Origin of the sequence: Methylobacterium endophyticum (assembly GCF_050591105.1) — a bacterium.
Taxonomy (GTDB): domain Bacteria; phylum Pseudomonadota; class Alphaproteobacteria; order Rhizobiales; family Beijerinckiaceae; genus Methylobacterium.
The window spans coordinates 1-56,121 of record NZ_JBNHES010000002.1 but is presented as its reverse complement, the minus strand read 5'-3'; the positions used below and the strand labels follow the sequence as shown (position 1 = coordinate 56,121).

Sequence of the window (56,121 nt, the reverse complement as noted above, 5' to 3'; positions counted from 1 at the left end):
CGCCACAAAGACGGGTAGTTTCCGCCTCCCGACCATGGGCGCGGCCCCGTCCGACGCGCATTGGATGCGGAGGCGCCGGGCGCTTTCGGGCGCCCTCCGACGCGGCGATCGCGGTTCGTCGCGAAAGGGTGCGATACGACAGAGGTTTGGGGCCGTCGTCCGATCCGATGGGATAAGGTACGGCCCTCAAAGAGCCCGAGCAGGTTTTCGATGTTCTTCCGCCGACGCCAGACGCCCGCGCCGACACCGACCGCCTCCGACGAGCCGGCGCTGCCGGGCCGTCTCTCGCCGCGCTCCCCCGGCGAGGCGATCAAGCCCACGGCCGCGCCGCCCCCGCCGGAGGAGCCCGAGCGCCGCCGAGGCGGGCTGCTCGCCACGGTGAGCGGGCTGCTCACCTTCGCGGTGGTGCTCGCCATCGGCGCGATGATCGGACTGACGCTGTTCCAGCGCCAGGTGCGCGAGCCGGGGCCGCTCGCCGCCGACAAGGTGGTGGTGATCCCGACCCGCAGCGGCACCGGCGAGATCGCCGAAATCCTCCAGCGCGAGGGCGTCATCACCCATACCGGCCTGTTCGAGCTCGCCGCCCGCTTCGGCGGCAAGCCGCCGCTCAAGGCCGGCGAGTACAGCTTCAAGGCCCATGCCAGCATCTCGGACGCCATCGACACCGTGACGAGCGGGCGGCAGGTGCAGCACGCCATCACCTTCCCCGAGGGGCTGACCAGCGAGCAGATCGTCGGGCGGCTCAACGAGAACGACATCCTCACCGGCGAGATCGGCGAGATTCCCCCCGAGGGATCGCTCCTGCCCGACACCTACAAGTTCGAGCGCGGCGCCACCCGCCAGCAGATCGTGAACCTCATGCGCGCCAAGCAGCGCGAGGTGCTCAACCAGATCTGGCTGCGCCGCAACGGCGAGGTGCCGGTGAAGACCCCGGCCGAGATGGTGACGCTCGCCTCCATCGTGGAGAAGGAGACGGGCCGCGCCGACGAGCGGCCGCGCGTGGCCGGCGTCTTCGTCAACCGCCTCAACAAGCGCATGAAGCTGCAATCGGACCCGACCATCGTCTACGGCATCGTCGGCGGGCGCGGCACCCTCGGGCGCGGCATCCGGCGCGACGAGATCGAGCGGGCGACACCCTACAACACCTACGTGATCGAGGGCCTGCCGCCGGGCCCCATCGCCAATCCCGGCCGCGCCGCGCTGGAGGCGGTCGCCAACCCGTCGCGGACGAAGGACCTGTTCTTCGTGGCCGACGGCACCGGCGGCCACGTCTTCGCCGAGACCCTGGAGGGCCACAGCCGCAACGTCGCCCGCTGGCGGCAGGTCGAGAAGGCCCGGCAGGCCCCGACGCCGGACGCCGCCCCCGTCGACAAGGCCGACCCCGGCGCCGATCCGGCCGCCGTTCCGAACCGCGCCTCGGCCTTCGGGCCGGGCGGCGCGGTGGCGGCGGACGGCACGTCTACCCCGGCCGCCGCCCGCCCGCGCGCCTTCGACGCCTCGGAGGGCACCAAGCTCGACCCGCTGAAGAACAAGACCTACGATCTCGGCTCGCCCAAGACCGTGCCGGTGCTCAAGCAGCCCTGACGGCCGAAGGCCGAGGGGCAAGCGTCGATGATCTCCAGCATGACCGGGTTCGCCCGCGCCGCCGGCACCTCGGGGCCGGTGCAGTGGGCCTGGGAGGTCCGCAGCGTCAACGGACGCGGGCTCGACGTGCGGGTGCGGGTGCCGAACGGCTTCGAGGCGGTGGGCGAGGTCGCCCGCACCGCGCTCCAGAAGACCCTCGGCCGGGGCCAATGCCAGCTCTCGCTCGGCCTGACCCGGCCGGAGACGGCCGCGCGGGTGCGCGTCAACGAGGCGCTGCTGGCATCGCTGGCCGAAGCCGTGGCGCGGGTGCCGGTGCCCGAGGGGATCGCCCCCGCCACCATGGACGGTCTCCTGGGCATCCGCGGCGTGATCGAATCGGACGAGCAGCCGGCGGCGGAGGCCGAATCCCTCGCCCGCGACCTCGCGGAAGGCGTGGTGCGGCTGGTGGCCGACCTCGTCGAGAGCCGCAGGGCCGAAGGCAGGCAGTTGCAGGAGATCGTCGCCGGCCAGCTCCACGCGATCGCCGAGCTGACCATGGCGGCCGAGGGCTGCCCCGCGCGCAGGCCCGAGGCCGTCCGCGAGCGGCTGGCGGCGAGCGTCGCGGCGCTCTCCGAGACCGGGCTCGACCCCGAGCGGCTGCACCAGGAGGCGGTGCTGCTCGCCGCCAAGGCCGACGTGCGCGAGGAGCTCGACCGCCTGCGCGCGCATCTCTCGGCGGCGGGCGACCTGCTCGCGGCCGGCGGCGCGGTAGGCCGGCGGCTCGATTTCCTCTCCCAGGAGTTCGGCCGCGAGGCGAACACCCTCTGCGCCAAGGCCAACGACGTGTCGCTGTCGCGGATCGGACTCGACTTGAAGGCCGTGGTGGAGCAATTCCGCGAGCAGGTTCAGAACATCGAGTAGGATGCTCCTTGCGCGCGATGCAGGCGACGGCCAGGACGACAGACGGCGGCGACCGCGAGCGGGAGGCGCGCCGATGAACGACGGTCCCATCGATGCGGGCTTCATCGGCCGGCGAGGGCTGATCCTGATCCTGTCCTCGCCCTCCGGCGCGGGCAAGACGACGCTGACCCGCAACATCGCGCAGGCTGGCGGCTGGGGGCTCGAACTCTCGATCTCGGTGACGACGCGGACCAAACGCCCGTCCGAGATCGACGGCCGCCACTATCACTTCATCGACCGCGAGACCTTCATCGCCATGAGGGACCGCGACGAGCTGCTCGAATGGGCGGAGGTCCACGGCAACTTCTACGGCACGCCCCGCAAGCCCGTGGAGAAGGTGCTGATGGACGGCCGGGACATGATCTTCGACATCGACTACCAGGGCACCCGGCAGGTGCGCTCGAAGCTTGCCGACGACGTCGTCACCGTCTTCATCCTGCCGCCGAGCATGCCGGAGCTGCGCCACCGCCTGGAGCGCCGGGCGGAGGACACCCCCGCCGTCATCGAGAGGCGGCTGAAGAACGCCAGCGTCGAGATCGAGCGCTGGACGGAATACGATTACGTCATCGTCAACGACGACCTCGAACGCTCCTTCAACACGCTCGCCGGCATCGTCACCGCCGAGCGCACGAAGCGCACCCGCAACACGGGACTCGAAGCCTTCGTCGAGGGGCTGCTGGCCGAGAGCGGTTTCGTATAGAGCATGTCTAGGAGAAGCGGCTTCCGGTTCTCCGTCCGGACATACGGCACAACAGCAACCGAGAGTCTGTCAGGCGCTGCCGGGAGCGACTGACAGGCCCTCTGCGCGGCGGACGCTGCCAGTCAGGCGGCGGCGGTTCCGGCCGGGGCGCAGAGCCAGAGCCGCATCGCCTCGAAGAGCGCGTCGGCCGTCGCGACGATGGCCGGGGCGTCCGCCTCCGGCGCCTCGTCCAGCCGCGCGCAGAAGGACCGCCACAAGGCACCGGCCTGGTCGCCATGGCCGCCGTAATAGGCCGCCCCCGCCTCCGCATCGAAGCCGTGCAGCGCGGCGACGCGGCGGCCGATGACCTTCCCGCCGAGCGTCGAGCCTTCGAGCACGTAGAGCGCCCCGAGCGCCTGGGCCGGGCCCGACAGCGTCATCGGCTCGGGGCGGGGCAGGGCGGCGATCTCCGCCTCCGAAAGACCGAGATGGCGAAGGTCCGCGTCGAGCAGCGCGAGCCGGCGCCGGGGCGCGAAGAACGCATCGTCGGCAAGCGCCCGCCCGATCTCCGGCTCGATCATGGCGTGGAAGCCGCGCAGGCGCCCGAGCAGGCCGCGATAGCCCTCGAGGCTCGCGATCCGCTGCTCCCAGGCGAGGTCGCGTTCCAGCGCCTCGTGGGCGGTCGCGGTCTCCTCGCGCAGGCGCCACCGCAGGTTTCCGGTCCGGTCGCTCATGTCGTCGTCGCTCATGCCGTGATGGTGAAACAGGCGCCCGGCGCGTTGGCGACCTCGAGCCGCGCGTCGATCTGGTCGAGCATGCCGCGCACGAGCTTCATGCCGAGCCCTGTGCCGCGCGGCCTCGCCTGGGCCCAGTCGTCGGGCAGGCCCTCGCCGTCGTCGCAGACGCGCAGGCGCACCGCCCCCGCCTCGCCGCCAGAGACGGTGACGGCGACGCGGCTGCCGCCGGCGGGCTTCGCCGCGTATTTGAACGCGTTGGTGACGAGCTCGGTGGCGATGAGCGAGAGCGCCACCGCCTTGCGGTAGGGCACCATCAGCCCCGGCTCGGCGGTGAGATCGACGGCGTGCACGCCCCCCGCCATGCCGACGAGATCGTTGCAGAGGTTCTCGATGGTCTGGCCGAGATCGACCTCCTCGATGGTCTCCGCCTGATAGAGGCTGTCATGTACCCGCGCGACGCTCATGACCCGCGCGGCGGTCTCGGCGAAGGCCTGGCGCGCGTCCGGGTCCGTCACCTGCCGGCGCTGCATGTGCAGGAAGGCCGAGACGATCTGGAGCGAGTTCTTCACCCGGTGGTCGATCTCGCGGGTGAGCAGGTCCTTCTGCGCGAGCAGGCGCTCCTTCTCCGCCAGCAGCCCGGTCAGCTCGTCGATCTTGCGGCGCTGGCGCAGGACCACGCCCTCCACCGCGCGGGCGAAGGAGGCAGCCATCGACACCTGCCACTCGGCGAAGGGCGTCGCGGAGCCCGAGCGCTCCTCCACCCAGCGCTCGAAGGAGCGGCGCGGCAGCACGGCGACGGAGCCGCTGCCGGCGATCACCGGCTTTCGCGGGTCGCCGCTCCAGGTGACGGTGCTCGTCACCTCGGGCCGGAACCACAGCAGCAGGTGCTCGCGCGCATCGTCCACGAAGGCGGCGAGCAGCCCGCTCGCGATCTCGTGATGGACCTGCGCCTGCGGGAAGACCGTCCCGAGGGCAGGGCTCGCATAGGCCGTCTCGCCGGCGGGAAGCGTCGCCTTCAGCCAGTCCGCGATGGCCCGCACCGCCTCGTCGGGGGGCGAGCGGCCGATCAGGGTCACGTTCCCGCCGGAGAGGATGCCGGCCCCCGTCGCGCCGAACAGGTCGAGCAGCGTCTCCGGCCCCGAGGTCAGCTCGTGGACGAAATCGTCGGAGCGGGTGAGGCGGCGCACGAGCCGGGCCTCGATGTCGAGATGCGCCTGGCGCTCCGCCCAGAGCCGACGGCCCTCGATCTCCTGCACGCGCATGGCGAAGGCGTCGGTGAGCACGCTGGCGGCGGCGCGGGTCTCGGGGGAGACGTAATGCGGGCGCCGGTGGTGGCCGATCATCAGGCCCCAGAGCGCCCCGTCCACCAGGATCGAGACGGACATCGAGCCGTTCACGCCGAGATTGCGCTGGTATTCGAGATGGATCGGCGAGAGTGTCCGGTTCTGCGCGTAGCTGAGGTCGACGGGCGCGTTGCCCGCCTCCGGCGTGGTGGCGACGAGGGGCACCGGCACGCTGTCGCGGTCCGATACGAAGCGGCTGCGCGCCTTCGTGTAGAGGGCGCGGGCCTGGGCGGGGATGTCGGAGGCCGGGAAACGCAGGCCCAGGAGCGAGCGCGACCAGTCGTCGGTCTTGTCCTCGCCGATGGCCTCGCCGTTCCACTCCGCGTCGAAGCGGTAGACCAGCACGCTCTCGAAGCCGGTGAGCATGCGGATCTCGCAAGCCGCGATGCGGGCGGCTTCCGCCAGGGTCGGGGCGGCGCGCAGGCTGACGACGGCAGTCTTGACGTCGAGCTGGCTGGCGCAGCCGAAATCCTCCGGCCGGTCGGGAGCGCGTTCCAGCTCCACGATGATGCGTCCGGCATGGGCGTGGACCACCGCGTAATGGAGGGCGTCCGCGCCGGGCAGCGCCACGGTCGTGCGCAGCGAGCGCCCGTCCGACAGGGTGCCGGCCGCGAGCCGGGTGCGGATCAGGTTGACGAAGGCGGGGGGCATCACCTCGCCGAGCCGGCGCCCGGCGAGGGAGGCCCCGCTTTCCGGCAGCATGTCGGCGATGTTGACGCTGTGGGCGGTGATGGCGAAGCTGTCCGCGTCGGAGGCGAGCAGCACCGCGTTCGGCTGGATCGAGCCCGGCAGGTGGATGGGCTCGCGCTCGCACAGGGACGGGTCCACGGGCTCGGCGCGGGAGCGCTGTCCGACGGCGGCGATCACCGCCTCGCGCGATTGGCCGGCGCCCAGCGTCTCCAGCGGCTCGACCACCACCCAGTAGCGCCCGGCCTCCCGCCCCTGGCTCAGCCGCACGCGCGCCCGCAGCGGCTGCGCCTGGGAGCCGAAGATGAACTCGAAGCGCTCGTCGAGCCGGCCGCGCCGGATGCCCGCGACGAAGCGTCCGTAGAAGGCGGGCACCCATGTCGCCGGGGCGACGTCGTGGAAGAAGTTCCGCCCCGTCACCGCCGATGCGGAGAGCCCGGAGAAGGCGGAGGCCGCATCGTTGTAGGAAAGAACAGTGCCGGTGGCGTCCAGCCCGATCACGCCGATATCGAGACGATCGCGCTCATCGGCGGTGAGCGCGTCGGGGTCGATCAGGCCTGTCTCTGTCGATGAGGGCTGCATGAGCGCCTGGAGCGTTGCATTGCCGGTGGTATGGCCGCTGCATGGGGCGAGCGCAATGCACGATGGCGGCAGCCCTTCGGAAACACAGATGCGCCGGCTCAGCTCGCCATGGTGAGGACCGCGCCTCCGTCCACCCGCAGGTTCTCGCCGGTGATGAAGCTCGCCTGCTCGGAGCAGAGGAAGGCGACGGCCGCCGCGACCTCCTCCGGGCGCCCGCGGCGACGGCGCACCATGCCGGGCCGCTTCTCGGCGAGGAAGCTCTCCACGGCCTCGTCGAAGGAGACGCCGAGCTCGGCGGCGCGCTTCTCCATCATGGCGTCGGTCATCGGCGTCGCGATGAAGGCGGGCGCGACCGCGTTCACCATGATTCCATCGGCGCCGTAGGCCTTGGACAGGCCCTTGGTGAGGTTGAGGAGCCCGGCCTTGGCGGCGCAGTAGGGCAGCTCCTCCACATAGGGCTGCACGGCGTCCTCGGAGGTGAAGAACACGATCCGCCCCCACTTGGCCGCCCGCATGCCGGGGATGAAGGCGCGGGCCGTGCGCACGGCGGCCATCAGGTCGGCCTGGATGGTCTCCATCCAGCCCTCGTCGCCGATGTCGAGGAAGTCGCCTGTGGCGCCGGTCACGCCCGCCGCGTTGACGAGGATCGTCGGCGCCTCGCCGAAGGCCGTGTCGGCGAAGCGCCTCAGGGTGTCGGCCCCCTCCCGCGTGCTCAGATCGGCGGCGACGGCCCGGACCTCGCCCAGCGCCGAAAGCTCTTGCGCGGCGGCCCGGACCTTGGCGTCGTCGAGATCGCTCAGCACGACCCTGACGCCTTCGCGCAGCAGGTATTCGGCGCTGGCCCGCCCCAGGCCGGAATCGCCGCCCGTGACCACCGCCACGCGCCCGCCGATACCCAGATCCATCGTGATCGCTCCAAGGGATGTGCGGCGCGGATCGATCCAGGCCGGCCTACGCCGCCCGGTCTCAAGACCGGCGACGCTTGCAAACCCGCGCGGGAAGCGAACGTTCCTGCGGGGCGGTCGCGCTCGCGGGAGCGGGCGATCCGCCGTCAGCGGGGGGAGGGCGCGGGCATCGTCTCGGAGCCCGCGTGCCGGCCGGGATGCTTCAGCGCGCTGTAGGCCACGTTGCCGAAGCTGCCGATGGTGACGTGCCAGTCGGCGGCCTTGCGGGCCTCTTCCGGCTGCGCCCGGCAGAAGGCCGAGGTGATGCCGTTGACGACGTCGTCGTCCTTCATCTCCTGGCCTCCCGCAGCCTTCACCTTCGGCAGCAGGGCGTCGAGGCGCGGCACGAAATCGGCGACGGCGAGCCCCTTCAGCGCCTCTCCCGCGCCCGTCGCGTCGAGGGCCTTGGCGACGCTCTCCGGCGCCACCGCCGAGCAGGGCGCGTTGCCGGCCAGCATCGTCTGGGACTGCGCCCGCGCCGAGGACACCACCTCTCCGCGACCGTTCATGACGGGCGCCTTGTTGCCCCAGGCGTTGCGGATGTAGTCGGTCACGTCGGCGACCTGCCGGTCGGTCATGCCGGCCCCGATGGCGGGCATGGGCGCGTATCCGCCCTGCGCGGAAAGGCCGCCGAAGATCACGCGCAGCACCGTCTCAGGCCCCTCGGCCTGCACGGAGGTGTTGCCGGCGAGCGCCGGGATCGCGCCCTCGACGCCCTTGCCGTCCGGCTTGTGGCAGGACGAACAGTAGCTCAGATAGACCGAGGCTCCCGGCGCGTCCGGCCGGTTGAACGCCTCGATGTCCTTGGCCTTGTAGGTCTCCTTGGCCTTCTGCGTGCGCAGATAGGCGACGATGGCCCTGAGATCCGCATCGGTCATCTTGCTCAGGGATTCGTCGATGGCCTGCCGCATGGGGCCGGCGGCGACACCGGGCTTTTCGCCAGGCGCCGCGCCCGTCCTGAGATAGCTCACCACCTGTTCGTCGCTCCAGGCGCCGATGCCCTGGTGGCCGTCCGGGGTGATGTTGGGGGCGTACCAGCCGTCGATGACGCCGCCGCCGAGCTTGCCCGCGAGCCCGCTGTTGCCGACGATCTTGCGCTCGTTGTGGCACATGCCGCAATGGCCGAGCCCCTCCACGAGGTAGCCGCCGCGATTGACCTCGGCGCTGGCATTGGGGTCCGGCTCGAAGCGTCCGGCCGTGAAGAACGCCGCCCTCCAGGTCACGAGCGCGGTGCGGATGTTGAACGGGAAGGGGATCTCGCTCGGCTTCCTCGCCTCCTTCACCGGCTCCAGGGAGCGCAGATAGGCCCAGATCGCCTTGACGTCCTCGTCGCTGACCTTGGTGTACCAGGCGAAGGGAAAGGCCGGGTAGAGATAGCTCCCGTCCTCGTCGATGCCCTGGCGGAACGCCTTCTCGAAATCCGCCTCGCTCCAGTTGCCGAGGCCGGTCTCCTTGTCGGGGGTCAGGTTGGGGGTGGTGATCTTACCGATCGGCGTGTTCAGCACGTAGTTGCCCGCGAAGGGCTTGCCCCCCGGCGCCGTGTGGCAGGCCACGCAGTCGCCTGCGGTCACGAGATACTCGCTGCGCTTGACGAGATCGGCGTCCGCCGTCTGCGCCGAGGCCGGCGGACCGAAGGCCGCGCCGAGCAGGACACCGGAGACGGCGAGAGCGGCGGAACGGCGAGTCATGGGATATCTCCGGCCGGCGGCGGCGTCCTGAATTATCGTTCAGGTTGAGGTTCGGCCGGAGAACTCCTCCGCGATCGGCGGAGTTCCGGGCTCACGAAATCGTTTGCGGCGAGGGGCCGGGCCGGCGCAGGCGCCAGACCATCTCGGCGGCATGGGCGGCAAGCGCCGCCAGCAGCCAGCCGGCGACCGCCGTCCAGGGCGCGCCCACCAGCGCCGCCCGCAGCGCCAGCATCAGCGCGGCCCCGGCGGCGAGGTTGCAGGCGAGCGGCAGGGCGGACGGCCCGCGCCCGGTAAGCCGATGCAGGGCCAGCAGCGCCGCGCCCTCCACCGCGACGAGGGCCAGGATCAGCTCGACGACGCGCCCGCTGGAAAACAGCTCGGCCATGGCGTCAGGCGCTCCTGAAGGGGCCGTTGAGGCGCACGATGGCGAGGTTCAGGCGGGCGGCGACGCCGACCCAGGCGAGATAGGGCACCAGCAGCAGCACCGGGATCGCGCCTGCCGGCCAGGAGACGCCGATCAGGGCGACGATCGAGAGCCACAGCAGCGCCACCTCGGCGAGCGCCCAGTCGGGCCGCCGGGCCCGGAAGAACAGGGCGCTCCAGGCGATGTTGAGCACACCGTTGACCGCGTAGGCCGCGAGCAGCGCCGCCCTGGCGCCGGCCTGTGGCATGGCGTTCCAGGCGAGGATCGCGGAGGCCGTCGCGCAGGCGAAGATCACCGCCCAGACCGGCCCGAAGGCCCAGTCCGGCGGCTTCCAGGCGGGCGTCCTCAGGGCGCGATACCAGGCATCGGTCACGGTCAGCGCGCCTCCGGCGAAGGCGACGACGAGCGCCGCGGCGACGGCCGCCGCCACGGGCCCCCAGCCTGCGGCGAGCAGGGTCACGGCGTCACCCAGCGGAAGAGATGGGCGAGATCCTTGAAGAAGATCCGCGCGTGGGCGACGGGCTTGGCGCGCACCAGCTCCTTGTTCATGTAGGAATCCCAGGTGAGCTGCTGCACGTCCCTGTCGCGGCAGATGGAGACGAAGCGCTCGCGCAGGGCGTCGTTGCGATACCAGACCGCCTGCATGATCCGCAGGATCAGGAAGACGCGCCCATGCAGCTTCATGAAGCGGGCGCGGGCGAGCGCCAGCGCCGAGACCCTGCCGGTGGCGAGGAAAGCCTCCGCCGCCTCCGCCGAAAGCCGTCCGCCGAGCATCGCGTAGTAGATGCCCTCGCCCGATGCGGGGGCGACGATGCCGGCGGCATCCCCCGTGAGCAGCACGTCGCGGCCGTTGTCCCAGCGCTTGAGCGGCTTGAGCGGCAGCGGCGCGCCTTCCCGCCGCACGGTGGTCCCCGCCGCGAGCCCGGAGGACTCGCGCAGGGCCCGCACGGCGCCGCGCAGCGAGAATCCCTTCCTCGCCGAGCCGGTGCCGACGCTGATTGTGTCGCCATGGGGGAAGATCCAGGCGTAGAAGTCCGGCGAGAGCCTGCCCTGGTAGAACACGTCGCAGCGGGCGGCCTCCACGTCGCCGCCGCCCCCGGCGGGCCGGCGGACGATCTCGTGATAGGCGAAGACCTGCCGCATCCGGGCGTGTCCCGGAATCTCGGCCCGTCCCACGGGCGAGGACGCCCCGTCCGCCCCGAGGACGAGACGGGCGCGCACCGCATGCTCGGTCTCGCCGGCCCGGTAATGCACGGTGGCGAGCGCCGGCGCATCGCGGCTGATCCGCTCGAAGCTGCCCCGCCGCAAGTCGGCGCCGGCCAGCACCGCCCGCTCGCGCAGCCACGGGTCGAAATGCTCGCGGTCGACCATGCCGACGAAGCCGTCGCCGACGGGCATGTCCACCCGCTTCTCCGCCGGGGAGATCATCCGGGCCGAGGTGATCCGCGCCACGATCAGGTGGTCGGGGATGGCGAAGTCCCGGATCAGGCGCGGCGGGATGGCGCCGCCGCAGGGCTTGATGCGGCCGCCCTTGTCGAGGAGCAGGACCTTGTGTCCCGCGCGGGCGAGATCGGTCGCGGCGGTGGCGCCCGCCGGACCGCCGCCGACCACCACCACGTCGAAGGTCTCGGTCGCCTCAGCCTCGGGCATCGTCGCGGTCTCCTCTAGGGCGTCATCGAGCGACGGGGGGCCGGTTCACGGGGAGAAGATGTGTCTTTGAAAGACGATGGGGCGGTGTCCGCATATGGCGGTTCATGGAAACCGCTCGACGAGCGGGGAGGGGCGCAGCGCGCGGGCCACGCGGGTCTCGCCGGCATGCTCGATGCGCAGCGCGATCCCCGTGGCGGCGACGAAGAGCAGCGCCTCGGCGATGAAGACGGCGGCGTAGGCGTGGACCGCCTCCGGCGCGACGAGCCGGGCGAGATCGACCGCCACGGTGCCGAGGAAGCCGCCCGCCCCGAAGGCGATCCCCTGCGCCGCGCCCCACACCCCCATGCGGGTGCCGCGCTCGGCCTCGCCGCCGCGTCCGGCCAGCGCCATCATCGAGCCGATGGCCGCCACCGCGAAGACGCCGTTGCAGAGCCCCAGCAGGAACACCAGGGCGCGCAACGGCGCCCCCGGCCCGGCGAGCCCGGCGGCGGCGATGCCGACGAGGGCGAGGCCGGAGCCGGCGCAGCCCAGCGCCGTCCACAGCCGCAGCGAGCCGAGCACCGGCCCGCCGATGCCCATGGTGATGCCGGCGACGATCAGCATCCCGGCGAGCACGCCCCCGTGCTGGAGCCCGGAGAGCTTGGTGGTCACGCCCGGCGTCATCTCGAAGACGAGGCCGGCGAAGGGTTCGAGGATCAGCTCCTGCGCGCTGTAGGCCAGCATCGCCACGAAGATGAACACCGTGAAGCGCCGCGCGGCCGGCTCGGCCCAGACCCGCGCCAGCACGGAGAGGAAGGGCGGCTTCCTCTCCGCCGCTCCCTCCGCGCCCGTGCTCGCCCGCGTCGGTTCCACGCCCGAGACGGCGAGGCAGGCGACGGCGAAGGCGATCAGCGACACCGTCCCCGAGACGGCGACGAGCCGGGCGCCGGAGAAGGGATCGAGATAATGCCCGGCGAGGGGCGCGGTGACGGCGAAACCCGCGATCATCATCACCCAGACGATGGTCGCCGCCGCACCCCGGCGCCGCGCCTCGACGCCGCCGGCGAGCAGCACGAGCAGCGAGGTTCCGGCCGCGCCGGCACCGATCCCCACGGTGAGGAAGGAGGCCACGGCGAGCGCCAGCCCGGCCGCCAGATGCGTCTCGGCGAGCGCCGTCGCGCAGGCGGCGCCGAATCCGCCGAGCGCCAGCGCCGCCATGCCGCCGACGATCCAGGGCGTGCGCCGTCCGCCGACATCGGAGCCGTAGCCCCAGCGCGGGCGCAGCACCTGCGCGGCGTAGTGGAGCGCCACGAGGCCGCCCGGCACCACGGCGGGGAGCGCCAGCTCCACCACCATCACGCGGTTGATGGTCGAGGTGATGAGCACGACGATGGCGCCGAGCGCCGTCTGCACCAGCCCGAGCCGGACGATGGCGAGCCAGGAGAAGCCGGCCGCGCCCGCCATCACAGGCCGCCTTGCACGAGCGGGCGCAGCGCGAAGGCCGCCGCCAGCATGCCGAACACGTAGAGCGTCGTCCCGGTGCCGTTGTACCAGGCGGCCTGCTCGCGAGGCGCGCGCAGCAGGCGGGGCATCAGCGCGAACTGCCCGACGAGCAGCGCCGCGATCAGCCCCGCATGGAACGGGCGCTCCCAGGCGGCCAGCAGCGCGATCACCCCGAGCTGCGGCAGCGCCATGACGAGGCAGGCGAAGCGGGCGGCGCGGTCGATGCCGAGCTGGACGGGCAGGGAGCGGATGCCCATGCGCGCATCCCCCTCCACCGCCTTGAAATCGTTGAGGGTCATGATGCCATGCGCCCCGACCGAATAGAGGAAGGCGACGACGAGCACCCGCCGGTCGGGCATCGCGGCGGCCATCACCGCCGCGCCGGTGAACCAGGGCAGGCCCTCGTAGCAGATCGCCACCGCCGAGTTGCCCCACCAGCCGTTCCGCTTCAGCCGCAGCGGCGGCGCGCTGTAGAGCCAGGCGAGCACGAGCCCGAAGAGGGCCGCGCCGAGGATCCACGGCCCCAGCGCCGCCGCGACCGCCAGCGAGAGCAGGGTCCAGCCGGCAGCGACGTAGAAGCCCCAGCGCCCCGGCATCCGGCCCGAGGGAATCGGCCGGTGCGGCTCGTTGATGGCGTCGACATGCCGGTCGTACCAGTCGTTCACCGCCTGGCTCGTGGCGCAGACCAGGGGGCCGGCGAGGAGAACGCCCGCCGCGATCATCGGCCACTGGCCCTGGGCCGGCTGTCCCGACGAGATCACCCCGCAGGCGAACGCCCACATCGGCGCGAACCAGGTGATGGGCTTGAGCAGTTCGACCAGGGCGCTCGGAGCGGGCGTCGACATGGGAGCGAGGCTAAGGTCCGGCGCACCCGCATGTCAAGAAAAGATGACACTTGTTGGCGGCATCTTTACTTACCCTTCGCTCGCCTCCTCGGGGCCGAGATCGCCGATGCCGTAGCGGCGCAGCTTCGCGTAGAGGCCCTGCCGGCTCAGGCCCAGCATCTCCGCCGCCGACGCCCGGTTGTCGCGGGTGATGCGCAGGGCCGCCTCGATGCAGAGCCGCTCGATGAGGTCGGTGGACTCGCGCACGAGGTTCTTCATGGTCACGCGGCCGACGAGCTCCGTCATCTGCTCGACGGAGCGGGGCAGCTGCGGCCCGGCGAAGGCGGCCGCGCTCGCCCGCCTCGGCGCGGCCCGGATGGTGAAACCGTAGCAGGGCTGCTCGCCCTGCCGGACGGAGACCGCCGCCACCTCGACCTCCTCGACGGAGCCGAGCTGGCCGCGCAGGCCGGTGACGAAATGCCGGACGACGCCATGGTCGGCGAGGGTGCCGAACAGCGCGTCCGCCTCGGTCTCCTCGCGGCCGATCCAGCGGTCGAGGCTCTCGCCCCGGACCTGCTCCTCCATGGCGACCTGCGCGAGATCGAGGAAGGCGCCATTGGCGAGCAGGATCCTGCGGCCGAGATCCGTCACCACGAAGCCTTCCGGCATGCCCGCGATGACGTTGAGGAGGGCGGAGGTCGCCTTCGGCTGCGCGGTCTCCGGGGAGGCCGAGGCGGGGGAGAGGCGCAGGAGCGCGCTCGTTGCATTATCCTGCCGGAACAGCGAGGCGGCTACCTCGGTGCGGCCACGTCCGTTGGCGAGCTGGGCCGCCACCTCGTCCGCTTCCCCGGCGATGCGCAGGGCCGAGAACAGGTTCTGCAAATCCCGCGCGCTCGCCGAATCGAAGAGGTCGATCACGTCCTGTCCGACGATGCGCCGCTCCGCCCGCCCGATGAGCCGCGCGGCCGCCGGGTTCACCTCGGTGACGCGCCGGGTTCCAGCATCGACCACCAAGACCGGCTCGCCGGCGAGCTTGAACAAGGTCCGGTAGCGGGTCTCGGCGCCGCGCAGGCGCAGGTAGTCCCGCTCCAGCGCCTGCTGGGTCTCGGCGAGCTTGCGCTGGAGCGCGGCCGTGGCCCGCAGGTTGCGCCCGACCGCCAGGATCGCCCCGTCCGTCGAAAGACGCATCGACGCGTAACGCACGGGCAGGTCTATGCCGCTGGCCGAGGGGTGGTTGACTTGCCGCCAGCGCGTCACGGCGTCGGGCACCGCGTCGCGCAGGAGGGCCGCGATCTTCGGACGGCTCTCCACCGTGACCGTGTCGGCCCAGGGACGCCCGAGCCAGGACCGCACCTCCTCTCCGGCGAAATCGGATTCGGCGAAGGCGGCATCGCGGATGATGCCCTCCCGATCGATCACCAAAGACAGGTCGTTGGCGGCCGCGACGAGGCGCCCCGCGGCCTCTCCGGTGAGGCTACCGAGGAATTGCTCGTGCGCCGCAAAACTCGCGTGCGCGGCATGGCTCGCCAGACTGGTCAAGGATCACTGCTTCGTGATGACGTCGGACGGGTCTTTCAGCAGGCCAAGGCCCGCAGATCAAGCAAGCTTTCAGCCGTGACCACGGCACGGTAGGCGTCCGGCGCGGTCGCGTCCGCTCCCACGAGCGCGACATAGCCGGGATTGCCCGCGAAAATCGAACCGCCGACGAGGATTCGCACCTCGCGGTTGAGGGAGGCGTCGCGCACCGCGCGGACGGCTTCCCCCAGCGCCGGCAGCAGAACCTCGCAGTTCAGCGACAGCCCGATCACGTCGAACCACGCCGCGGCGGCGCTCGCCGCGAGGTCCGAGGACGGCTCCAGCGCCGTGCCCGTCACGATCCAGCCGGCATCGCGGAAGAATCGCTCGAGCACGGACAGGCCGAACAGATGCGTCTCGCCGGGACAGGGGCCGAGGAGGATGCGCCGTCCCTCCGGCACGGGGCCGTCGCCATCGCCGAAGCGCAGCGAGATGTCGTGGAGGATGCGCTGCAACCGCCCCATGGCGATGGTCAGCTCGGTGAAGTCGCAGGCATCCTCTTCCCACAATTCGCCGAGATGGCGGGCGCTCGGCACCAGCAGGTCCATCAGCAGGCTCTCCAGGGAGAGCCCCTCGTCGACCATGGCGCCGATTCGGCTCTCGGCATCCTGTCCGGCGGGAGCCAGGAGCAGGGCGGAGAACAGCGCGATCTCGGCCTCCGTCGGCTTTCGGGCGGCGGCCTCGGGATGCGCCGGGCGGGAGCCGTGCACCAGCATCAGACGAGGAATGATCTCGCGCTCGACCACGCGGGCGAGGTTGCCGTGCCAGGGACGGTAGGCAGGCAGCGGCCTCGGCTCCATCCCGCCTTCGATCAGGCAGGGAGGGGAGACTTCCTCGCCCCGGAAACCCTCCTCGAATCGAAGACCCTGACGCCTCAGGCGATCCATGGGATCCTCCCGTGATCCAGACGGACATCGTTCGATTGCCGATCTGGAGCCGGCTCTCCTGCCGTCTGACAACGGAGCCCTCGTCGGGGCCGGCGGCGGTGAGGCCACGATACCCCATCGGTTTCGGTTTACAATGCGTCGCATGAAAGATTGTTCATCTTGGCCCCTGTAATTGTCGCTTGACGTAAAGCAAGGTTGACACTCGCCTGCCCCCTTCCTAGGCTCCCCATCGACCGACGGCCCCTCACGAGGCCGCGGCAGGGCGGAAGGGCGTTAGCGATGGGTCCGACGGACCGGCCGACACGATCCTCGCTGTACACGCCGGCCGAGCGTGCCCGCCGCGACGCGACCCGCTGGACGCTGGTCCAGGGCCTGCTCGCCCCCCTTCAATTTCTCGTGTTCCTGGTGAGCCTGGTGCTGGTGCTGCGCACCCTCGCCACCGGGGAGGGCGCCGAGGCCGCCAACCTCTCGGTGATCGCCAAGACGCTGCTGCTCTACGCAATCATGGTCACGGGCTCGATCTGGGAGAAGGTCGTGTTCGGGCGCTACCTGTTCGCGCCGGCCTTCTTCTGGGAGGACGTGGTCAGCATGCTCGTGCTGGCCCTGCATACCGCCTATCTGGCAGCGCTCGGCTTCGGCCTGCTCGGCACGACGGCGCTGATGCTGCTGGCGCTCGCGGCCTACGCCTCCTACGCGGTCAACGCGACCCAGTTCCTCCTCAAGCTGCGCGCCGCGCGGCTCCAGGCGCCCCGCCCGGCGGCCGTCGCGGACATGCGTCTCGCGGGGGCTTCGCGATGAACGCCCTCGCGCCCGTCATCGCCCCCGGCTGCGGGGAGCCCGAGATCCGGCAGGAGCGCGGCCAGCGGGCGGTGTTCTGCGGGCTCACGGGCATCGTCTGGCTCCACCGCAAGATCGAGGACGCGTTCTTCCTCGTGGTCGGCTCGCGCACCTGCGCGCATCTGATCCAGTCGGCCGCCGGGGTGATGATCTTCGCCGAGCCGCGCTTCGCCACCGCCATCATCGACGAGCGCGACCTCGCCGGCCTCGCGGACATGAACGAGGAGCTCGACCGGGTGGTGCGCCGCCTGATCGAGCGCCGCCCCGACATCCGCCTCCTCTTCCTCGTGGGCTCCTGCCCCTCCGAGGTGATCAAGCTCGACCTCGCCCAGGCGGCGTCCCGGCTCTCGGCGACGCTGTCCCCGTCCGTGCGGGTGCTGAGCTATTCGGGCAGCGGCATTGAGACCACCTTCACGCAAGGGGAGGACGCCTGCCTCGCCGCCCTCGTGCCGGAGATGCCGCGCGCGGCGCCCTCCGACACGTCCTCCCTCCTCGTCGTCGGCGCGTTGGCCGACGTGGTCGAGGACCAGTTTCTTCGGATTTTTTCGGAGCTCGGCATCGGGAACGTTCGGTTCCTGCCGGCACGCAGGGCGGGCGATCTGCCGCCCGTCGGCCCCGCGACTCTCTATCTTCTCGCGCAGCCCTTCCTCACCGACACCGCCAGGGCCCTGGAGGCGCGCGGCGCGCAACGGCTGGCGGCGCCGTTCCCCCTCGGGATCGAGGGCACCACCGCTTGGCTGAAGAGCGCGGCCGACGCCTTCCGGGTCCCCCTGGCGCGGTTCGAGACCGTCGTCGCATCGGGCCGGGCGCGGGCGGAGAAAGCCATCGCCCACCACCGTGAAAAGCTCGCGGGAAAAAGGGTGTTCTTCTTCCCCGATTCGCAGCTCGAAATCCCGCTCGCCCGCTTCCTCGCCCGCGAGATGGGCATGGTGCCGGTGGAGGTGGGTACGCCCTACCTGCATCGCGTCCATCTCGCCGAGGAGCTCGCGATGCTGCCGGCGGGCACGACGGTGGTGGAGGGCCAGAGCCTCGACGACCAGATGGACCGCGCCCGCGTCGCCCGGCCCGACCTCACCGTCTGCGGGCTCGGCCTCGCCAACCCGCTGGAGGCGGAAGGGTTCTCGACCAAGTGGTCGATCGAGCTGCTGTTCACGCCGATCCAGGGCTACGATCAGGCCGGCGACCTCGCCGAGCTGTTCGCGCGCCCGCTCAACCGCCGCACCCGGCTGGAGGTGTAGGCGCCATGCAGCTCACCGTCTGGACCTACGAGGGGCCCCCTCACATCGGCGCGATGCGCATCGCCACGGCGATGAGCGGCCTGCACTACGTGCTGCACGCGCCGCAGGGCGACACCTATGCCGACCTGCTCTTCACCATGATCGAGCGGCGCGACGCCCGCCCGCCGGTGACCTACACCACCTTCCAGGCCCGCGACCTCGGCTCCGACACCGCCGAGATCTTCAAGCGCGCGGCGGCCGAGGCCCATGAGCGGTTCCGGCCGCAGGCGATGATCGTCGGCGCGTCCTGCACGGCGGAGCTGATCCAGGACGATCCGGGCGGCCTCGCCAAGGCGCTCGCGCTCCCCGTGCCGGTGATCCCGCTGGAGCTGCCGGCCTACCAGAAGAAGGAGAACTGGGGCGCCTCGGAGACCTTCTACCGGCTGGTGCGCGCGCTGTCTGGACCGGCGCCCGCACCGGCAGCCCTCCGCCTCCGCGCGGAGGGCCGGCGTCCCCTTTGTAACCTGCTCGGGCCGACCGCGCTCGGCTTCCGCCACCGCGACGACCTCGCCGAGATCACGGCGCTGCTCGGCCGGCTCGGCATCGACGTCAACGTCACCGCTCCGATGGGGGCCAGCCCCGCCGATCTCGGCCGGCTGGGGCAAGCCGATTTCAACGTCGTGCTCTATCCCGAGATCGCCCGCGCCGCCGCGCAGTACCTGCAAAAGACCTTCGGGCAGCCGATGGTCGAGACCGTGCCGATCGGCTTCGGCGCGACGGTGCGCTTCGTCGAGGAGGTCGCGGCGCTCGCGGGCGTCGACGCCGCGCCGGTGCTGGCCGAGCACGGCTCGCGGCTGCCCTGGTACGCGCGCTCCGTCGATTCGACCTATCTCACCGGCAAGCGCGTCTTCGTGTTCGGGGACGCCACCCATGCCGTCGCCCTGGCGCGGATGGCGAAGGCCGAACTCGGCTTCACCGTCGTCGGGCTCGGCACCTATTCCCGCGAGTTCGCCCGCGAGGTCCGGGCGGAGGCCGCCCTGCACGGCATCGAGGCGCTCGTCACCGACGATTATCTCGACGTCGAGGCGGCGATCCAGGCGGCGCAGCCCGAGCTGGTGCTCGGCACGCAGATGGAGCGCCACATCGCCAAGCGCCTCGGCGTGCCCTGCGCGGTGATCTCGGCCCCCGTCCATGTTCAGGACTTCCCGGCCCGGCGCTCGCCGCAGATGGGCTTCGAGGGGGCCAACGTCCTGTTCGACACCCTCGTCCACCCGCTGATGATGGGGCTCGAGGAGCACCTGCTCGGCATGTTCCGCGGCGACCGCGAGTTCCACGACGGCGCCGCGCCCTCGCATCTCGGAAGGCACAGCCGGAACTCCGCGACCGCTTTCCCTCCCCCTTGCGGGGAGGGCCAGGGTGGGGGTGGCGCAGAAGGCACCGCAGCCGCCCCTTCCGGCACCCCCTCCACCTCCAGCTCCTCCCCGCATGGGGGAGGAGAGGCGTCCCTCTCGGTATGGGCCGCCGACGCCGAGAAGGAACTGAAGAAGATCCCATTCTTCGTGCGGGGCAAGGCCCGCGCGAACACCGAGCGCTTCGCCCGCGACCGGGCGCTGGCGCTCATCACCGTCGAGACCTTGTACGATGCAAAAGCGCATTTCGGCCGTTGAGCCCATCCCGATGCGCGTCGTCATCGTGACGATGGACACGCATCTCGCGAGCGCCACAGAGCGGGCCGCCCGGACCCTGCGGCGCGAGATGCCGGGCCTCTCCCTGTTGCTGCACGCCGCCACCGAGTTCGGCGACAGCCCCGAAAAGCTCGCGGCCTGCCGCCGGGACATCGCGGACGGCGACATCGTGATCTGCGCGATGCTGTTCATGGAGGACCATTTCCGCGCAATCCTCCCCGACCTCCAGGCCCGCCGCGACGGCTGCGACACGCTGGTCTGCATGCTGAGCGCCGCCGAGGTCACGACGCTGACGCGGATCGGCGCGTTCCGCATGGACAACCCCTCCAAGGGCGGCGCCATGGCGCTGCTGAAGCGCCTGAAGGGATCGGACAAGCCGCGCACCGCCAGCACCGGCGCGCACCAGATGCGGATGCTGAAGCGCCTGCCGAAGATCCTGCGCTTCATCCCCGGCACCGCGCAGGACGTGCGGGCCTATTTCCTCGCCCTGCAATACTGGCTCGCCGGCTCGGACGAGAACGTCGCCAACATGGTCCGCATGCTGGTGGACCGCTACGCCGACGGCCCGCGCCGGGCGTTGCGCGGACGCGTCAGGGCCGCCGCCCCGGTGCTCTACCCGGAGGTCGGCGTCTATCACCCGCGCCTGCCCGGCCGGATGTCGGAGGACGCGGCGGCGCTTCCCGCCGGAGGCTCGCGCGGGACCGTCGGCCTGCTCGGCCTGCGCTCCTACATGCTCGCCGGCAACAGCGCCCATTACGACGGCGTCATCGCGGCGCTCGAGGCGCGGGGCCTGCGGGTGATCCCGGCCTTCGCCAGCGGCCTCGACTCGCGCCCCGCCATCGAGCGGTTCTTCTTCCAGAACGGCGTGCCGGCGGTCGACGCGCTGGTCTCGCTCACCGGCTTCTCGCTGGTCGGAGGCCCCGCCTACAACGACGCCCACGCGGCCGAGGAGATGCTGGCCCGGCTCGACGTGCCCTACATCGCGGCCCACCCGGCCGAGTTGCAGACGCTCGAGCAATGGGGCGCCTCGGAGCGCGGCCTGCTGCCGGTGGAATCCACCATCATGGTCGCGATCCCCGAACTCGACGGAGCCACCGGCCCGATCGTCTTCGGAGGCCGCTCGGACGCGTCGGGCGCCCCCTGCAAGGGCTGCCAGATCGCCTGCGTCTTCCCCTCCGGCGAGGACGACCGCGACATGCACCCCTGCGTCGAGCGCGCCGGCATGCTCGCCGCCCGCGTCGAGAAGCTGGTGCGGCTGCGCCGCTCCGAGCGGGCCGAGCGCAAGGTCGGGCTGGTGATCTTCAACTTCCCGCCGAACGCCGGCAACACCGGCACGGCGGCCTATCTGTCGGTGTTCGAGTCGCTCCACCGGACGCTGGGCGCGATGCAGGCCGCCGGCTACGCAGTGGAGATGCCCGAGAGCGTCGAGGCGCTGCGCGAGGCGATCGTCGTCGGCAACGCGGCGCGCTTCGGCGCGCAGGCCAACGTGCATGCCCGCATCCGCACGGACGACCATGTCCGGCGCGAGCGGCACCTCTCCGAGATCGAGGCGCAGTGGGGCCCGGCGCCGGGCAAGCAGCAATCGGACGGCGCCTCGATCTTCGTGCTCGGGGCCGCCTTCGGCAACGTCTTCGTCGGGGTACAGCCGGCCTTCGGCTACGAGGGCGACCCGATGCGCCTGCTCTTCGAGAAGGGCTTCGCCCCGACACACGCCTTCTCGGCCTTCTACCGCTGGCTGCGCGAGGACTTCAAAGCCGCCGCCCTCGTCCATTTCGGCACCCACGGGGCGCTCGAATTCATGCCCGGCCGCCAGACCGGCCTCTCGGCCGAGGACTGGCCCGACCGGCTCATCGGCGACATGCCGAACATCTATCTCTACGCCGCCAACAACCCGTCCGAGGGGGCCATCGCCAAGCGGCGCGCGGCGGCGACGCTGGTCAGCTACCTGACACCCCCCGTCGCCCATGCCGGGCTCTATCGCGGGCTGATCGACCTGAAGGGCTCCATCGAGCGCTGGCGCGGGCTCGATCCCGCCGCCGGGGAGGAGCGCAGGGAGCTGGCGGTCCTGATCCAGGCGCAGGCCGCCCTCGTGGAACTCGGAGCGGCCGAGCCGGCCTGGGGCGCGACGGCAGAGGCCGAGATCGCCCGCATCGGCCGGGAGGTGCTCGACTTCGAATACACCCTGATCCCGCACGGGCTCCACGTCGTCGGCGAGCCCCTGTCGGAGGCCCAGCGGGTCGACATGCTGCTCGCCATGGCGGAGGCGAGCCACGGCGCGCGGCCGGACCGGGCGGCGGTCTCGGCCCTCGTCGCGGGCGCCGCGCCGGACGCCGCAGCGGGCACGCCGGGGGCCGACATCGCGCTCCTTCGCGACCTCGCGGCGACCGACCGGCTGCTGGCGCACGAGACCGAGATTCCGGCCCTTCTCCGCGCCCTCGACGGGCGCTTCATCCGCCCGGCCCCCGGCGGCGACCTGCTGCGCACGCCGGCCATCCTGCCCACGGGACGCAACCTCCACGGCTTCGATCCCTTCCGCATCCCCAGCGCCTTCGCCATCCAGGACGGGGCGCGGCAGGCCCGGCGCATCCTCGAGCGCCACGCGGCGGACGGCCTGCCGCTGCCGAAGACCGTCGCCGTGGTCCTGTGGGGCACCGACAACCTTAAGAACGAGGGCGGGCCCATCGGGCAGGTGCTGGCGCTGCTCGGCGCTAAGCCCCGCTTCGACGGCTACGGCCGCCTCGCCGGCGCGGAGCTGATCCCGCTCGAGGAGCTCGGCCGCCCGCGCATCGACGTGGTGGTGACGCTCTCAGGGATCTTCCGCGACCTGCTGCCCTTGCAGATCAAGCTGCTGGCGGAAGCCTGCCTGCTCGCGGCCTCCGCCGACGAGCCGGCGGAGATGAACTACGTCCGGCTCCACGCCCTCGACTACCAGCGTGTCCATGGCGGCGACTTCGAGACGGCGGCGCTGCGGGTCTTCGGCAACGCGGACGGCGCCTACGGCTCCAATGTCAGCCATCTCGTCGAGAACGGCCGCTGGGACGAGGAGGACGAGCTCGCCGAGACCTATTCCCGCCGTAAGGGCTTCGCCTATGGCCGCGACGGCAAGCCGGTGCAGCAATCCGCCCTGCTCAAGAGCGTGCTGGCCGATGTCGATCTGGCCTACCAGAACCTCGACTCGGTGGAACTCGGCGTCACCACCGTCGACCACTACTTCGATACGCTCGGCGGCATCAGTCGGGCGGTGAAGCGGGCCAAGGGCGGCATCGAGGCGCCGGTCTATATCGGCGACCAGACGCGGGGCGAGGGCTGCGTGCGCAGCCTCAACGAGCAGGTCGCCATCGAGACCCGCACCCGCATCCTCAACCCGAAATGGTACGAGGGCATGCTCGCCCACGGCTACGAGGGCGTCCGCCAGATCGAGACCCACGTCACCAACACCGTGGGCTGGTCGGCCACCACGTCGCAGGTGGACCCCTGGGTCTATCGCGAGATCACCACGACCTTCGTCCTCGATCCGGCCATGCGCGAACGCATGGCGGCCCTGAACCCGACCGCGTCGGCCAAGGTCGCGAACCGCCTGATCGAGGCGCATCAGCGCGGCTTCTGGCAGCCGGACGCCGCCATGCGCGACGCGCTCGCCCAGGCCGGCGACGAGCTCGAAGACCGCCTCGAAGGCATCGCCCCAGGAGCCGCCAGCATGACGGGGGTCGCAGCATGAACATCGCCATCCGCAACCCGGTGGCCTCGCGGCGCGAGCCCGAGGGCAGCGTCCAGGTCTCCATGGACGTCGCCATCGGCACCACGGCGAAGGTCTTCGCCGTCTACGGCAAGGGCGGCATCGGCAAGTCGACCACCTCGTCGAACCTGTCGGTGGCCTTCTCGAAGCTCGGCAAGCGCGTTCTCCAGATCGGCTGCGACCCGAAGCACGACTCGACCTTCACGCTCACCAAGCGCCTGGCGCCCACGGTGATCGATGCCCTGGAGGCGGTGCAGTTCCACTCGGAGGAGCTGCGCATCGAGGACTTCGTGGCGGAAGGGTACAACGGCGTGATGTGCGTGGAGGCCGGCGGCCCGCCGGCCGGCACCGGCTGCGGCGGCTACGTCGTCGGCCAGACGGTGAAGCTCCTCAAGGAGCACCACCTGCTCGAAGACACCGACGTGGTGATCTTCGACGTGCTCGGCGACGTGGTCTGCGGGGGCTTCGCCTCGCCCCTCCAGCATGCCGAGCAGGCGCTCGTCGTCACCGCCAACGACTTCGACTCGATCTTCGCCATGAACCGGATCGTGGCAGCCATCCACGCCAAGGCGAAGAACTACGGCGTGCGCCTCGGCGGCGTGATCGCAAACCGCTCCGCCAAGACCGACGAGATCGACCGCTTCAACGCGGCGGTGGGCCTGGAGCGGGTGGCCCATTTCCCAGATCTCGACGTGGTGCGGCGCTCGCGGCTCAAGAAGTCGACCCTGTTCGAGATGGACTCGACCCCCGAGCTGGAGGCGGTGAAGGCCGAGTACATGCGGCTCGCGGCCTATCTCTACGCGGGCGGCAAGCCCCTCGACGCGATCCCGATGAAGGACCGCGACCTCTTCGAATTCCTCGGCTTCGATTGAGGGCGCCCGCCATGACCAACGCCTCCTACGAATCCCGCCGCGGCCAGCTCACCACCTATTTCGACCGCACCGCCGTCGAGGCCTGGGCGCGGCTGACCTCCGACGCGCCGGTGAGCAAGATCAGGGCGACGGTGCGGGCCGGGCGCGACGCGATGCGCGCCACGCTGCTCTCCTGGCTGCCGGACGATCTCTCCGGCAAGCGCATCCTGGACGCCGGCTGCGGCACCGGGGCGCTCAGCATCGAGGCCGCCCGGCGCGGCGCCGAAGTCGTCGCCATCGACGTGTCGCCGACGCTCATCGAATTGGCCCGCGAGCGCACCGCGATCGTCGAGGGCGCCGGCCGCATCGACTTCCGGGTCGGCGACATGCTCGACCCGCGCCTCGGCCGCTTCGACCACGTCGTGGCGATGGATTCGCTGATCCACTACTCGGCGGCCGATATCGCCCGTGCGCTCGCCGCGCTCGGCGCCCGTACGGACGGGTCCGTGGTCTTCACCGTGGCGCCCCGCACCGCGCTGCTGACGCTGATGCACGGAGCCGGAAAGCTGTTTCCGAAGGGTGACCGGGCGCCGGCCATCGTCCCGATCACGCAAGCCGCGCTCGCCCGCCGCATCGCGCGGGAGCAGGCACTCGAGGGCTTCGGCATCATCCGGACGCACCGGGTGAACAGCGGTTTCTACCTCTCGAACGCCATCGAGCTTACGCGCGTCTCTCCTCCCCCTTGCGGGGAGGAGCCGGAGGTGGGGGTGGCGCCGAACAGATCGCCGCGCCTCGTCCGGCGCGACCCCCACCCCTGCCCCTCCCCGCAAGGGGGAGGGGACACCGATGGGACGGTGGCGCCATGAAGGTCGGCCCCCGCCTCATCCAGTCCCTGGCGCGCCTCGGCCCCTCGGTCCTGCCCTTCGCGGACGCGGCGACGGCGGAGCTGCCCCTCGGCCGGCTGATGCGGCTGTCGCTGTTCCAGGTGAGCGTGGGGATGGCGGCGGTGCTGCTGATCGGCACGCTCAACCGGGTGATGATCGTCGAACTCGCGGTTCCGGCCTGGATCGTGGCGGTGATGCTCTCGCTGCCTCTGATCTTCGCTCCCTTGCGGGCGCTGGTCGGCTTCCGCTCGGACACGCACCGCTCGGTGCTGGGCTGGCGGCGGGTGCCCTATATCTGGTTCGGCACGCTGCTCCAGTTCGGCGGGCTGGCGATCATGCCCTTCGCGCTGCTGCTGCTCTCGGGCGACACCACCGGGCCGCTCTGGGCCGGGCAGGTCGCGGCGGCGCTGGCGTTCGTGCTCGTGGGCGCCGGCCTGCACACGGTCCAGACGGTGGGCCTGGCGCTGGCGACCGACCTCGCCCCCGCCCATGCACGGCCGAAGGTGGTGGCGCTGCTCTGCGTGATGCTGCTCGCGGGGATGATGGGCAGCGCCGTCGCCTTCGGGCTGCTGCTCGCGCATTTCTCGCCCGTGCGGCTGATCCAGGTGATCCAGGGGGCGGCCCTCGTCACCATCGTGCTCAACGGCCTCGCCCTCTGGAAGCAGGAGCCGCGCAACGCCGCGCGCACGGACAGGTCGGCGCCGCGCCCCAGCTTCAAGCAGTCCTGGGCGGCCTATGCCGGCAGCGGCCTCGCCCGGCGGCGCCTGGTGGCCACGGGGCTCGGCACGGCCGGATTCTCCATGCAGGACATCCTGCTCGAACCCTATGGCGGACAGATCCTCCACCTCTCCGTGGCGGCGACCACGGCGCTGACGGCGCTGCTCGCGGCAGGCGGCGGGGTCGGGCTCCTGGTGGCGGCGCGCTGGCTGAACCGGGGCGGCGATCCGTTCCGGGTGGCGGCGGCGGGCGCCGTGGTCGGCATCGCGGCCTTCTCGGCGGTGGTCTTCGCCGCTCCCCTGAACTCGACCCAGCTCTTCGCCAGCGGCGTGATGCTGATCGGGCTCGGCGGCGGTCTCTTCGCCCACGGCACGCTCACCGCCTCCATGGCCAAGGCCGGCCCCGAGGATACCGGGCTCGCGCTGGGCGCCTGGGGGGCCGTGCAGGCGAGCGCGGCGGGCCTCGCCATCGCCGCGAGCGGCATCCTGCGGGACGTCGGCTCGGCACTCGCCGTGTCGGGCGCGCTCGGCGAGGGGCTGAGCGACGCCTCCGTCGGCTACCTCGTCGTCTACCACATCGAGATCGCGCTGCTCTTCGCGACCCTCGTCGCCATCGGCCCGCTGGTGCGCGAGCGCGGCCGCAGGGACCACGTCGCCTCGACACTCGCGGGCGTCGCGCTCGCCAGTCCTTCATCCGATCGTTGGGAGGTTCGCCATGCCCAGAGGTGAGATCACGAGTTACCTGGATGTCGCCCAGGTGGTTCTCTACGCGTTCTGGATCTTCTTCGCGGGGCTGGTCTTCTGGCTCCGCCGCGAGGATCGCCGCGAGGGCTATCCCCTGGAGGCGGAGGTCACGGGCACGCTCAAGAGCCCCGATCCGATCCTGATCCCGACGCCGAAATTCTTCCGCCTCTCGGACGGGAAGGTGAAGCAGGCCCCGCGCGGCGACACCGCGCCCGACCGCAACTTCGCCGGCCTCAAGCGCGAGCCCTGGCCCGGCTCGCCCCTCGATCCGTCGGGCGATCCCATGGCCGAACCCGTGGGGCCCGGCTCCTGGGTGAAGCGGGACGACGATTTCGACCGCACCTGGGACGAGCACAAGCGCATCGTTCCCCTGCGCGTCGCCACGCATTTCACCGTCCACGAGGACGGCCCGAATCCCATCGGCATGGCCGTGTTCGGCGCCGACCGGCAGCCCGCCGGCACCGTCACCGATCTCTGGGTCGACCGGGGCGAGTGCATCGTGCGCTACTACGAGATCGAACTCGGCGCGGGGGGGCGCCGGGTACTGATGCCGGCGACCTTCGGCAAGACCGGCCGCTTCTCGCGCACGGTGAGTTCGGAGGCGCTTCTCGCAAGCCAGTTCGCCGGAATCCCGGACCACGCCGATCCGGATTCGGTGACGCTGCTCGAGGAGGAGCGCATCGCCGCCTATTTCGGCGCCGGCACCCTCTACGCCACCCCGGCCCGCGCGGAGGCCCTGCTGTGAGCGCCCCCATCGCCGTCCCGGTCCCGGACGAGGACCTCGTGCCCGCGGGGCTGCCCGCCCCGCTGCCGCCCGGCGAGCGCATCCTCTGGCAGGGGCGCCCCTGCGCCTTCGGCATCGCCGTGCGGGTGCTGCACGCTCGGCTCGTCGCGGTCTGGTTCGCGGCGCTGGCCGTCTGGGCGGCGGTCCCCGCGGGGATGGAGGGCGGGCTCGCCGGGGCCTGGCGGGCCTCCTGGCAGACGCTGGCCGGCGGCACGGGGGCGGTCGCCCTCGTCGGCCTCCTCGGCTGGCTCGCGGCGCGTACGACGACCTACACGATCACCAACCGCCGGCTGATGATGCGGATCGGCATCGCCCTGCCGATGACCCTGAACCTGCCCTTCTCGCGGATCGAGGGCGCCGCCCTCCACGTCTTCGCGGATGGCAGCGGCGACATCCCGCTGCGCCTCGGCAAGGGCACCCGGATCGCCTATCTCCACCTCTGGCCGCATGCCCGGCCCTGGCGGGTCTCCGAGCCGCAGCCGATGATGCGGGCCCTGGCGAACCCCTCCGAGGTCGCCGCGCTGCTCGCGGAGGCCGTCGCCGCCTCGCGCGCGGCGGAGGAGGGCGCGACGCCCATCGTTATCGCGCGCCGTCCGCAGGGGGGTGCGACCGCCGCGGCCGCCGGCCGCCTCACCGCCATCGGGGCCTGAACGGGGAGGCCGGCATGACCACTCAAGCCAAGGACGGTCCCATTCCCTCCGCCGCCCTGCTCGGAGCGGGCGCGCTGCTGGCGTTCTCCGTCGTCGCCGTCGGCGCGGCGCGGATCGGCGGCGTGGGGCTCACCCGGATGCCCGAGACTGCGCCCGTCGCCAGGCTCGCGCTCACCGTCGCGGACCGCCCGGACGGCGCCATCCTCCTCGAGGACTCCGCCACGGGCCGGCCGATCGACACGGTAGAGCCGGGCAGCGGCAACTTCGTGCGCGCCACCCTGCGCGGCTTCGCCCAGGCCCGGCTGCGGGCCGGCTACACCCCGGAAAAGCCGTTCCTGCTGACCCGTTACGCCGACGGCTCGCTGACGCTGTCGGACGAGACCACAGGCCGCGTCGTCAATCTCGGCGCCTTCGGGCTCGAGAACGCGCGCGGCTTCGCGAAGATCCTGGACGAGGGGAGCACCGCGCGATGATCCTGGACTGGCTCAACCGACGCTCCAGCGTCGAGGTGCCCTGCACCGTCGAGATCGAGCAGACCCCCGAGACGCTGCACGCCCATGTCAGCCTGGATGCCTCCTTCGAGATCGAGCCGGGCGACGAGGTGACGGTTCACGACGCGCCGACCTCCGTGCCCTACGGCGAACGCCTCGTCGTCCGGCGCACGGCCACCGTGACCCGCGCCGGCCGGATCGAGCGGCTCTGGACCAAGCTCGCCGGCCATCTCGAACTGACCGAGCTCTACGAAGTCAGCTTTACCGAGAGGAGGAGACTGTGAACGCTCCCGTCAGGCATCCGCTCCCCAAGGGTCCCGTGCCCAAGCATCCGGTCAACGAATCCACCAAGGCCGCGCAGGAGACGACCTTCCTGTCGCCGCGCTTCTACACCACCGATTTCGATGAGCTCGACCGCACCGACGTCGAGCCCGTGCGGGCGGAGTGGGACAAGCTCATCGAGGAGCTGCGCTCCGACCCCAACAAGCGCCACTTCACCCGCACCGACGAGTTCGACCTCGACATGTCGGGGCTCGATCCCGAGCTCCGCAAGGAGTTCATGGACTTCCTGGTCTCCTCGATCACCGCCGAGTTCTCGGGCTGCGTGCTCTATGCCGAGATGAGGAAGCGCGCCAAGAACCCCGACATCCGCGAGCTGTTCGGCTTCATGAGCCGCGACGAGGCGCGGCATGCCGGCTTCATCAACGACGTGCTGAAGGATTTCGGCATCGGCGTCGACTTAGGGTTTCTGACGAAGACCAAGAAGTACACCTTCTTCCGGCCGAAGTTCATCTTCTACGCCACCTATCTCTCCGAGAAGATCGGCTATGCGCGCTACATCACCATCTTCCGCGAGTTCGAGAAGCATCCCGACCGGCGCTTCCACCCGATCTTCAAGTGGTTCGAGAAGTGGTGCAACGACGAGTTCCGCCACGGCGAGGCCTTCGCCCTGCTGATGCGCGCCAACCCGAAGCTGACCACCGGCCTGAACCGCTACTGGATCAAGTTCTTCCTGCTCGCGGTCTACGCGACGATGTACGTGCGCGACCATTGCCGCCCGGCCTTCCACAAAGCGCTCGGCGTCGATCCGACCGATTACGACTTCAAGGTCTTCCGCATCACCAACGACATCTCGAAGCAGACCTTTCCGCTCGTCATCGACCTCGACAACCCGAGGTTCCGCGCGCTCCTCGACACCCTGGTGGACTGCTCCGTCAGGATCGCCGACGCGCGGGCCGAGGGCGGGATCGGAGGCAAGCTCAAGCACGGCGTCCAGGCGGCGCGCGCGGCGCTGACCTTCGCGCGGCTCTTCTTCCTGCCGAGCCGCGACAACCCGATGCCGGCGGAGATCCGCCTCCAGCCGGTCTGGTAGGGGACGCGATGTCGACCTACGCCGTACCGGCCCTCTACGCGGTCGCCGTCTGGTGGTTCTCCACCGGCCTCATCATCCTGCTCGACCATCTCCCGCGAAAGACCTTCGCGTGGAGCATGGGCGGGGCGACGGTGGTGCTCGGCGGCGCGTTCTGGGCCGTGGCGGCCAGCGCGAACGATATCAGCGAGACCGGCGCCTATACCGCCTTCACCGCCGGGATCCTGGTCTGGGGCTGGCAGGAGATGAGCTACTACATGGGCTTCGTCTCCGGCCCGCGCCCGGTCGCCTGCGCGCCGGGCACGCGGGGGGGCGCGCTGTTCCGCGCAGCCGTCGCGACGAGCCTGTGGCACGAGGCGGCGATCGTCGCGGGCGGCCTCGCCCTCCTCGCCCTGACCTGGGGCTGTCCCAACCGCTTCGCCCTGTGGACCTATCTCGTGCTCGCGGCCATGAACCTCTCGGCCCGGCTCAACATGTTCCTCGGCGTGCGCAACCTGAACGCCGAGTTCCTGCCCGCGCACCTGAGCTATCTCGGCTGCTTCCTGCGCAACCGGCCGATGAACCTGCTCTTTCCGGTCTCGGTGAGCCTCGCCACCGGCGCCGTGCTGCTGCTCGGGCGGGCGGTGCTGGCGGAGGAGGCCAGCGCGCATGAGCTCGTCGGCTTCACCATCCTGACCACGCTCATGGCGCTCGCCACGCTGGAGCACTGGTTCCTGATGCTGCCGCTTCCCTCCGCCGCCCTGTGGCAGTGGAGCCTGCCCTCGCGCGCCCCGCAGGCGCGCGAGACGATCGACCAGGAACCGGCGGAGGCCGGCCGCCGCGACGCGGCCGGGGAAGCCGCATGAGACGCGGGCCGGAGAACCCGCCGCTTCCGTAAAAAGGGGAGGAGAGACCAGCGATGGATTACGAAGCGTATTTCGACGCCGAGCTTGCAGGTCTCCACCGGGAGGGGCGCTACCGCGTCTTCACCGATCTCGAACGGCAGGCGGGCCGCTACCCGCATGCCGTCCACCACTCGCCCTCCGGCGAGAAGCCGGTGACGGTGTGGTGCTCCAACGATTATCTCGGCATGGGCCAGCACCCCGACGTGCTCGCGGCCATGCACGAGGCCCTCGACCGCTGCGGGGCCGGCGCCGGCGGCACCCGCAACATCTCCGGCACCAACCATTACCATGTGCTGCTGGAGCAGGAATTGGCCGACCTCCACGGCAAGGAATCGGCGCTGCTCTTTACCTCGGGCTACGTCTCGAACTGGGCGGCGCTGGGCACGCTCGCCGGCAAGCTTCCCGGCTGCGCGGTGTTCTCCGACGAGGAGAACCACGCCTCGATGATCGAGGGCATCCGCGCCAGCCGCGCCGAGCGCCACATCTTCCGCCACAACGACCCGGAGGACCTCGACCGCAAGCTCTCGCTGATCGAGCCCGGCCGCCCGAAGCTCGTGGCCTTCGAGTCGGTCTATTCTATGGACGGCGACATCGCCCCCATCGGCGAGATCTGCGACGTGGCCGAGGCCCACGGGGCGCTCACCTATCTCGACGAGGTCCACGCGGTCGGCCTCTACGGGGCGCGGGGCGGGGGCATCTCCGAGCGCATGGGCGTCGCCCACCGGCTCGACGTGATCGAGGGCACCCTCGGCAAGGCCTTCGCGGTGCATGGCGGCTACATCACCGGCTCGGCGGCGCTGTGCGACTTCGTGCGCAGCTTCGCCTCGGGCTTCATCTTCACCACCTCGCTGCCGCCGGCGGTGGCGGCAGGCGCGGCGGCGAGCATCCGACACCTGAAGAAGAGCAGCGCGGAGCGCGCCCGCCAGCAGGACCGCGTCGCGAAGGTGCGCCAGCACCTCGACGCGGCGGGCATCCCCAACCTGCCGAACGAGAGCCACATCGTGCCGGTGATGGTCTGCGACCCCGTGCTCTGCAAGGCGATCAGCGACACCCTGCTCGACGAGTTCGGCATCTACGTGCAGCCGATCAACTATCCCACCGTTCCGCGCGGCACGGAGCGCCTGCGCATCACCCCGTCCCCCCTCCACACGGACGCCGACATCGACCACCTGATCGCGGCGCTGTCCTCGATCTGGCACCGCATCGGCCTCCAGAAGGTGGCGGCGGAATGAACGCGCAACTCCCCATCGAGACGGCGCGGGAGGGCGCGAAGGCGGCCGCCGGCCCCGCCGCGACACCGGTCTTTCCCTTCTCGGCCATCGTCGCCCAGGAGGAGATGAAGCAGGCGCTGCTGATCGCCGCCGTCGACCCCACCATCGGCGGCGTGCTCATCTTCGGCGACCGGGGCACCGGCAAGTCGACGGCGGTGCGGGCGCTGGCCGGGCTGCTGCCGCGCATGCGGGCCGTGGCCGGCTGTCCCTATGCCTGTGATCCCGACCGTCCTGCCGGGCACTGCCCTCTCTGCCAGGGCAGGCAGGGGTTGAAAGGCAAGCTCGTGCCGGTGCCGGTGGTCGATCTGCCGCTCGGCGCGACGGAAGACCGCGTCGTCGGCGCCCTCGACCTGGAGAAGGCCCTCAATCTCGGCGAGAAGGCGTTCGAGCCGGGGCTGCTGGCCCGCGCCAATCGCGGCTTCCTCTACATCGACGAGGTCAACCTGCTCGAGGACCATCTCGTCGACCTGCTGCTCGACGTGGCGGCCTCGGGCGTCAACACCGTCGAGCGCGAGGGCCTGAGCGTGCGCCATCCCGCCCGCTTCGTGCTCGTCGGCTCCGGCAACCCGGAGGAGGGGGAGCTGCGGCCCCAGCTCCTCGACCGCTTCGGCCTCGCCGTCGAGGTGACGACGCCCGCCGACGTCCCGACCCGGATCGAGGTGGTGCGCCGGCGCGACGCCTACGAGCGCGATCCGGCCGGCTTCGCCATCCGCCACGCCAGGGCCGAGAAGGCGCTCTCCCGGCGCGTCGCCGAGGGGCGCGAGCGCCTGCCGCACGTCGCCGTGCCCGACGCCACACTGGAGGCCGCCGCGCGGCTCTGCATGGCGCTGGGCACGGACGGGTTGCGCGGCGAGCTCACCCTCATGCGCACCGCCCGCGCGCTCGCCGCCTACGAGGGCGAGGCGGAAGCGGGGGTCGGCCATGTCCGGCGGGTGGCGCCCTCCGTGCTGCGCCACCGGCTGCGCCGCAACCCGCTCGACGAATCGGGCTCCACCGCCCGCGTGGAGCGCGCCGTCGCCGAGATCCTTCCGTGAGCGACGCGCCCGGACCGAACGACGGCCGGGCGGCCTGGGCCGACGCGCTGGCGGCGGCCTCCCTCGTCGCCGCCGACCCGCACGGCACCGGCGGGGTCTGGCTGAAGGCGGCCGCCGGCCCCGTGCGGGACGCCTGGCTCGCCGCGCTGCGGACCATGCTGGCCCCGTCCGCGCCCCTGCGCAGGATGCCGCCCGCCATCGCCGACGACCGGCTCCTCGGCGGCCTCGACCTGCCCGCGACGCTCGCCGCCGGCAGGCCCGTGGCGCAGAAGGGACTGCTCGCGGAGGCCGATGGCGGCCTCGTGCTGGTGCCGATGGCGGAACGATTGCCGGCCGGCACCGCCGCCCGCCTCGCCGCCGCGCTCGATTCGGGCCTCGTGCGGGCCGAGCGCGAAGGGCTCGCCACCCTGGCGCCCGCCCGCATCGGCCTGATCCTCCTGGACGAGGGCATCGACGACGAGCGCGCACCCGCCGCCCTCGCCGAGCGACTGGCCTTCCATGTCGACCTCACCGGGCTCGGGCTCGCCGACATCGCGGCGGACGCCCCGACCGGGGCCCCCGCTCCAGCGCCTCGGAAAAGCAAGGAGCCGACGGCCGATCCCGAGGAGGAAGGCGATCCGCCCTTCGACGCGGCTTCCTGCCTCTGCGAGACGGCCGCCGCGCTCGGGATCGGGTCGCTGCGCGGACCGCTCCTCGCCCTGCGGACCGCCCGGCTGATCGCGGCGCGCGACGGGCGCTCCTCCATCGGGGAGGACGACGCCGTCGCGGCGGCATGCCTCGTCCTCGCCCCGCGCGCGACCCGCCTGCCGCCATCCGACCACGAACGGGAGGCCCCCGCGCCCGAGGAGGAGCGCGAGCGGCCGCCGGACGGCGACGGAGCCGGCGAGCAATCCCGGCCACCGGAAGACCGCGTGCTGGACGCGGCGCGCGCCGCGATCCCGCCGGGTCTCCTCGCGCTGATCGCGGCGGGCGGACCGGCGCCGCGCACCGCCCGCACCGGCAAGGCCGGCCTGGCGGCCCCGGCCGCGCGCTCCGGCCGCCCGGCGAGCACCCGCCCCGGCGATCCGCGCCGCGAGCGCCTCGACCTCGTGGCGACCCTGCGCGCCGCCGCCCCCTGGCAGCGGCTGCGCCGGGCGGAACGGCCGGAGGCGCCCGCGCGCGTGCTGGTCCGCCCCGGCGACGTCCGCGTCCGGCGCCATCGCCAGCCCACGCAGACGACGACGATCTTCGTGGTCGACGCCTCCGGCTCGGCGGCGACGGAACGGCTCGCCGAGGCGAAGGGCGCCGTCGAGCTGCTGCTCGCCGAGGCCTATGTCCGGCGCGACAGGGTCGCGCTCATCGCCTTCCGGGGGACGGGCGCCGAACTGGTGCTGCCCCCGACCCGCTCGCTGGCGCGCGCGCGCCGCTGTCTCGCCGGCATGCCGGGGGGCGGCGGCACGCCGCTCGCCGCCGGGCTCGACGCGGGCGTCGCCCTGGCGCTCTCCGTGCGCAGGGGCGGCGGCGTTCCCGCCATCGTCCTGCTCACGGACGGACGCGCCAACATCGCCCGCTCGGGCGAGCCGGGCCGGGCGCGCGCCGGAGAGGACGCCCTCGCGGCCGGCCGCCTGCTGCGCGCCGCCGATCTCGGCGCGATCCTGGTCGACACGGCTCCCCGTCCGCAGGACACCGCCAGACGGCTGGCCGAGGCGATGGCCGCGCGCTACCTTCCGCTCCCGCATGCCGATGCCGGCATGCTGAGCCTCGCCGTGACGCATGCGGCCCGGACCACGACGGCGGCCTGATCCGATGCGCGCGCTCACCGACGACCGCCCGCTCTGGGAGCGCGAGGGCCGCGACTGGCCGAACCGCGCGGCGAGCCGCTTCCTCGACGCCTCGGGCCTGCGCTGGCACGTTCAGGAGGCCGGCCCGGCCGACGCGCCGGCGCTGCTGCTCGTGCACGGGACGGGCGCCGCGACGCATTCCTGGCGCGCCCTGCTGCCGCTGCTGTCGGAGCGATTCCGCGTCGTCGCGCCCGATCTGCCCGGACACGGCTTCACCGATCCGCTCCCCGACGCTCGCCTCTCCCTGCCGGGCATGGCGGCGGCGCTCGGCGGCCTGCTCGACGCCCTCGGCACACGGCCCGCCATCGCCGTGGGGCATTCGGCGGGCGCGGCGATCCTGGCGCGGATGTGCCTCGACGGCACGATCGCCCCTCGGCTTCTCGTGGCGCTCAACGGCGCGCTGAAGCCGTTTCCGGGAATGGCGGGGTTCCTCTTCCCCGGCATGGCGAAACTGCTCTTCCTCAACCCGGTGACGCCGCGCGTCTTCGCCTGGTCGGCGGACGGAAAGGCCGTCGAGCGCCTGATCCGCGGCACCGGCTCCAGGCTCGACCAGGAGGGCATCGACCTCTACGCCCGGCTCTTCCGGCGCACGGGCCATGTCGCCGGGGCGCTCGGCATGATGGCGAACTGGAACCTCGACGCCCTCGACCGCGACCTGCGAAACCTCGCGGTCCGCATGCTCCTCGTCGTCGGATCGGAGGACCGGGCGATCCTGCCGGACACCGCCTTCGCGGTGCGCGACGGGCTGCCCGACGCGCGCGTGGAGCTGATCCGGGGTCTCGGGCATCTCGCCCACGAGGAAGCACCGGAGCGGATCGCCGAGCTTCTGCTGCGCGAGGCGGAAACAGCCGGAATCCTCGCCACCGGAAGCGTCGACGCCTGACGGACGCAGTCCGGGGACCGGACCCGCCGGAATCCCCTTGCCTCGACGCCGACAGGCACCGTACTGTCAGTTTATGTTGACACTCGACGCGTCAATTCAATCCGATGATCGGGCATCCGAGCGGCCGCATGCGATCGTCATCGGTTCCGGCTTCGGCGGCCTGGCGGCGGCGATCCGGCTCGGCGCACGCGGCTATCGCGTGAGCGTGCTCGAACGGCTGGCGGAGCCCGGCGGGCGCGCCCGAGTCCACCGGCAGGACGGGTTCACCTTCGACGCCGGCCCCACCATCGTCACGGCGCCGTTCCTGTTCGAGGAGCTGTGGCGGCTCTGCGGGCGCTCCATGGCGGAGGACGTCGCCCTGGTGCCGATGCTGCCCTTCTACCGCATCCGCTTCGAGGACGGCGCGAGCTTCGACTACAGCGGCGACCCGGAGGCCATGCGCGCGGAAGTCGCCCGCTTCTCGCCGGAGGACGTTGCGGGTTACGAGCGCTTCATGGCGCGCAGCGCCGAGATCTGCCGGATCGGCTTCGAGGAGCTCGGGCACGTCCCCTTCGGCTCGGTGCGCGACATGCTGCGGATCGCGCCGGACCTGCTGCGGCTCGGCGGCCATCGCAGCGTCTACGATGTCGTCGCCCGCTACATCCGCGACGAGCGCCTGCGCACGATCTTCAGCTTCCACCCGCTGCTCATCGGCGGCAGCCCGTTCCGCGCGAGCGCGATCTACTGCCTGATCGCCCATCTCGAACGGCGCTGGGGCGTCCATTTCGCCATGGGCGGCACCGGCCGTCTGGTGGATGGCCTCGTCGGCCTGATCCGGGGGCAGGGCGGCTCGCTGCGCTGCGGCGCGGACGTAGCCGAAATCGTCGTGGAGGCGGGCACCGCCACGGGGGTGCGGCTCGCCGGGGGTGAGACGATCCGCGCCGACATCGTGGTCTCGAACGCCGATTCCGCCTTCACCTATGACCGCCTCGTGCCGAAGGAGGCCCGGCGGCGCTGGACGACGCGCCGGCTGCGGGCGTCGAGCTCGTCCATGGGGCTGTTCGTCTGGTATTTCGGGACGCGCCGGAAATATCCGGGGCTCGCCCATCACACCATCCTGATGGGGCCGCGCTATCGCGGGCTCATCGACGACATCTTCCGCCGGAAGAAGCTGGCCGAGGATTTCAGCCTCTACCTCCACCGGCCGACCGCGACCGATCCCCTGCTCGCGCCGCCGGGATGCGATGCCTTCTACGTGCTTTCGCCGGTGCCGAACCTCGACGGCGGCCAGGACTGGGCGCGCCTCGCCGAACCCTACCGGCAGGCCATCGAGACGGCGCTGGAGGCGAGCGTGCTGCCCGGCCTGCGAGAGGCGATCGTCACCTCGCGGGTGACGACGCCGCAGGACTTCGCCGACGACTTCCTCAGCTTCCGGGGCTCCGGCTTCGGGCTGGAGCCGGTGCTGACGCAATCCGCGTGGTTCCGGCCCCACAACGCCTCGGAGGACGTGGCCAACCTCTATCTCGTCGGCGGCGGCACCCATCCGGGGGCGGGGCTGCCCGGCGTGCTCTCCTCGGCCAGGGTGCTCGACAAGGTGGTGCCGGATGCGCGCGTCTTCGCCTGATTGCCGCCTCGCCATGCGCGGCTGGGGCACCTTCGCCTCGGCCGAGGACCACGCCTATTGCCGCGATGCGATCCGGCGGGGGTCGCGCAGCTTCCGCGCCGCCTCGCTGCTGCTGCCGCCCACGGCGCGCCGAGCCTCCCTGGGGCTCTACGCTTTCTGCCGGCTCTCGGACGACGCCGTGGACGACGCTCCGCGCGGCATCGGCCGGCACGAGGCCGTCGACCGGCTCGCGGCCCGTCTCGAGCGGGCGGCGGCGGGCGATCCGCTCGACCATCCCGCCGACCGAGCCCTCGCCGACCTCCTCGCCGCCCACGCCGTCCCGGCGGCGCTGCCCGCCGCCCTGATCGAGGGCCTCGCCTGGGATGCCGCCGGCCGGCGCTACGCGAGCCTCCCCGATCTGCGCGCCTACGCCGCGCGCGTCGCTGCCTCGGTGGGGGCCGTCATGACCCTGGTCATGGGCGTGCGCGATCCCGCGACCCTCGCCCGCGCCTGCGATCTCGGCGTGGCGATGCAATTGACGAACATCGCCCGCGACGTCGGCGAGGACGCCCGCGCCGGTCGCCTCTACCTGCCTCTCGACTGGCTCGCCGAGGCCGGCATCGACCCGGACGCGTTCCTCGCCGATCCGCGCCCCACGCAGGCGATCAGGGGTGTCGTCGCCCGCCTGTTGGCCGCCGCCGATCCGCTCTATGCCCGCTCGGAGGCTGGCATCGCCGGGCTGCCCCCCGCCTGCCGTCCGGCGATCCGTGCCGCGCGGCTGATCTATGCCGAGATCGGCCGGGAGACCGCGGAGAACGGTTTCGACAGCATCGGACCGCGCGCCCGCGTCCCCGGCCGCCGCAAGGCGGCGCTGCTGGCCCGCGCCCTCAGGCCGCTGGCGAACGAGGCCGTCGCCGCCGCCCCGGCCCTGCCGGAAACGGCCTTCCTGGTCGAGGCGGGCGCACTTTCGGCGCAAGCCGCTCCTCCGGCCTTCGCCTGGTGGGACGTGGCGGGGCAGGCTGCGCGCGTGCTCGACCTCGTCGAGGCCCTGCGGGAGCGGGAAACGCTCGTGCGCGAAGTCGCCTCGTAGGCGATCGACCACCCGCATTTCCCTCCCCCCTCTGCGGGGGAGGGTGGCCCTCGCCTCGGCGAGGGTCGGGAGAGGGGAGCGCCGTATCCGGAAAGGGCGCTCCCCTCTCCCGACCCGCTTCGCGGGCCACCCTCTCCCGCAACGGGGAGAGGGGACGATGCGTTCGCATCGACCGGAATCCGTAGCAGGCGCTTTCAGAAACGCCTGCCCGAGCGGCTACGCCTCGCCGCGCCCCTGGCCGCCGCCGAGATGGAAGACCCGGTGCGGCACCAGCTCGCCGCGCTCGACGTCGCCCACGGCCACGAGCACCCCGCCGCTGGTGGCGAAGATGCGGCCCTCGCTCGGGGCGTCGCGCCCGCGCAGGATGACCGGCTGGCCGCGCATCAGGCGCATGGCCATGTCGCGGGAAATGCTGACCGAGGCGAGGTCGCAGAGCGCCGTCTCGACGGGCTTGAGATGCGCGCGGTTCTCCTCGGCCGGGCCTTCCAGCGCGGCGACGGGGCAGGAATCGGCTTCGTAGAACGGGCCGACGCGGGTGCGCCGCAGGCTCGAGACATGGCCGTAGCAGCCGAGCAGCCGGCCGAGGTCGCGCGCCAGCGCCCGCACATAGGTGCCCTTGCCGCATTCCGCCTCGATCACCGTGCGGTCGTCCGAATGCTCCACCACCGCGAGCCGGTCGATCTCGACAGGCCGGGCCACCAGCTCCACCGCCTCGCCGTCGCGGGCGAGATCGTAGGCGCGCTCGCCCGCGATCTTGATGGCGGAATAGCGCGGCGGCACCTGCTCGATGGTCCCGACGAAGCGCGGCAGCACCGCCTCGACCGCCTCGCGGGTGGGCCGCGCGTCGCTGGTGGCGACGGGGCGCCCCTCGGTGTCGTCCGTGTCTGTCTCGACGCCCCAGGTCACGGTGAAGCGGTAGGCTTTGCGGCCGTCCATGACGAAGGGGACGGTCTTGGTCGCCTCGCCGAGCGCGATCGGCAGGATGCCCGAGGCCAGCGGATCGAGGGTGCCGGCATGCCCGGCCTTCTTGGCGTTGAAGGCGCGCTTGACCACCGCGACGGCATGCGTCGAGGTCATGCCGACGCCCTTGTCGAGGATGACCCAGCCCGAGACGTCGCGCTTCTTGGGACGATCGGGGCGCGGGCCGCCCTGGCGCGGCGGACGCGGCAAAGGCGAATGGGCGGCGGCGGGCGCGGGCACCGGCCCGGCTTGTGTCTCGTTCATCGGATCCTCGGCGGCCTCGTGGGGCCCGGCTTCATGGGTCTCGCGGGGAGGGACGGCGGCGGGAATCAATGCCCGGCCCCGGCGTCGGGTTCTGCGATCTCGTCGCCCTCGTCTTCATCCTGGGGCGCGGGGGCGAGGTCGCGCCGGACGCGCTCGGTGCGCAGCAGCGCGTCGATGCGGGCGGCCTCGTCGAAGGTCTCGTCGCGGCGGAAGCGCAGCTCGGGGGCGTATTTCAGGTTCACCCGCCGGGCGACCTCCTGGCGCAGCGCCTTGCGGTTGCGCTCGAGCGCCGCGATCACCGGCGCCTCGTCGATGCCGCCGAGCGGCATGACATAGGCGGTGGCGAGCTTCAGGTCCGGCGACATGCGCACCTCCGGTACGGTGACGACGTGGGAGCCGAGCACCGGGTCCTGAATATCGCCGCGCTGGAGCACCTCGGCGATGGCGTGGCGGACGAGCTCGGCCACGCGCTGCTGGCGCTGGGAGGGTCCGGCTTTGGGTGGTTTCTGGGGCATCGCGCCGCCTGCGGTCGGTGACGATCTGTGAACCGGACATCCCCGCGCCCCGCGCGGAAGACGATGCGGGAGCAATCGGGATGCCGGAACGAAAACGGCGGTCGCAGCACCCGCTGCGACCGCCGGGACGGGCCGTGAGGCCGGGTCTTACAGGGTGCGGCGGATCTCTTCGACCCGGTAGCACTCGATGACGTCGCCGGCGCGCATGTTCTCGAAGTTCTCGAAAGCCATGCCGCATTCCTGGCCGGAGGTAACCTCCTTAGCGTCGTCCTTGAAGCGCTTGAGGGTCTTGAGCTTGCCCTCGTGGATCACCGTGCTGTCGCGGATGAGGCGGACATGCGCGCCGCGCTCCACGACACCGTCGGTGACGCGGCAGCCGGCGACCTTGCCGACCTTCGACACCTCGAAGATCTCCTGGATGCTGGCCTCGCCGAGACGCTCCTCGCGCAGGGTCGGCGGGAGCATGCCCGAGAGGGTCGCTTTGATGTCGTCCACGAGGTCGTAGATGATGTTGTAGTAACGGATCTCGGTGCCCGACCGGTCGGCGGCCTCGCGGGCCTCCTTGTGGGCGCGCACGTTGAAGCCGATGACCACGGCCTTCGACGCCTGGGCGAGGGTGATGTCGGATTCGGTGATGCCGCCGACGCCCGAGAGCAGGATGCGGGCCGCGACCTCGTCGTTGCCGAGCTTCTCCAGCGCACCGGCGATGGCTTCCACCGAGCCCTGCACGTCGCCCTTGATGATGACCGGCAGCTCCTTGCGGCCGGCGCCTTCCTTGAGGTCGCGCATCATGTCGACGAGCGAGCGGTTGGCGCCCCCCGTGCGGGCGGCGAGACGCTCGCGCTTGATCCGGGCGCGGTACTCCGTGACCTCGCGGGCACGGGATTCGTTGGTGACGACCGCCACCTTGTCGCCGGCCTCCGGCGTGCCGTTGAAGCCGAGCACCTCCACCGGGACCGACGGGCCGGCGTACTGCACCACCTCGCCCTTGTCGTCGATGAGGGCGCGCACGCGGCCCCACTCGGCGCCGGCCACCACGATGTCGCCGGTGAACAGGGTGCCGCGCTGGACGAGCACCGTCGCCACCGGGCCACGGCCACGGTCGAGCTGGGCCTCGATGACGGTGCCCTCGCCGTCGCGCTTCTCGTTGGCGCGCAGGTTCATGATCTCGGACTGGAGCTGGAGACCTTCCAGCAGCTCGTCGAGGCCGTCGCCGGTCTTGGCCGAGACCTCGAACTCGAGGGTCTCGCCGCCCATCGACTCGACCTGGATGTCGTGCTGGAGCAGCTCGGTGCGCACCCGCTGCGGGTTCGCCTCGGGCTTGTCGATCTTGTTGATCGCCACGATGAGCGGAACGCCCGCCGCCTTGGCGTGCTGGATGGCCTCGATGGTCTGGGGCATCACGCCGTCATCGGCCGCCACCACCAGCACCACGATGTCCGTCACCTTGGCGCCACGGGCGCGCATGGAGGTGAAGGCCGCGTGGCCGGGGGTGTCGATGAAGGTGACGAGGTCGCCCGAGGGCGCCGCCACCTGGTAGGCGCCGATATGCTGGGTGATACCGCCGGCCTCGCCGTCGACCACATGCGCCTTGCGGATGGCATCGAGCAGCGAGGTCTTGCCGTGGTCGACATGGCCCATGATGGTCACGACCGGCGGGCGCGGATCGAGATCGTCCTCAGTATCCGGCTCGTCGTCGTGCAGGCCCTCCTCCACGTCCGATTCCGCCACGCGGCGCACGGTGTGGCCGAGCTCCTCGGCGATGATCTGCGCCGTGTCGGCGTCGATCACGTCGGTGATCTTGTGGATCTGGCCCTGCTTCATCAGCAGGCGGATCACGTCCACGCCGCGCTCCGACATGCGGTTGGCGAGTTCCTGGATCGTGATCGTCTCCGGGATCGTCACCTCGCGGGAGAGCTTCTCCTTCTGCTCCACATGCCGGTTGCCGCTCATGCGCTGCTGGCGGCGGCGGAACGAGGCGACGGAGCGCGTGCGCTCCTCCTCGCCCGCCGTGGCGTTGGCGATGGTCAGGCGGCCACGGTTGCGGTCGCCGCCCGGCGACTTCGGAGTCTTGGGCGGAGTGATGATCTTGAGCGGCATGCCGGGACGGCGGATGACGCGCTTGGTCTCGCTCTCGTCCTCGTTCACCGGGGTGGCGCGGCCGGCGGGACGGGCCGTCGTGGCGGCACCGGCGGGACGCGCGGCGGTGGCCGCGCCCGGAGCCTTCTCGGGCTCGGGCGCCGGGGCCGGACGGGCCATGAAGTTGAGGTCGCGGGGCTTCCTCACATCGGCGGTGATGGTCTTGCGCGGCTCGGCCGGCGCGGGACGGGCCGTCAGCGGCGGGCGCGCGGGCGTCGCCGCCGCGGGACGGGCAGCGGCAGGGGCGGCCGGACGCGCAGCAGCGGCGGGAGCCTGAGCACGCGGAGCGGCGGCGGGAGCAGAGGCTGCGGTCTGCGCAGGCGCGGCCGGGGCGGCGGCCACGGGAGCGGGCGGCGCCACCGGAGCGGCGGACGGGGCAGGGGTCGGAGCGGCAACCGGAGCGGCCTTGGCGACCTCGGGGGCCTTCACCTCAGCGACGGGCTCCTTGGCGGCAGGTTCCTTGGCCTTCGCCTCGGCGGCTTCCTTCGCCTTGGCGGCCTGCTCGGCTTCGGCGCGGGCGCGTGCCTCGGCGGCCTCCCGCTCGCGGCGCTGGGCATCGGCGCGGGCATCGGCCTCGGCGGCACGGCGCGTCTCCTGCTCGCGGCGCTGGGCATCGGCGAGGGCGGCGGCGCGGGCATCGCGCTCGCTCTCGCTCAGCGTACGCAGCACGGTGCCCGAGCGCGGTGCGGGCGCGGCCGGACGGGCTGGAGCGGCAGGGGCGGCCGGCGCCGGGCGCGGCGCGGGAGCGGGCTGCGCGGCGGGGGCATTGCCGGGGACGGCGCCGATGACGCGTCGCTTCGTCTCGACGATCACCTGCTTGGTGCGGCCGTGCGAGAAGCTCTGGCGCACGACGCCCGGCTCGATCGGGCGCTTCAACGACAGCGGCTTCCTCGATGAAATATCTGGCGTCTTGTCGCTCGGGTTGTTCGTATCGCTCATTCAGCCTGACCCCTGGGGGGTTCCATCGTCCCGTGGACCGACGCCCTGCGGGGTGCCGGTGGAAAATCCTGCCTCGTCATGCAGAACGGAAGCGGTCTCGCCGTGTCGGGCGGAACCGTACTCCTCGGTCGTCGTCGCCACGCCCTCGAACGAGCGGAGCCGACGCCAACGCGCGAGGCAGCCGGCAGCACCGACTCCAGCGACGAGCGCCGCGTGTATCACATGATCCCGGCCCAAGGCCATGTCCAATTCGGTGCCGGACAGGTCGTCGAGTACGGGAAAGCGGGATATGGCATCCCCGAGCCGCCTGTGCAACGCCGCGCGGAGCTTGCGCCGGCCGTCGAGGCTCGAATCCGAGGCATGGATCACCGCCGCGACCCCGGCCTTGTCGCCGATGGCCGCCTCGACCTTGGCGAATCCCGCCACCACGCAGCCGGCCTTGTTGGCCAGGGCGAGCGCCTGCCGCAGATCCGCCCGCAGCGCCAGGCCCACCCGGTCGGCGAGGTCGGCGGCGGGTCTGGCGTCTCCCGTCTTGAAGGCGCGCTGGAACTGACGGCGTTTGATCGCCTCGCCCAGCGTCGCCCGGCTCGCGCTCACCCAGGCGCCGCGCCCCGGCAGCTTCGCCTTGAGATCGGGCACCACCTCGCCCTCGGGTCCGAGGACGAAGCGGATCATCGCGTCGGGATCCTGGACGGTCCGGGTGACGATGCAGGTGCGCTCGGGACGACGGCGGCCGAGGGCCGGCCCCGAATCGAGCCCGACCGCCTCCGTATCGTCGTCCGCCACGTCCGTCATGCGATCAGCCCGATCCTCAGCCCGCCTGGGCCTCGGTCTGCTCTTCGGCGGGCTCGCCTTCCTCGACGGCTTCCGGCTCGGGGGCGGCCTCGATCCAGCCGGCATGCACGCGCGCGGCCATGATCATGGCCTCCGCCTCGGCCCGCGACAGCTCGAACCCGTCGAGATAGCCCGCGTGGCGCGTCGCCTCGGGGCCGCGCCCCTCGGTGTAGCCGACGAGATCGTCGGTGGCGCAGCCGGCGAGGTCCTCGATGCTCTTCACGTCGTTCTCGCCGAAGGCGACGAGCATTGGCGTGGTCACGCCCTCGATCTCGCGCAGTTCGTCCTGCACGCCGAGCTCGGTGCGCTTGGCGTCGTGCTCGGCCTCGATGCGGGCGAGATGGTCCTGGGCGCGGGCCTGGATCTCGGCGCCGGTCTCCTCGTCGAGCCCCTGGATGGAGGAGAGTTCCTGCGTGTCGACATAGGCGATCTCCTCCACTGAGCGGAAGCCTTCCGCCGCGAGGAGCTGACCTACCGTCTCGTCGACGTCGAGGGCCTCCATGAACACCTGCGTGCGCTCGGCGAACTCCTTCTGCCGGCGCTCGGATTCCTCGGCCTCGGTGAGGATGTCGATATCCCAGCCGGTGAGCTGCGAGGCGAGGCGCACGTTCTGGCCGCGCCGGCCGATGGCCAGCGAAAGCTGGTCGTCGGGCACCACCACCTCGATGCGGTCGGCCTCCTCGTCGAGGACCACCTTGACGACCTCGGCCGGCTGGAGCGCGTTGACGATGAAGGTGGCCTGATCCTCCGACCAGGGGATGATGTCGATCTTCTCGCCCTGAAGCTCGCCGACGACGGCCTGCACGCGCGAGCCCCTCATGCCGACGCAGGCGCCCACGGGATCGATCGAGCCGTCGCGCGAGATCACGGCGATCTTGGCGCGCGAGCCCGGATCGCGGGCCACCGCCTTCACCTCGACGATGCCGTCGTAGATCTCCGGCACTTCCTGGCCGAAGAGCTTGGCCATGAACTGCGGATGCGAGCGCGACAGGAAGATCTGCGGCCCGCGCACCTCGCGGCGCACGTCGAAGAGGTAGGAGCGGATGCGGTCGCCGGGGCGGAAGGTTTCGCGCGGGATCATCTCGTCGCGGCGCACGATGCCCTCGCCGCGCCCGAGATCGACGATGACGTTGCCGTACTCGACCCGCTTCACGAGGCCGTTCACGACCTCGCCGATGCGGTCCTTGTACTCGTCGAACTGGCGGTCGCGCTCGGCGTCGCGGACCTTCTGCACGATCACCTGCTTGGCCGACTGGGCGGCCACGCGCCCGAAATCGAACGGGGGCAGGGTGTCGGAGATGACGTCGCCGACCTGGGCGGCCGGGTTGTAGTAATGCGCCTGGTCGACAGTGATCTCGCGGGCGTCGTTCTCCACCAGCTCGACCACATGGAGATGGCGCGACAGGCGCAGCGCGCCGGTCTTCGGGTCGATCTCGGCATGCACGTCGGTCTCGGCGCCGTAGCGGGAGCGGGCGGCCTTGGCGATGGCCTCCTCCATCGCCTCGATGACGATCTGGCGGTCGATCACCTTCTCGCGGGCGACCGCGTCGGCGATCTGGAGGAGCTCGAGCCTGTTGGCGCTGACGACGGCCATCGGTGGCGTTCCTTCTCTTGTCTTCTCGACTGGTGCCGGGGGCGCCGCGCGCAGGCCCGGCCCGTTGCTAGTGAAGCCTGCCCAAGTCCTTCAGACGGGCGGCCTTGGTGACGATGCCGCCCTTGTCGCGGGCGGCCTTCGATGCCGGATCGGCCTTCGGCGCGGGCTTGCCGGACGCCTTCTTCACGGGCTTGCCCGCCTTCTTCGGCCGCTGCGGGCCGGGGATGACGCGGACGGGCACGGCCTCGTCCTCCTCCTCGAACGCGTCCTCGTCGTCCTGGGGAGGCGCCGAGCCGCGACGAAGGGATTCGCGCACCAGTTCGTCGGTGAGGACGAGATGGGCCTCGGCCAGGTCGGCCAGCGGCAGGTCGTAGCGCGAGGGCAGCCCCTCCTTCACGTCCGGCAGGTCGATGGGCACGGTCCTGCCATCGGCGCTCGGCGCGCCGATCAGCCCCCGGAAACGCTTGCGGCCGTCGAGGGGGCGGGCCATCTCGACCTTCGCCTCATGGCCGGCCCAGCGCGCGAAATCGGAGACGCGCACCAGCGGCCGGTCGATGCCGGGCGAGGAGAGTTCGAGATAATAGGCGCCGCCCACCGGGTCCTCGAGATCGAGGATCGGCGAGATCGCGCGGCTGACGGTCTCGCAATCCTCCACCGTCATGGTGCCGTCGGGCCGCTCGGCCATGATCTGCACGGTGCAGCCCTGCGTGCTCGACACGCGCACGCGCACAAGCCGGAAGCCGAGCCCCTCGATCGGCCCCTCCACCGCCTGCGCGACGCGCGCGGCGACCCCGGTCTCGCTGATGAGACGCTTCTCGGAAGGCTCCGCCATGCGCGCGTCCGGTCTCCGCTGGTGACGATTCGGGACAGATCCTGCGGCGGGCGGCGGCAATAAAAAAGAGCGGACCCGGTGGGGCCCACTCCCGAACCGCAGCCTGTCGACTGCAACCAGAACTGTTGACTGACGATGTAGCGCCGGATCGCGCCGAATTCAAGCGCGCTCTGCCGGCGGGGGCGGCGCCTGCGCATCAGCCGCTTCTGCGCCATCGCGGCCACCACCGCGCCGTCGCCGGCAATCCGGCGCGCGTCATGCGCCTGCGCTTCCCGGAAGCCGATATCGCACGCCTGCTGCGGATCGCCTGGTGGGACTGGGAGCCCGAGCGCATCACCCGCCATCTCGGCGCCATCGCCGACGGAAACGTCGACGCCCTGGAGGCGGCGGCCTCAGCGTGAGGCGGCGACCGTCGAATAGGGCGTCACCGGCGGGGTCAGCGGCAGGGCGCGGTCGGTGAGCAGCACCGCCATGACCCAGGCCGCGACGAAGGCCAGGAAGAGCATCTCGCGCAGGGTGAGGCGCGGAGCGGGCGGCTTGCGGGGAGGAGGCGGAACGGACACGGCTGAGACCATCGGTTGGCGACGTCGCCGCCGGTATGGCCCCGGATTGTTGCCGGATTATGTGGGAAAAATGCCCACAAAAATCAGCGCTACACAGGCGCACCTTCCAAGGGGAACGGCGCGGGAACCCAATACGGAGCGACCTTCGTTCCAAGAATATTGTCTTCTTCCCATCGATGCAGCAGCCTTGCCAGCGCCGCACGATCCCCCGCCATCAACGGTTCGCCGAGGTTGCAGATCTTGTCGTAGACCGGCTGGTAATATCGCCACCCGGTGTCCCGCCCTTTCACGTATTCGGGACCGATGGTCCGCCAGATGGCCTGCGCGTTTGTCAGGTCGCCGAGGACGATGCTCGGAAAAAGGCCGACCTCGCGGGCGAGATGCACCTCGGCGTCGCGATGCCCACGCACGGCCTGAAGGTATTTCTCCAACGTGTCCACCGACCTGAGCCAGGGCAGGATGTCCGTTTCGAGATACGAGAGCAGATCTCCGGCCATCGTCGGGTCGGTGACGAGCCAGTTCCCGCTCTTCGTGACCGGATGAGCCAACCGATCCGCGTACCAGCCGAAACTCTTCGCGAACATATCGGTCGGCCTGTATGTCTCCTTGAACGTCCAGCTCGGGACGAAGCCGTCGACATCCGAGCAGCGGTCGATCACGACGCTCCTCGCAATATGCGTGAACGGCACCAAGTACAGGGATCGACCTATCAGCACCACATCGCGATTTCGTTCGAGCAACGGTTTCACGAGTTGCTGAACCTGCTTGGTCGTCGTCATTCGCGCGGCCTCACCTGGATCACGATGATACGCGTGGTCTCGGGAAAATTCTTCTTGACGATCTTCACCAGATCGAGCGCCCGCGCCGGCTCGATGCCGCGCACACCTGTCTTGTAATCATAGATGCAAGCCGTTCCGGGCACGGTCCGCTCCAGCAGATCGAGTCGGAGCGTGCCTCTCTGGCCATAAAATGCATCGATCCGTTCAGGAAGAAGCGATAACTCCGCGCGAAAATTGGGATTATCCATCTCCTTGACGATCTGTGCGATCCGCGCGTGCACCTTGTTCCCAAAATCCTGCGGCGAGCGGTAGAGGCCGCTTTGACGGACCTCGGCGGCGACCTGATCCGTCATGGTCAGAACCTCTCCGTTGCGCGGGCAGGCGGCGTCGAGGGTGGTCTGATCGATCCGCCCGACCCAGGCGGCCGGGTTCTGGTCGAGGGCCCCGTCCGTCCGGTACTCGTTCGCCGAGAGGCCGAGCACGGCCGTGCCGGACCGGTCGTTGCGGGCCGATTGCACCGCGAACAGGATGCCGAGGAGTTGCAGCGTCCGCGCGACGCCGATCCCGACACCGATCAGGGGGACGGCCGGGAGGAACGCCGGCTGCACCGTGGGCTCGGCGATCACGCCCTCCGGCGTGAAGGTGCTGCGCCCCAAAACCTCCCCGGTATCGCCGTCGCGGATGGTCTGGGTGGCGCCGGAGGTCTCGACGATGCGGCTCTCGCCGTCCGGCGCGACGACGGTGCTCTGCTCGTCGAACGGACGCGGCCGGGCGCGGATGCGGATCGTGAGGACGCGGCTTCCGTCCCCGGCGACCGCCTGTTCCGTCTCCGGCGCCTTCGGACTTGGGGCGTCGTCGGCGGGCGTTCCTCCGATGGAGCCGGTCGTCGCCGGGTCGACGTCTCCGTTCGAGATCCAGCGGCCGCCGCCGGGTTGTCCGGCGGGGACGCGGGGCTGGTCGGCGTCGAACGACCGCTCCAGTCGGAGTTCGAGGCGGAGCAGGGCGAGGTCGGCCGCCACACCGGCAAGTCGGTGCCGCCCCTCCGCAAGCCGCCCGTCGAGAGAAAGCCCGTTTCGCATGCCGATTCCCTTCGCGTTCGCGCAATAGGAAAATCAGCCTATCAAAATCAGACCCGGTTTTGTGTATTATTTCCTATTCAGCGTACCCGGCGGCCAAAACGAAAACGCCGCCCCGTTTCCAGGGCGGCGTGCTCGGCGCGATGGCGTGAAGGGGTTTTGGGCTCAGGCGGCCTGCTTGGCCTTGGTCAGGAGCTTGCGGTTCACGAGCAGCTCCGCGATCTGCACCGTGTTGAGGGCCGCGCCCTTGCGCAGGTTGTCCGAGACGCACCAGAAGTTGAGGCCGTTCTCCACCGTGGCGTCCTCGCGGATGCGCGAGATGTAGGTCGCATCCTCGCCGGCCGCCTCGTGCGGGGTCATGTAGCCGCCGTTCTCGCGCTTATCGATCACCAGGATGCCCGGCGCGGAGCGCAGGATCGCGGTGGCCTCCTCGGGCGTGATCGGGTTCTCGAACTCGACGTTCACCGCCTCGGCATGGCCGATGAAGACCGGCACGCGCACGGCGGTGGCGGTGAGCTTGATCGCCGGATCGAGCATCTTCTTGGTCTCGGCGACCATCTTCCACTCTTCCTTCGTGTAGCCGTCCTCCATGAACACGTCGATGTGCGGGATGACGTTGAAGGCGATGCGCTTGGTGAACTTGCCCTGCTTGATCTCGCCGGCCGTGAACACCGCGCGAGTCTGGTTGAACAGCTCGTCCATGGCCTCCTTGCCGGCGCCGGAGACGGACTGGTAGGTCGAGACCACCACGCGCTTGATCTTGGCGACGTCGTGCAGGGGCTTCAGCGCCACCACGAGCTGCGCGGTGGAGCAGTTGGGGTTGGCGATGATGTTCTTCTTGGTGAAGCCCGCGACGGCGTCGGCATTCACCTCGGGCACGATCAACGGAACGTCCGAGTCGTAGCGGAACGCGGAGGAATTATCGATCACGACGCAGCCCTGCTGGCCGATGCGCGGCGACCACTCCTTCGAGGTCTCGCCGCCGGCCGACATCAGGCAGATGTCCGTGTCGGAGAAGTCGTAGGCGTCGAGGGCTTTGACCTTGAGGATCTTGTCGCCGAAGGAGACTTCCTGGCCCTGGCTGCGGCGCGAGGCCAGCGCCACCACCTCGTCGGCCGGGAAGGCGCGCTCGGCCAGGATGTCGAGCATCTCGCGGCCCACGTTGCCCGTGGCACCGACGACGGCGACCTTGTAACCCATCTCTCTCACTCCGCTCCACGCCGCGCGAGGGCAGGGGAGGCCGGAGGTCGCAAGCCGATGCGCCGCCGCCCGTCCCGCGAGGCCGCATCGGGCGGCCCCGGCGTCCATAGCGAACGCAGCCGGTCCCGCGCGATGCGGGCCGGCCCCTCGGAAACGGGGAGCAAGACGCCCGCCGGGCCGCCCTGTCAAGGCCGTCCGGGGGCGGCAAGGGGCGCGCGGGCCGCATCCGCCGGGAGGCATTGGCAGATCTGAAACCGGACGGCCGGTTCGCAACGGTCGATTAGCCTCTTTCTGCCATCGTCGCTGGACGAACTCGGCAGGCCGCCATGCCTTGCCCGTCCCACGGAAGCCATGCCGCGCGACCCTTCACCCCTTGCGCAGGACGAACCGCCGGCCGACGACGTCGTGCCGCTACCGCGCGCCCGGCCCTTCGGCGCCGTGCGGACGATGGCGCGGATCGCGGGCGCGGCGGCCATCGTGGCGGCGCTCAGCCTGTTCGCCCGCGAGACCATCCGCAGCCATCCCCCCGTCCAGCCGGCGGAGGGGGCGCTGTCCGTCACCTTCACGCCCTCGACGCCGCTGTCCTCGGTCCCCGAGGCGAGCCGGCCGCGCGTGTGGCTGCGGCTGGAGGAGCCGGCCGCGTCGAGCTCGCTACCAGCCGGGCCCGCCGTGCCGTTCAGCGAGGACAGCCTGACGCAAGGCACGTTCGAGGCGATCGAGTCGCCGCATCTCATGGTCACGGTCTCGCAGGGGGACGACGACGGCCCGCAGAGCCTGTTCGTGACCCTGGCGCGCCGCGCGGCGGACGGGCCGGGGCTCGCCGTCACCCGCACGGGCGAGCGCGGCCGCATCGACACCAAGTTCGGCCCCATGGAGACCATCGAGGCGACGCTCGTCGGCGCATCGAGCCGTATTTGCACCGGCTTCGCCAGCCTGGAGCCGCGTCCCGTCCGCATCGACGGCTGGCTCTGCGCGCCGCTCGGACAGCCCCCCGAGCGTCAGGCGCTGGCCTGCACCATCGACCGTCTCGCCCTGGACGGGCCGGCGGATGCCGCCACCGAGGCCGTGTTCGGGCTCGCCAAGGCCCGCCGCGATCCGCATTGCCAGCCCGCCCCGCTCCCTGTCGCCGCCGCGCGGGACACCGGCCTTCAGACGGGGGCCATCGGACTTCGCCGGCGCTCGAAAAAATAAGGCGACAATGCGGCAAAAAGTGTAAGCTCTGCCATATTCCAGGGAACTCCGGTTCCGCTCGAACGTCTACCCGGCACGGCGCCGCAGATTGTTAATCCGCCGGTGCCACCATCATTCCACGCTTCCCAACACGAGGTGCGTCATGCGCTCTTCCACGATCGCCCTTCTCGGCGCCCTGTCCGTCCTCGGCGTCGGCCTGAACACCGCGGCGGACGCCCAGGGCGGCTATGCGCCGCGCGGCTATGTCCGGGTCAGCGCCCCGCTGCCGATCCGCATCCGTCCGCGCAGCTGGCTCGACGCCGGCAACGTCGTGGAGCCGAACAGCGGCGCCGTCGGCAACCCGGCGACGAATCCCCGCTTCATCGCCGCCTCGAACCTGAACTCGCCACCCTACGGCCGCAACGACCTGTTCGGCACGCTGCCAGATCCGATCACCAACGGCCCGTTCATCGGCGCCCGCTCGACCGCGATCCGCAATGTCGACTTCTCGGCGGTGGACGCCATCGACCCGACCTCGTACCGCGCCCGCTACGGCGCCCCGTACTGAGCCTCGCCGGGATAGCGAACGACAACGACAGCGAACGAGAAAGGGCGTCGGCCACGCGGCCGGCGCCCTTTTTCCATGCGCGGCAGGGGGTTGGGCGGTTCAGCCGACCCGCGCCTTGAGGGCCGCGACGACGGCGTCGCCCATTCCCTTGGTGCCGACGACCCGCGAGCCCTCGGAGGCGATATCGCGGGTGCGGGCGCCGCCGGCCAGCGCATCGGTGATGGCGCCGTCGAGGAGATCGGCCGCCTCGCCGAGACCGAAGGAGTAGCGCAGGCACATGGCGAGCGAGCCGATCATGGCGAGCGGGTTCGCCGCGTCCTGGCCGGCGATGTCGGGCGCCGAGCCGTGCACCGGCTCGTAGAGCGCCTTGCGCGTGCCCCGGTCGTCGACCTCGCCCAGCGAGGCCGAGGGCAGCATCCCGAGCGAGCCGGTGAGCATCGCGGCCGCATCGGAGAGGATGTCGCCGAACAGGTTGTCGGTGACAAGCACGTCGAACTGCTTCGGGCGCCGCACGAGCTGCATGGCGCAGTTGTCGGCGAGGACGTGCTCCAGCTCGACATCGGCGTAATGCGCCGCATGGACCTCGCCGACGACCTCCTTCCAGAGGACGCCGGACTTCATGACGTTGTTCTTGTCGGCCGAGGCGACGCGGTTGCCGCGCTTCCTCGCCAGGTCGAAGGCCACATGCGCGATGCGGGCGATCTCGCCCGTGGTGTAGACCTGCGTGTCGACCGCGCGCTTGCTGCCGTCCGGCAGGGTGGTGATCTCCTTCGGCTCGCCGAAATAGACGCCGCCGGTGAGTTCGCGCACGATCATGATGTCGAGCCCCTCGACCAGCTCGCGCTTGAGCGCGGAGGCGTCGGCGAGAGCCGGATAGCAGATCGCCGGGCGCAGGTTGGCGAACAGGCCGAGATCCTTGCGCAGGCGCAGCAGGCCCGCCTCGGGGCGGATGTCGTAGGCGACGCCGTTCCATTTCGGGCCGCCGACGGCGCCGAGCAGGATCGCGTCCGCCGCGTCCGCGCGCTTCAGGGTGGCGTCGGCGAGGGGCTTGCCATGCGCGTCGATGGCCGAGCCGCCGACGAGATCGGTCTCGGTCTCGAAGGAGGCGAGCCCCGCCTGTCCGAGGAAGGCCACCACCTTGCCCACCTCGGCCATCACCTCGGGGCCGATCCCGTCGCCGGGCAGGAGGAGGAGGTTGTAGCTGGGCATGGCCGCTGTCCCGATGCGCGAAGGAAGGTCAGGGCGCGGCTGTATCGACGCGGACGCGTCGTTGGCAAGGCTCAAACGCGCGGGGCCGGCGCCATCCCGTGCCGCCGGCCCCGCCCGCCCGTCAGGCGGCCCGCTTCTCGATGACCACCGTGTCGACGCTGTCGGCCGGCTCGTAGAGCCAGCGGGCCAGCGACCCGGCGATGACCGCCCCGAAGACCGGCGCCAGCCAGAACAGCCAGAGCTGCCCGACGAATTCAGGCCCGGCGAAGAGGGCGGTGCCGGTGCTGCGCGCCGGGTTGACCGAGGTGTTGGTGACGGGGATCGAGATGAGATGGATCAGCACCAGCGCGAAGCCGATCGGGATGCCGGCGAACCCGGTCGCCGCGCCCTTCGAGGTCGTGCCGATGATGATGAACAGGAAGAAGAACGTCAGCAGGAACTCTATGGCGAGGCAGGCCCCGAGACCGTACTTGCCGGGGCTGAGATCGCCATAACCGTTCGAGGCGAAGCCGCCTGGCACCCAGCCCGGCTTGCCCGACGCGATCAGATAGAGGACGGCCGCAGCCGCGATCGCGCCGCCGACCTGGGCGAGGATGTAGGGGACGACGTGGCGGTTGGCGCAGCGCCCCGCCGACCACAGCCCGAGCGTCACGGCGGGATTGAAATGGCCGCCGGAGATATGCCCGACCGCGTAGGCCATGGTCAGCACGGTGAGGCCGAAGGCGAGCGCGACACCGAGGAAGCCGATGCCGAGTTGCGGATAGGCCGCCGACAGCACGGCGGCTCCGCAGCCGCCAAAAACCAGCCAGAATGTGCCGAAGAACTCCGCGGATGCGCGGCGGGTCGTGTCGGTGCTCATGATGAACTCGCAATGCAGGCGGAACCGGGCCGGGACCGTTCCGCATCCGGATCACGAACCGGCACGCGCGTGAGCGGCTTCGGCGGGGCCCGCGCCCGCCACGGCGCCCCGCTTCAAACTACTCGTGTGTTCGTTTTCATACAATCGTGAGAAGCCGCGCCGCCGGGCGGCCGATTGCGCAGGACGCAGCCCCGCACTCGGGTCTTGTGCTCGGGTCTTGCGTCTTGCCCTCAGGTCTTGCGCGCCACGGTGAAGCGCGCCGCCTCGCGCAGGGTCTGGGCGCGCTCGCCCCAGCGGCTCACCGCCTCCTCGCAGAGACCGACCAGCCGGTCGCACTCGGCCCGCGCCCCGTCGAGACCGAGCCGGTCGACCAGGGTGGCCTTGCCGGCGTCCTTGTCCTTGCCGGTGGCCTTGCCCATCGCCTCCGGGGACGCCTCGCGGTCGAGGATGTCGTCGGCGATCTGGAAGGCCTGGCCCAGGGCGAGGCCGTAGCGCAGCAGCGCGGCACGCTCGTCCTTGGTGGCGCCCCCGACGATGGCACCCGCCTCCACCGAGAAGGCGAGGATGGCGCCGGTCTTCATGGCCTGGAGCTGGAGGGTGTCGTCCACGTCGAGGGAGACGGCACCGAAGCGGCCCTCGGCACCGAGATCGAGGAGCTGGCCGCCGACCATGCCGCCGAGCCCGGAGGCGCGGGCGAGGCCGAGCACGAGATCGGCCCGGATCGCGGCATCGGGCTGCCAGGTGGAATCGGCGAGGATCTCGAAGGCGAGGGTCTGGAGCGCGTCGCCGACGAGGATGGCGGTGGCCTCGTCATAGGCCTTGTGAACGGTGGGCTTGCCCCGACGCATGTCGTCGTCGTCCATGGCGGGCATGTCGTCGTGGACGAGGGAGTAGCAGTGGACGAGCTCGATCCCCGAGCCCGCCGCCAGCGCCCCGGCCTCGGAACCGCCGAGCATCCGCGCCGTCTCCACCGCGAGGAACGGGCGCAGGCGCTTGCCGCCGCCGAGCACCGCGTGGCGCATCGCCTCCATCAGGCGCGCCGGCCGGGCGATCTCGCCGGGCTGCACCTCCGGCCCGAGACGGTCGGCGAGGAAGGCTTCCACCGAATCGGCCACGCCCGCAAGCTTGTGGGAAAACGCCGCCGCGGCGGCATCCGCCTTGACCGAAACGGAGGAAGCTTGCGTTGAGGTCATGGTCGAGGGCCTTGGCTCAAAAACCTCGGTCGGTGCGGAACCGTGGTCGGGAATGGAAGCGTCGCCTTGCGGAACACCAATCTCGGTCAGGCCCCGGACGACGCGCCGGCGACGGACCGAAGCGGCCCGCCGCGCCCCGGCCGGAGCCGGCTCGCGAGGCGGCTGACCGCCCTCGTCCTGCTCGTCCCCATGGCGCTCGTCGTCGTCTTCCTGACGCTCGCGCTCGTCTATAGCGCGGTGAGCCCGCCCTCAACCCTCATGCTCGGCCGCTGGCTGACGCTCCAGCCGGTGGACCGCCGCGCGGTGCCGCTGGAGGCGGTCTCGCCCTATCTCGTCCAGGCCGTGATCGCCTCGGAGGATCAGCGCTACTGCCTCCATAACGGGGTCGACTGGGGGCAGTTGCGCGACGTGGTCGACGACGAGGACGGGCCCTCGCGCGGGGCCTCCACCATCCCGATGCAGACGGTGAAGAACGTCTTCCTGTGGCCGGGCCGCTCCGTTCTGCGAAAGGCGCTCGAAATCCCGCTCGCGGTCGTGACGGACACGCTCTGGGGCAAGCGGCGCGGCTTCGAGATCTATCTCAACGTCGCCGAATGGGGCAGGGGAATCGCATATGAGTATCGTGGGCGTTGCGTTTTTGAGTTTGATCGATTCTGACCAAGCTTTTCTCTGTGAGGGGCATGGCTGTGGTCGAGGATCTGCTCGTCATCCTGCGTGAAGTGCGCGATCCGCGCGACTTCACGGCCCGCCACGACTTGGGGGAGCTGCTGTTCCTGGCTCTGTGCGGGCTGGTGTGCGGCGAGAAGACCTGCGTCGAGATCGCCGACTTCGCCTCCGCCCACGAGGCGGAGTTCCGCGAAGTGCTGGCCCTGCG

At 71.3% G+C, this 56,121-nt stretch carries 51 protein-coding genes and 1 pseudogene (1 of these 52 only partly in view); 28 read left to right on the top strand and 24 right to left on the bottom strand.

Annotated features, from left to right (window positions below):
- The 4 genes from mutM to gmk form a co-directional block, all read left to right on the top strand.
- Positions 1 to 18: the 3' portion of a bifunctional DNA-formamidopyrimidine glycosylase/DNA-(apurinic or apyrimidinic site) lyase gene (gene mutM, locus ACP56T_RS02780; RefSeq protein WP_430910587.1), read on the top strand. The gene continues 912 nt to the left of window position 1, outside the view; the window shows 18 of its 930 coding nt (coding positions 913-930); its start codon lies beyond the left edge, outside the window; the stop codon is at positions 16 to 18.
- A 192-nt stretch (positions 19 to 210) separates the two neighbouring features.
- The gene (mltG, locus tag ACP56T_RS02775) at positions 211 to 1,584 is read left to right on the top strand and encodes an endolytic transglycosylase MltG (RefSeq protein WP_430910586.1); all 1,374 of its coding nucleotides are present in this window, start codon (positions 211 to 213) and stop codon (positions 1,582 to 1,584) included.
- A gap of 27 nt (positions 1,585 to 1,611) precedes the next feature.
- Complete coding sequence (locus ACP56T_RS02770) at positions 1,612 to 2,484, top strand: YicC/YloC family endoribonuclease (protein WP_430910585.1); 873 nt, start codon at positions 1,612 to 1,614, stop codon at positions 2,482 to 2,484.
- 73 nt (positions 2,485 to 2,557) lie between these two features.
- Positions 2,558 to 3,223: a guanylate kinase gene (gmk, locus tag ACP56T_RS02765; RefSeq protein ID WP_430910584.1), complete on the top strand. Its 666-nt coding sequence runs from the start codon at positions 2,558 to 2,560 to the stop codon at positions 3,221 to 3,223.
- Between the two features lie 122 nt (positions 3,224 to 3,345).
- On the opposite strand, the gene ACP56T_RS02760 is transcribed toward gmk, so the two are convergent.
- The 11 genes from ACP56T_RS02760 to ACP56T_RS02710 all read right to left on the bottom strand — a co-directional run bounded on the left by ACP56T_RS02760 (position 3,346) and on the right by ACP56T_RS02710 (position 16,025).
- Positions 3,346 to 3,951 carry a biliverdin-producing heme oxygenase gene (locus ACP56T_RS02760; protein ID WP_430910583.1) on the bottom strand — a complete coding sequence of 202 codons (606 nt, stop codon included), beginning with the start codon at positions 3,949 to 3,951 and terminating at the stop codon, positions 3,346 to 3,348.
- Positions 3,948 to 6,551, bottom strand: a complete 2,604-nt coding sequence (locus tag ACP56T_RS02755; RefSeq protein ID WP_430910582.1) for a histidine kinase dimerization/phosphoacceptor domain -containing protein — start codon at positions 6,549 to 6,551, stop codon at positions 3,948 to 3,950. Before ACP56T_RS02755 ends, ACP56T_RS02760 begins: the two co-directional genes overlap by 4 nt.
- Before the next feature lie 98 nt (positions 6,552 to 6,649).
- Entirely contained in the window at positions 6,650 to 7,456 is an 807-nt protein-coding gene (locus ACP56T_RS02750) for an SDR family NAD(P)-dependent oxidoreductase (protein WP_430910581.1), read from the bottom strand.
- Positions 7,457 to 7,602: 146 nt separating this feature from the next.
- The gene (locus ACP56T_RS02745; RefSeq protein ID WP_430910580.1) at positions 7,603 to 9,183 is read right to left on the bottom strand and encodes a cytochrome c; all 1,581 of its coding nucleotides are present in this window, start codon (positions 9,181 to 9,183) and stop codon (positions 7,603 to 7,605) included.
- Positions 9,184 to 9,274: 91 nt separating this feature from the next.
- On the bottom strand, positions 9,275 to 9,568 hold the full coding sequence (locus ACP56T_RS02740) for a hypothetical protein (RefSeq protein ID WP_430910579.1): 294 nt from the start codon (positions 9,566 to 9,568) through the stop codon (positions 9,275 to 9,277).
- Between the two features lie 4 nt (positions 9,569 to 9,572).
- Complete coding sequence (locus ACP56T_RS02735; protein ID WP_430910578.1) at positions 9,573 to 10,067, bottom strand: TspO/MBR family protein; 495 nt, start codon at positions 10,065 to 10,067, stop codon at positions 9,573 to 9,575.
- Positions 10,064 to 11,257 carry a geranylgeranyl diphosphate reductase gene (locus ACP56T_RS02730; protein WP_430910577.1) on the bottom strand — a complete coding sequence of 398 codons (1,194 nt, stop codon included), beginning with the start codon at positions 11,255 to 11,257 and terminating at the stop codon, positions 10,064 to 10,066. The genes ACP56T_RS02735 and ACP56T_RS02730 overlap by 4 nt, the downstream gene beginning before the upstream one ends.
- 102 nt (positions 11,258 to 11,359) lie before the next feature.
- Complete coding sequence (locus ACP56T_RS02725; protein WP_430910576.1) at positions 11,360 to 12,700, bottom strand: BCD family MFS transporter; 1,341 nt, start codon at positions 12,698 to 12,700, stop codon at positions 11,360 to 11,362.
- Positions 12,700 to 13,584: a chlorophyll synthase ChlG gene (gene chlG / locus ACP56T_RS02720; RefSeq protein WP_430910575.1), complete on the bottom strand. Its 885-nt coding sequence runs from the start codon at positions 13,582 to 13,584 to the stop codon at positions 12,700 to 12,702. Before chlG ends, ACP56T_RS02725 begins: the two co-directional genes overlap by 1 nt.
- A gap of 69 nt (positions 13,585 to 13,653) precedes the next feature.
- The gene (ppsR, locus tag ACP56T_RS02715) at positions 13,654 to 15,093 is read right to left on the bottom strand and encodes a transcriptional regulator PpsR (protein WP_430910896.1); all 1,440 of its coding nucleotides are present in this window, start codon (positions 15,091 to 15,093) and stop codon (positions 13,654 to 13,656) included.
- 44 nt (positions 15,094 to 15,137) lie between these two features.
- Complete coding sequence (locus ACP56T_RS02710; protein ID WP_430910574.1) at positions 15,138 to 16,025, bottom strand: cobalamin B12-binding domain-containing protein; 888 nt, start codon at positions 16,023 to 16,025, stop codon at positions 15,138 to 15,140.
- Between the two features lie 279 nt (positions 16,026 to 16,304).
- On the opposite strand from ACP56T_RS02710, the gene bchF reads away from it, so the two are divergent.
- The 19 genes from bchF to ACP56T_RS02615 all read left to right on the top strand — a co-directional run bounded on the left by bchF (position 16,305) and on the right by ACP56T_RS02615 (position 38,553).
- Positions 16,305 to 16,823, top strand: a complete 519-nt coding sequence (gene bchF / locus ACP56T_RS02705) for a 2-vinyl bacteriochlorophyllide hydratase (RefSeq protein WP_430910573.1) — start codon at positions 16,305 to 16,307, stop codon at positions 16,821 to 16,823.
- Positions 16,820 to 18,100, top strand: coding sequence for a ferredoxin:protochlorophyllide reductase (ATP-dependent) subunit N (locus ACP56T_RS02700; protein WP_430910572.1), 1,281 nt, complete (start codon positions 16,820 to 16,822; stop codon positions 18,098 to 18,100). The genes bchF and ACP56T_RS02700 overlap by 4 nt, the downstream gene beginning before the upstream one ends.
- Before the next feature lie 5 nt (positions 18,101 to 18,105).
- Positions 18,106 to 19,746 carry a ferredoxin:protochlorophyllide reductase (ATP-dependent) subunit B gene (bchB, locus tag ACP56T_RS02695; protein WP_430910571.1) on the top strand — a complete coding sequence of 547 codons (1,641 nt, stop codon included), beginning with the start codon at positions 18,106 to 18,108 and terminating at the stop codon, positions 19,744 to 19,746.
- Positions 19,721 to 23,482 (top strand): magnesium chelatase subunit H, encoded by a 3,762-nt coding sequence (locus tag ACP56T_RS02690; protein ID WP_430910570.1) that lies wholly within the window; start codon positions 19,721 to 19,723, stop codon positions 23,480 to 23,482. Before bchB ends, ACP56T_RS02690 begins: the two co-directional genes overlap by 26 nt.
- On the top strand, positions 23,479 to 24,372 hold the full coding sequence (bchL, locus tag ACP56T_RS02685) for a ferredoxin:protochlorophyllide reductase (ATP-dependent) iron-sulfur ATP-binding protein (RefSeq protein WP_430910569.1): 894 nt from the start codon (positions 23,479 to 23,481) through the stop codon (positions 24,370 to 24,372). The genes ACP56T_RS02690 and bchL overlap by 4 nt, the downstream gene beginning before the upstream one ends.
- A gap of 11 nt (positions 24,373 to 24,383) precedes the next feature.
- On the top strand, positions 24,384 to 25,217 hold the full coding sequence (gene bchM / locus ACP56T_RS02680; protein WP_430910568.1) for a magnesium protoporphyrin IX methyltransferase: 834 nt from the start codon (positions 24,384 to 24,386) through the stop codon (positions 25,215 to 25,217).
- Positions 25,214 to 26,680: a BCD family MFS transporter gene (locus tag ACP56T_RS02675; RefSeq protein WP_430910567.1), complete on the top strand. Its 1,467-nt coding sequence runs from the start codon at positions 25,214 to 25,216 to the stop codon at positions 26,678 to 26,680. Before bchM ends, ACP56T_RS02675 begins: the two co-directional genes overlap by 4 nt.
- Entirely contained in the window at positions 26,667 to 27,440 is a 774-nt protein-coding gene (puhA, locus tag ACP56T_RS02670; RefSeq protein ID WP_430910566.1) for a photosynthetic reaction center subunit H, read from the top strand. Before ACP56T_RS02675 ends, puhA begins: the two co-directional genes overlap by 14 nt.
- Positions 27,437 to 28,129 (top strand): photosynthetic complex putative assembly protein PuhB, encoded by a 693-nt coding sequence (gene puhB / locus ACP56T_RS02665; RefSeq protein WP_430910565.1) that lies wholly within the window; start codon positions 27,437 to 27,439, stop codon positions 28,127 to 28,129. The genes puhA and puhB overlap by 4 nt, the downstream gene beginning before the upstream one ends.
- A gap of 14 nt (positions 28,130 to 28,143) precedes the next feature.
- On the top strand, positions 28,144 to 28,602 hold the full coding sequence (gene puhC, locus ACP56T_RS02660; RefSeq protein ID WP_430910564.1) for a photosynthetic complex assembly protein PuhC: 459 nt from the start codon (positions 28,144 to 28,146) through the stop codon (positions 28,600 to 28,602).
- Positions 28,599 to 28,904: a hypothetical protein gene (locus ACP56T_RS02655; RefSeq protein ID WP_430910563.1), complete on the top strand. Its 306-nt coding sequence runs from the start codon at positions 28,599 to 28,601 to the stop codon at positions 28,902 to 28,904. Before puhC ends, ACP56T_RS02655 begins: the two co-directional genes overlap by 4 nt.
- A 35-nt stretch (positions 28,905 to 28,939) precedes the next feature.
- The gene (acsF, locus tag ACP56T_RS02650) at positions 28,940 to 29,992 is read left to right on the top strand and encodes a magnesium-protoporphyrin IX monomethyl ester (oxidative) cyclase (protein ID WP_430910562.1); all 1,053 of its coding nucleotides are present in this window, start codon (positions 28,940 to 28,942) and stop codon (positions 29,990 to 29,992) included.
- A gap of 8 nt (positions 29,993 to 30,000) precedes the next feature.
- Positions 30,001 to 30,834: a putative photosynthetic complex assembly protein PuhE gene (puhE, locus tag ACP56T_RS02645; protein ID WP_430910561.1), complete on the top strand. Its 834-nt coding sequence runs from the start codon at positions 30,001 to 30,003 to the stop codon at positions 30,832 to 30,834.
- Positions 30,835 to 30,887: 53 nt separating this feature from the next.
- A complete protein-coding gene (gene hemA / locus ACP56T_RS02640) occupies positions 30,888 to 32,105 on the top strand; it encodes a 5-aminolevulinate synthase (RefSeq protein WP_430910560.1) in 1,218 nt (405 codons plus the stop codon).
- Between the two features lie 104 nt (positions 32,106 to 32,209).
- On the top strand, positions 32,210 to 33,178 hold the full coding sequence (gene bchI / locus ACP56T_RS02635) for a magnesium chelatase ATPase subunit I (RefSeq protein WP_430910895.1): 969 nt from the start codon (positions 32,210 to 32,212) through the stop codon (positions 33,176 to 33,178).
- Positions 33,175 to 34,959, top strand: coding sequence for a magnesium chelatase subunit D (locus ACP56T_RS02630; RefSeq protein WP_430910559.1), 1,785 nt, complete (start codon positions 33,175 to 33,177; stop codon positions 34,957 to 34,959). Before bchI ends, ACP56T_RS02630 begins: the two co-directional genes overlap by 4 nt.
- 4 nt (positions 34,960 to 34,963) lie before the next feature.
- Positions 34,964 to 35,881, top strand: coding sequence for an alpha/beta fold hydrolase BchO (bchO, locus tag ACP56T_RS02625; protein ID WP_430910558.1), 918 nt, complete (start codon positions 34,964 to 34,966; stop codon positions 35,879 to 35,881).
- A 73-nt stretch (positions 35,882 to 35,954) separates the two neighbouring features.
- Entirely contained in the window at positions 35,955 to 37,484 is a 1,530-nt protein-coding gene (locus tag ACP56T_RS02620; RefSeq protein WP_430910557.1) for a phytoene desaturase, read from the top strand.
- Positions 37,465 to 38,553, top strand: coding sequence for a phytoene/squalene synthase family protein (locus ACP56T_RS02615; RefSeq protein ID WP_430910556.1), 1,089 nt, complete (start codon positions 37,465 to 37,467; stop codon positions 38,551 to 38,553). The genes ACP56T_RS02620 and ACP56T_RS02615 overlap by 20 nt, the downstream gene beginning before the upstream one ends.
- A 216-nt stretch (positions 38,554 to 38,769) precedes the next feature.
- On the opposite strand, the gene truB is transcribed toward ACP56T_RS02615, so the two are convergent.
- The 6 genes from truB to rimP form a co-directional block, all read right to left on the bottom strand.
- Positions 38,770 to 39,777: a tRNA pseudouridine(55) synthase TruB gene (gene truB, locus ACP56T_RS02610; protein WP_430910555.1), complete on the bottom strand. Its 1,008-nt coding sequence runs from the start codon at positions 39,775 to 39,777 to the stop codon at positions 38,770 to 38,772.
- A gap of 65 nt (positions 39,778 to 39,842) precedes the next feature.
- Positions 39,843 to 40,292, bottom strand: coding sequence for a 30S ribosome-binding factor RbfA (gene rbfA, locus ACP56T_RS02605; protein ID WP_430910554.1), 450 nt, complete (start codon positions 40,290 to 40,292; stop codon positions 39,843 to 39,845).
- 147 nt (positions 40,293 to 40,439) lie between these two features.
- The gene (gene infB, locus ACP56T_RS02600) at positions 40,440 to 43,370 is read right to left on the bottom strand and encodes a translation initiation factor IF-2 (RefSeq protein WP_430910553.1); all 2,931 of its coding nucleotides are present in this window, start codon (positions 43,368 to 43,370) and stop codon (positions 40,440 to 40,442) included.
- On the bottom strand, positions 43,371 to 44,165 hold the full coding sequence (locus ACP56T_RS02595; RefSeq protein WP_430910552.1) for an RNA-binding protein: 795 nt from the start codon (positions 44,163 to 44,165) through the stop codon (positions 43,371 to 43,373).
- A gap of 16 nt (positions 44,166 to 44,181) precedes the next feature.
- Positions 44,182 to 45,798, bottom strand: coding sequence for a transcription termination factor NusA (gene nusA / locus ACP56T_RS02590; RefSeq protein WP_430910551.1), 1,617 nt, complete (start codon positions 45,796 to 45,798; stop codon positions 44,182 to 44,184).
- A gap of 67 nt (positions 45,799 to 45,865) precedes the next feature.
- Positions 45,866 to 46,630: a ribosome maturation factor RimP gene (rimP, locus tag ACP56T_RS02585; RefSeq protein ID WP_430910550.1), complete on the bottom strand. Its 765-nt coding sequence runs from the start codon at positions 46,628 to 46,630 to the stop codon at positions 45,866 to 45,868.
- Between the two features lie 125 nt (positions 46,631 to 46,755).
- Here rimP and ACP56T_RS02580 point away from each other — a divergent pair, with 125 nt between their 5' ends.
- The gene (locus tag ACP56T_RS02580; protein ID WP_430910549.1) at positions 46,756 to 47,031 is read left to right on the top strand and encodes a hypothetical protein; all 276 of its coding nucleotides are present in this window, start codon (positions 46,756 to 46,758) and stop codon (positions 47,029 to 47,031) included.
- Here the strand turns inward: ACP56T_RS02580 and ACP56T_RS02575 are convergent.
- The 4 genes from ACP56T_RS02575 to ACP56T_RS02560 form a co-directional block, all read right to left on the bottom strand.
- Entirely contained in the window at positions 47,023 to 47,193 is a 171-nt protein-coding gene (locus tag ACP56T_RS02575; RefSeq protein WP_430910548.1) for a hypothetical protein, read from the bottom strand. The genes ACP56T_RS02580 and ACP56T_RS02575 overlap by 9 nt on opposite strands.
- Before the next feature lie 89 nt (positions 47,194 to 47,282).
- Positions 47,283 to 47,972 (bottom strand): hypothetical protein, encoded by a 690-nt coding sequence (locus tag ACP56T_RS02570; protein ID WP_430910547.1) that lies wholly within the window; start codon positions 47,970 to 47,972, stop codon positions 47,283 to 47,285.
- Positions 47,969 to 48,991: a hypothetical protein gene (locus tag ACP56T_RS02565; RefSeq protein ID WP_430910546.1), complete on the bottom strand. Its 1,023-nt coding sequence runs from the start codon at positions 48,989 to 48,991 to the stop codon at positions 47,969 to 47,971. The genes ACP56T_RS02570 and ACP56T_RS02565 overlap by 4 nt, the downstream gene beginning before the upstream one ends.
- A 222-nt stretch (positions 48,992 to 49,213) precedes the next feature.
- Positions 49,214 to 50,248 carry an aspartate-semialdehyde dehydrogenase gene (locus ACP56T_RS02560; RefSeq protein ID WP_430910545.1) on the bottom strand — a complete coding sequence of 345 codons (1,035 nt, stop codon included), beginning with the start codon at positions 50,246 to 50,248 and terminating at the stop codon, positions 49,214 to 49,216.
- A 351-nt stretch (positions 50,249 to 50,599) separates the two neighbouring features.
- Between ACP56T_RS02560 and ACP56T_RS02555 the strand changes: the two genes are divergently transcribed.
- Together ACP56T_RS02555 and ACP56T_RS02550 are read left to right on the top strand one after the other, a co-directional pair.
- A complete protein-coding gene (locus ACP56T_RS02555; RefSeq protein ID WP_430910544.1) occupies positions 50,600 to 51,439 on the top strand; it encodes a hypothetical protein in 840 nt (279 codons plus the stop codon).
- Between the two features lie 142 nt (positions 51,440 to 51,581).
- Positions 51,582 to 51,986, top strand: a complete 405-nt coding sequence (locus ACP56T_RS02550; RefSeq protein ID WP_430910543.1) for a hypothetical protein — start codon at positions 51,582 to 51,584, stop codon at positions 51,984 to 51,986.
- Between the two features lie 99 nt (positions 51,987 to 52,085).
- Here ACP56T_RS02550 and leuB read toward each other — a convergent pair whose 3' ends face one another.
- The 3 genes from leuB to ACP56T_RS02535 all read right to left on the bottom strand — a co-directional run bounded on the left by leuB (position 52,086) and on the right by ACP56T_RS02535 (position 55,247).
- A complete protein-coding gene (gene leuB / locus ACP56T_RS02545; RefSeq protein WP_430910542.1) occupies positions 52,086 to 53,195 on the bottom strand; it encodes a 3-isopropylmalate dehydrogenase in 1,110 nt (369 codons plus the stop codon).
- Between the two features lie 121 nt (positions 53,196 to 53,316).
- Positions 53,317 to 54,054 (bottom strand): aquaporin Z, encoded by a 738-nt coding sequence (gene aqpZ, locus ACP56T_RS02540; RefSeq protein ID WP_430910541.1) that lies wholly within the window; start codon positions 54,052 to 54,054, stop codon positions 53,317 to 53,319.
- Between the two features lie 230 nt (positions 54,055 to 54,284).
- Entirely contained in the window at positions 54,285 to 55,247 is a 963-nt protein-coding gene (locus tag ACP56T_RS02535; RefSeq protein ID WP_430910540.1) for a polyprenyl synthetase family protein, read from the bottom strand.
- A gap of 189 nt (positions 55,248 to 55,436) precedes the next feature.
- On the opposite strand from ACP56T_RS02535, the pseudogene ACP56T_RS02530 reads away from it, so the two are divergent.
- A pseudogene (locus ACP56T_RS02530) lies at positions 55,437 to 55,856 on the top strand (biosynthetic peptidoglycan transglycosylase); the annotation flags it as partial.
- A 71-nt stretch (positions 55,857 to 55,927) separates the two neighbouring features.
- On the top strand, positions 55,928 to 56,121 hold a 194-nt coding region (locus ACP56T_RS02525; RefSeq protein ID WP_430910539.1), incomplete at its 3' end, for a transposase family protein.

Excerpts from the sequence above, each read along its gene's own strand:
- ACP56T_RS02615 (WP_430910556.1), top strand. The coding sequence starts at position 37,465 with ATGCGCGCGTCTTCGCCTGATTGCCGCCTCGCCATGCGCGGCTGGGGC.
- ACP56T_RS02555 (WP_430910544.1), top strand. The coding sequence starts at position 50,600 with ATGCCGCGCGACCCTTCACCCCTTGCGCAGGACGAACCGCCGGCCGAC.
- puhA (WP_430910566.1), top strand. The coding sequence starts at position 26,667 with ATGCCCAGAGGTGAGATCACGAGTTACCTGGATGTCGCCCAGGTGGTT.
- ACP56T_RS02740 (WP_430910579.1), bottom strand. The coding sequence starts at position 9,568 with ATGGCCGAGCTGTTTTCCAGCGGGCGCGTCGTCGAGCTGATCCTGGCC.
- ACP56T_RS02710 (WP_430910574.1), bottom strand. The coding sequence starts at position 16,025 with ATGGATCGCCTGAGGCGTCAGGGTCTTCGATTCGAGGAGGGTTTCCGG.
- bchB (WP_430910571.1), top strand. The coding sequence starts at position 18,106 with ATGCAGCTCACCGTCTGGACCTACGAGGGGCCCCCTCACATCGGCGCG.
- gmk (WP_430910584.1), top strand. The coding sequence starts at position 2,558 with ATGAACGACGGTCCCATCGATGCGGGCTTCATCGGCCGGCGAGGGCTG.
- ACP56T_RS02595 (WP_430910552.1), bottom strand. The coding sequence starts at position 44,165 with ATGACGGACGTGGCGGACGACGATACGGAGGCGGTCGGGCTCGATTCG.
- hemA (WP_430910560.1), top strand. The coding sequence starts at position 30,888 with ATGGATTACGAAGCGTATTTCGACGCCGAGCTTGCAGGTCTCCACCGG.
- ACP56T_RS02745 (WP_430910580.1), bottom strand. The coding sequence starts at position 9,183 with ATGACTCGCCGTTCCGCCGCTCTCGCCGTCTCCGGTGTCCTGCTCGGC.
- ACP56T_RS02770 (WP_430910585.1), top strand. The coding sequence starts at position 1,612 with ATGATCTCCAGCATGACCGGGTTCGCCCGCGCCGCCGGCACCTCGGGG.
- leuB (WP_430910542.1), bottom strand. The coding sequence starts at position 53,195 with ATGCCCAGCTACAACCTCCTCCTCCTGCCCGGCGACGGGATCGGCCCC.
- puhC (WP_430910564.1), top strand. The coding sequence starts at position 28,144 with ATGACCACTCAAGCCAAGGACGGTCCCATTCCCTCCGCCGCCCTGCTC.
- ACP56T_RS02560 (WP_430910545.1), bottom strand. The coding sequence starts at position 50,248 with ATGGGTTACAAGGTCGCCGTCGTCGGTGCCACGGGCAACGTGGGCCGC.
- ACP56T_RS02620 (WP_430910557.1), top strand. The coding sequence starts at position 35,955 with ATGTTGACACTCGACGCGTCAATTCAATCCGATGATCGGGCATCCGAG.
- ACP56T_RS02570 (WP_430910547.1), bottom strand. The coding sequence starts at position 47,972 with ATGACGACGACCAAGCAGGTTCAGCAACTCGTGAAACCGTTGCTCGAA.
- ACP56T_RS02700 (WP_430910572.1), top strand. The coding sequence starts at position 16,820 with ATGAACGCCCTCGCGCCCGTCATCGCCCCCGGCTGCGGGGAGCCCGAG.
- bchO (WP_430910558.1), top strand. The coding sequence starts at position 34,964 with ATGCGCGCGCTCACCGACGACCGCCCGCTCTGGGAGCGCGAGGGCCGC.
- ACP56T_RS02655 (WP_430910563.1), top strand. The coding sequence starts at position 28,599 with ATGATCCTGGACTGGCTCAACCGACGCTCCAGCGTCGAGGTGCCCTGC.
- nusA (WP_430910551.1), bottom strand. The coding sequence starts at position 45,798 with ATGGCCGTCGTCAGCGCCAACAGGCTCGAGCTCCTCCAGATCGCCGAC.
- puhE (WP_430910561.1), top strand. The coding sequence starts at position 30,001 with ATGTCGACCTACGCCGTACCGGCCCTCTACGCGGTCGCCGTCTGGTGG.
- ACP56T_RS02730 (WP_430910577.1), bottom strand. The coding sequence starts at position 11,257 with ATGCCCGAGGCTGAGGCGACCGAGACCTTCGACGTGGTGGTGGTCGGC.
- ACP56T_RS02550 (WP_430910543.1), top strand. The coding sequence starts at position 51,582 with ATGCGCTCTTCCACGATCGCCCTTCTCGGCGCCCTGTCCGTCCTCGGC.
- infB (WP_430910553.1), bottom strand. The coding sequence starts at position 43,370 with ATGAGCGATACGAACAACCCGAGCGACAAGACGCCAGATATTTCATCG.
- ACP56T_RS02675 (WP_430910567.1), top strand. The coding sequence starts at position 25,214 with ATGAAGGTCGGCCCCCGCCTCATCCAGTCCCTGGCGCGCCTCGGCCCC.
- bchI (WP_430910895.1), top strand. The coding sequence starts at position 32,210 with ATGAAGCAGGCGCTGCTGATCGCCGCCGTCGACCCCACCATCGGCGGC.
- ACP56T_RS02755 (WP_430910582.1), bottom strand. The coding sequence starts at position 6,551 with ATGCAGCCCTCATCGACAGAGACAGGCCTGATCGACCCCGACGCGCTC.
- mltG (WP_430910586.1), top strand. The coding sequence starts at position 211 with ATGTTCTTCCGCCGACGCCAGACGCCCGCGCCGACACCGACCGCCTCC.
- ACP56T_RS02760 (WP_430910583.1), bottom strand. The coding sequence starts at position 3,951 with ATGAGCGACGACGACATGAGCGACCGGACCGGAAACCTGCGGTGGCGC.
- ACP56T_RS02690 (WP_430910570.1), top strand. The coding sequence starts at position 19,721 with ATGCAAAAGCGCATTTCGGCCGTTGAGCCCATCCCGATGCGCGTCGTC.
- ACP56T_RS02535 (WP_430910540.1), bottom strand. The coding sequence starts at position 55,247 with ATGACCTCAACGCAAGCTTCCTCCGTTTCGGTCAAGGCGGATGCCGCC.
- bchM (WP_430910568.1), top strand. The coding sequence starts at position 24,384 with ATGACCAACGCCTCCTACGAATCCCGCCGCGGCCAGCTCACCACCTAT.
- bchF (WP_430910573.1), top strand. The coding sequence starts at position 16,305 with ATGGGTCCGACGGACCGGCCGACACGATCCTCGCTGTACACGCCGGCC.
- bchL (WP_430910569.1), top strand. The coding sequence starts at position 23,479 with ATGAACATCGCCATCCGCAACCCGGTGGCCTCGCGGCGCGAGCCCGAG.
- truB (WP_430910555.1), bottom strand. The coding sequence starts at position 39,777 with ATGAACGAGACACAAGCCGGGCCGGTGCCCGCGCCCGCCGCCGCCCAT.
- aqpZ (WP_430910541.1), bottom strand. The coding sequence starts at position 54,054 with ATGAGCACCGACACGACCCGCCGCGCATCCGCGGAGTTCTTCGGCACA.
- chlG (WP_430910575.1), bottom strand. The coding sequence starts at position 13,584 with ATGTCGACGCCCGCTCCGAGCGCCCTGGTCGAACTGCTCAAGCCCATC.
- rimP (WP_430910550.1), bottom strand. The coding sequence starts at position 46,630 with ATGGCGGAGCCTTCCGAGAAGCGTCTCATCAGCGAGACCGGGGTCGCC.
- ACP56T_RS02750 (WP_430910581.1), bottom strand. The coding sequence starts at position 7,456 with ATGGATCTGGGTATCGGCGGGCGCGTGGCGGTGGTCACGGGCGGCGAT.
- rbfA (WP_430910554.1), bottom strand. The coding sequence starts at position 40,292 with ATGCCCCAGAAACCACCCAAAGCCGGACCCTCCCAGCGCCAGCAGCGC.
- ACP56T_RS02725 (WP_430910576.1), bottom strand. The coding sequence starts at position 12,700 with ATGGCGGGCGCGGCCGGCTTCTCCTGGCTCGCCATCGTCCGGCTCGGG.